General features: G+C 53.3%; 55 protein-coding genes and 1 tRNA gene (1 of these 56 only partly in view). 36 read left to right on the top strand and 20 right to left on the bottom strand.

What is annotated here, in order from left to right; all coding sequences use genetic code 11:
• Positions 1-299 precede the first annotated feature (299 nt).
• Entirely contained in the window at positions 300-1,124 is an 825-nt protein-coding gene (locus B2952_RS13330; RefSeq protein ID WP_290733597.1) for a hypothetical protein, read from the top strand.
• 2 nt (positions 1,125-1,126) lie between these two features.
• Here the strand turns inward: B2952_RS13330 and B2952_RS13325 are convergent, their stop codons facing one another.
• The 8 genes from B2952_RS13325 to B2952_RS13290 all read right to left on the bottom strand — a co-directional run bounded on the left by B2952_RS13325 (position 1,127) and on the right by B2952_RS13290 (position 7,869).
• Complete coding sequence (locus B2952_RS13325) at positions 1,127-2,383, bottom strand: tyrosine-protein phosphatase (protein ID WP_290733595.1); 1,257 nt, start codon at positions 2,381-2,383, stop codon at positions 1,127-1,129.
• A 62-nt stretch (positions 2,384-2,445) separates the two neighbouring features.
• A complete protein-coding gene (locus B2952_RS13320; RefSeq protein ID WP_290733593.1) occupies positions 2,446-3,126 on the bottom strand; it encodes an HAD family hydrolase in 681 nt (226 codons plus the stop codon).
• Positions 3,127-3,147: 21 nt separating this feature from the next.
• Positions 3,148-3,342 (bottom strand): hypothetical protein, encoded by a 195-nt coding sequence (locus B2952_RS13315; RefSeq protein ID WP_290733591.1) that lies wholly within the window; start codon positions 3,340-3,342, stop codon positions 3,148-3,150.
• A 7-nt stretch (positions 3,343-3,349) separates the two neighbouring features.
• The gene (locus B2952_RS13310; RefSeq protein ID WP_290733589.1) at positions 3,350-4,390 is read right to left on the bottom strand and encodes a hypothetical protein; all 1,041 of its coding nucleotides are present in this window, start codon (positions 4,388-4,390) and stop codon (positions 3,350-3,352) included.
• Positions 4,391-4,462: 72 nt separating this feature from the next.
• Complete coding sequence (locus B2952_RS13305; protein ID WP_290733587.1) at positions 4,463-6,151, bottom strand: hypothetical protein; 1,689 nt, start codon at positions 6,149-6,151, stop codon at positions 4,463-4,465.
• A 38-nt stretch (positions 6,152-6,189) separates the two neighbouring features.
• Positions 6,190-6,816 carry an AgmX/PglI C-terminal domain-containing protein gene (locus tag B2952_RS13300; RefSeq protein ID WP_290733585.1) on the bottom strand — a complete coding sequence of 209 codons (627 nt, stop codon included), beginning with the start codon at positions 6,814-6,816 and terminating at the stop codon, positions 6,190-6,192.
• Between the two features lie 68 nt (positions 6,817-6,884).
• Entirely contained in the window at positions 6,885-7,313 is a 429-nt protein-coding gene (locus B2952_RS13295) for a hypothetical protein (protein WP_290733583.1), read from the bottom strand.
• A gap of 1 nt (position 7,314) precedes the next feature.
• On the bottom strand, positions 7,315-7,869 hold the full coding sequence (locus tag B2952_RS13290; protein WP_290733581.1) for a hypothetical protein: 555 nt from the start codon (positions 7,867-7,869) through the stop codon (positions 7,315-7,317).
• Positions 7,870-8,127: 258 nt separating this feature from the next.
• Here B2952_RS13290 and B2952_RS13285 point away from each other — a divergent pair, with 258 nt between their 5' ends.
• Positions 8,128-8,445 (top strand): type II toxin-antitoxin system RelE/ParE family toxin, encoded by a 318-nt coding sequence (locus B2952_RS13285; RefSeq protein ID WP_290733579.1) that lies wholly within the window; start codon positions 8,128-8,130, stop codon positions 8,443-8,445.
• Positions 8,446-8,456: 11 nt separating this feature from the next.
• Positions 8,457-9,479, top strand: a complete 1,023-nt coding sequence (locus B2952_RS13280; RefSeq protein WP_290733577.1) for an ImmA/IrrE family metallo-endopeptidase — start codon at positions 8,457-8,459, stop codon at positions 9,477-9,479.
• 55 nt (positions 9,480-9,534) lie between these two features.
• Here B2952_RS13280 and B2952_RS13275 read toward each other — a convergent pair whose 3' ends face one another.
• Positions 9,535-9,837 carry a type II toxin-antitoxin system RelE/ParE family toxin gene (locus tag B2952_RS13275; protein WP_290733575.1) on the bottom strand — a complete coding sequence of 101 codons (303 nt, stop codon included), beginning with the start codon at positions 9,835-9,837 and terminating at the stop codon, positions 9,535-9,537.
• A complete protein-coding gene (locus B2952_RS13270; protein ID WP_290730779.1) occupies positions 9,834-10,136 on the bottom strand; it encodes a type II toxin-antitoxin system RelB/DinJ family antitoxin in 303 nt (100 codons plus the stop codon). Before B2952_RS13270 ends, B2952_RS13275 begins: the two co-directional genes overlap by 4 nt.
• Between B2952_RS13270 and B2952_RS13265 the strand changes: the two genes are divergently transcribed.
• The 12 genes from B2952_RS13265 (at position 10,135) to argS (ending at position 19,929) form a co-directional block, all read left to right on the top strand.
• Positions 10,135-10,419, top strand: coding sequence for a Txe/YoeB family addiction module toxin (locus tag B2952_RS13265; protein WP_290733937.1), 285 nt, complete (start codon positions 10,135-10,137; stop codon positions 10,417-10,419). The two genes, B2952_RS13270 and B2952_RS13265, sit on opposite strands and share 2 nt — an antisense overlap.
• Before the next feature lie 644 nt (positions 10,420-11,063).
• Complete coding sequence (locus B2952_RS13260; RefSeq protein WP_097035711.1) at positions 11,064-11,867, top strand: restriction endonuclease; 804 nt, start codon at positions 11,064-11,066, stop codon at positions 11,865-11,867.
• Complete coding sequence (locus B2952_RS13255; protein ID WP_290733573.1) at positions 11,864-12,892, top strand: site-specific DNA-methyltransferase; 1,029 nt, start codon at positions 11,864-11,866, stop codon at positions 12,890-12,892. Before B2952_RS13260 ends, B2952_RS13255 begins: the two co-directional genes overlap by 4 nt.
• Before the next feature lie 288 nt (positions 12,893-13,180).
• The gene (miaB, locus tag B2952_RS13250; RefSeq protein WP_290733571.1) at positions 13,181-14,512 is read left to right on the top strand and encodes a tRNA (N6-isopentenyl adenosine(37)-C2)-methylthiotransferase MiaB; all 1,332 of its coding nucleotides are present in this window, start codon (positions 13,181-13,183) and stop codon (positions 14,510-14,512) included.
• A 39-nt stretch (positions 14,513-14,551) separates the two neighbouring features.
• Positions 14,552-15,526, top strand: coding sequence for an SPOR domain-containing protein (locus tag B2952_RS13245; protein WP_290733569.1), 975 nt, complete (start codon positions 14,552-14,554; stop codon positions 15,524-15,526).
• A 104-nt stretch (positions 15,527-15,630) separates the two neighbouring features.
• Positions 15,631-15,714, top strand: a tRNA-Leu gene (locus tag B2952_RS13240).
• A gap of 53 nt (positions 15,715-15,767) precedes the next feature.
• Positions 15,768-16,463, top strand: a complete 696-nt coding sequence (locus B2952_RS13235; RefSeq protein ID WP_290733567.1) for a hypothetical protein — start codon at positions 15,768-15,770, stop codon at positions 16,461-16,463.
• Positions 16,464-16,470: 7 nt separating this feature from the next.
• The gene (gene panD / locus B2952_RS13230; RefSeq protein ID WP_173380904.1) at positions 16,471-16,824 is read left to right on the top strand and encodes an aspartate 1-decarboxylase; all 354 of its coding nucleotides are present in this window, start codon (positions 16,471-16,473) and stop codon (positions 16,822-16,824) included.
• Between the two features lie 38 nt (positions 16,825-16,862).
• Positions 16,863-17,405: a hypothetical protein gene (locus tag B2952_RS13225; RefSeq protein ID WP_290730799.1), complete on the top strand. Its 543-nt coding sequence runs from the start codon at positions 16,863-16,865 to the stop codon at positions 17,403-17,405.
• Positions 17,405-17,815 carry a LytR C-terminal domain-containing protein gene (locus B2952_RS13220; protein WP_290730802.1) on the top strand — a complete coding sequence of 137 codons (411 nt, stop codon included), beginning with the start codon at positions 17,405-17,407 and terminating at the stop codon, positions 17,813-17,815. The genes B2952_RS13225 and B2952_RS13220 overlap by 1 nt, the downstream gene beginning before the upstream one ends.
• The gene (gene rsfS / locus B2952_RS13215) at positions 17,802-18,215 is read left to right on the top strand and encodes a ribosome silencing factor (RefSeq protein ID WP_173380901.1); all 414 of its coding nucleotides are present in this window, start codon (positions 17,802-17,804) and stop codon (positions 18,213-18,215) included. Before B2952_RS13220 ends, rsfS begins: the two co-directional genes overlap by 14 nt.
• On the top strand, positions 18,202-19,929 hold the full coding sequence (argS, locus tag B2952_RS13210) for an arginine--tRNA ligase (protein ID WP_290724293.1): 1,728 nt from the start codon (positions 18,202-18,204) through the stop codon (positions 19,927-19,929). Before rsfS ends, argS begins: the two co-directional genes overlap by 14 nt.
• 94 nt (positions 19,930-20,023) lie before the next feature.
• Here argS and B2952_RS13205 read toward each other — a convergent pair whose 3' ends face one another.
• The gene (locus tag B2952_RS13205) at positions 20,024-21,142 is read right to left on the bottom strand and encodes a fibrobacter succinogenes major paralogous domain-containing protein (RefSeq protein ID WP_173380899.1); all 1,119 of its coding nucleotides are present in this window, start codon (positions 21,140-21,142) and stop codon (positions 20,024-20,026) included.
• 99 nt (positions 21,143-21,241) lie between these two features.
• Here B2952_RS13205 and purU point away from each other — a divergent pair, with 99 nt between their 5' ends.
• The 8 genes from purU to B2952_RS13165 all read left to right on the top strand — a co-directional run bounded on the left by purU (position 21,242) and on the right by B2952_RS13165 (position 27,938).
• Positions 21,242-22,087 (top strand): formyltetrahydrofolate deformylase, encoded by an 846-nt coding sequence (purU, locus tag B2952_RS13200; protein WP_173365942.1) that lies wholly within the window; start codon positions 21,242-21,244, stop codon positions 22,085-22,087.
• An 8-nt stretch (positions 22,088-22,095) separates the two neighbouring features.
• Entirely contained in the window at positions 22,096-22,620 is a 525-nt protein-coding gene (locus B2952_RS13195; RefSeq protein ID WP_173380898.1) for a hypothetical protein, read from the top strand.
• A 10-nt stretch (positions 22,621-22,630) separates the two neighbouring features.
• Positions 22,631-23,302 (top strand): orotate phosphoribosyltransferase, encoded by a 672-nt coding sequence (gene pyrE / locus B2952_RS13190; protein ID WP_290733565.1) that lies wholly within the window; start codon positions 22,631-22,633, stop codon positions 23,300-23,302.
• A 26-nt stretch (positions 23,303-23,328) separates the two neighbouring features.
• Positions 23,329-24,018: a hypothetical protein gene (locus B2952_RS13185; protein WP_290733563.1), complete on the top strand. Its 690-nt coding sequence runs from the start codon at positions 23,329-23,331 to the stop codon at positions 24,016-24,018.
• A complete protein-coding gene (locus B2952_RS13180) occupies positions 24,015-25,280 on the top strand; it encodes a hypothetical protein (RefSeq protein ID WP_290733561.1) in 1,266 nt (421 codons plus the stop codon). The genes B2952_RS13185 and B2952_RS13180 overlap by 4 nt, the downstream gene beginning before the upstream one ends.
• 94 nt (positions 25,281-25,374) lie before the next feature.
• Positions 25,375-26,766 carry a DEAD/DEAH box helicase gene (locus tag B2952_RS13175; RefSeq protein WP_290733559.1) on the top strand — a complete coding sequence of 464 codons (1,392 nt, stop codon included), beginning with the start codon at positions 25,375-25,377 and terminating at the stop codon, positions 26,764-26,766.
• Positions 26,767-26,791: 25 nt separating this feature from the next.
• The gene (gene map / locus B2952_RS13170) at positions 26,792-27,553 is read left to right on the top strand and encodes a type I methionyl aminopeptidase (RefSeq protein ID WP_173380893.1); all 762 of its coding nucleotides are present in this window, start codon (positions 26,792-26,794) and stop codon (positions 27,551-27,553) included.
• 25 nt (positions 27,554-27,578) lie between these two features.
• Complete coding sequence (locus B2952_RS13165) at positions 27,579-27,938, top strand: hypothetical protein (protein ID WP_290733557.1); 360 nt, start codon at positions 27,579-27,581, stop codon at positions 27,936-27,938.
• Here the strand turns inward: B2952_RS13165 and B2952_RS13160 are convergent.
• Positions 27,935-29,887, bottom strand: a complete 1,953-nt coding sequence (locus tag B2952_RS13160; protein WP_290733555.1) for a PEGA domain-containing protein — start codon at positions 29,885-29,887, stop codon at positions 27,935-27,937. The two genes, B2952_RS13165 and B2952_RS13160, sit on opposite strands and share 4 nt — an antisense overlap.
• A 141-nt stretch (positions 29,888-30,028) precedes the next feature.
• Between B2952_RS13160 and B2952_RS13155 the strand changes: the two genes are divergently transcribed.
• From B2952_RS13155 to B2952_RS13135, 5 genes are all read left to right on the top strand, one after another.
• On the top strand, positions 30,029-30,706 hold the full coding sequence (locus B2952_RS13155; protein WP_173380890.1) for an EcsC family protein: 678 nt from the start codon (positions 30,029-30,031) through the stop codon (positions 30,704-30,706).
• Complete coding sequence (locus tag B2952_RS13150) at positions 30,703-32,214, top strand: hypothetical protein (RefSeq protein ID WP_290733553.1); 1,512 nt, start codon at positions 30,703-30,705, stop codon at positions 32,212-32,214. The genes B2952_RS13155 and B2952_RS13150 overlap by 4 nt, the downstream gene beginning before the upstream one ends.
• A 75-nt stretch (positions 32,215-32,289) precedes the next feature.
• Positions 32,290-34,419, top strand: coding sequence for an elongation factor G (gene fusA / locus B2952_RS13145; RefSeq protein ID WP_290733551.1), 2,130 nt, complete (start codon positions 32,290-32,292; stop codon positions 34,417-34,419).
• A 354-nt stretch (positions 34,420-34,773) separates the two neighbouring features.
• Positions 34,774-35,466, top strand: coding sequence for a hypothetical protein (locus B2952_RS13140; protein ID WP_290733549.1), 693 nt, complete (start codon positions 34,774-34,776; stop codon positions 35,464-35,466).
• Entirely contained in the window at positions 35,459-36,037 is a 579-nt protein-coding gene (locus B2952_RS13135) for a hypothetical protein (RefSeq protein WP_290733548.1), read from the top strand. Before B2952_RS13140 ends, B2952_RS13135 begins: the two co-directional genes overlap by 8 nt.
• Here the strand turns inward: B2952_RS13135 and mazG are convergent.
• Positions 36,018-36,818, bottom strand: coding sequence for a nucleoside triphosphate pyrophosphohydrolase (mazG, locus tag B2952_RS13130; RefSeq protein WP_290733546.1), 801 nt, complete (start codon positions 36,816-36,818; stop codon positions 36,018-36,020). The two genes, B2952_RS13135 and mazG, sit on opposite strands and share 20 nt — an antisense overlap.
• Positions 36,819-36,924: 106 nt before the next feature.
• Here mazG and B2952_RS13125 point away from each other — a divergent pair, with 106 nt between their 5' ends.
• Both B2952_RS13125 and B2952_RS13120 read left to right on the top strand, forming a co-directional pair.
• Entirely contained in the window at positions 36,925-37,845 is a 921-nt protein-coding gene (locus B2952_RS13125; RefSeq protein WP_290733544.1) for a DNA-processing protein DprA, read from the top strand.
• Positions 37,845-38,126, top strand: coding sequence for an FtsB family cell division protein (locus B2952_RS13120; RefSeq protein ID WP_173365959.1), 282 nt, complete (start codon positions 37,845-37,847; stop codon positions 38,124-38,126). Before B2952_RS13125 ends, B2952_RS13120 begins: the two co-directional genes overlap by 1 nt.
• Here the strand turns inward: B2952_RS13120 and B2952_RS13115 are convergent, their stop codons facing one another.
• From B2952_RS13115 to B2952_RS13090, 6 genes are all read right to left on the bottom strand, one after another.
• Positions 38,127-39,353: a hypothetical protein gene (locus B2952_RS13115; protein ID WP_290733542.1), complete on the bottom strand. Its 1,227-nt coding sequence runs from the start codon at positions 39,351-39,353 to the stop codon at positions 38,127-38,129.
• A gap of 85 nt (positions 39,354-39,438) precedes the next feature.
• Entirely contained in the window at positions 39,439-40,914 is a 1,476-nt protein-coding gene (locus B2952_RS13110; RefSeq protein WP_290733540.1) for a glycosyl hydrolase family 8, read from the bottom strand.
• Between the two features lie 153 nt (positions 40,915-41,067).
• Entirely contained in the window at positions 41,068-43,800 is a 2,733-nt protein-coding gene (locus tag B2952_RS13105) for a TIGR02171 family lipoprotein (protein ID WP_290733538.1), read from the bottom strand.
• Between the two features lie 3 nt (positions 43,801-43,803).
• On the bottom strand, positions 43,804-46,533 hold the full coding sequence (locus B2952_RS13100; RefSeq protein WP_290733536.1) for a TIGR02171 family lipoprotein: 2,730 nt from the start codon (positions 46,531-46,533) through the stop codon (positions 43,804-43,806).
• A 40-nt stretch (positions 46,534-46,573) separates the two neighbouring features.
• The gene (locus B2952_RS13095; protein WP_290724335.1) at positions 46,574-47,341 is read right to left on the bottom strand and encodes a transglutaminase family protein; all 768 of its coding nucleotides are present in this window, start codon (positions 47,339-47,341) and stop codon (positions 46,574-46,576) included.
• A gap of 1 nt (position 47,342) precedes the next feature.
• On the bottom strand, positions 47,343-49,337 hold the full coding sequence (locus B2952_RS13090) for an alginate O-acetyltransferase AlgX-related protein (protein WP_290733534.1): 1,995 nt from the start codon (positions 49,335-49,337) through the stop codon (positions 47,343-47,345).
• 86 nt (positions 49,338-49,423) lie between these two features.
• Here B2952_RS13090 and rdgB point away from each other — a divergent pair, with 86 nt between their 5' ends.
• Genes rdgB through B2952_RS13070 form a run of 4 tightly spaced genes read left to right on the top strand, consistent with a single transcriptional unit; the run spans position 49,424 to position 52,816 of the window.
• Positions 49,424-50,050 (top strand): RdgB/HAM1 family non-canonical purine NTP pyrophosphatase, encoded by a 627-nt coding sequence (rdgB, locus tag B2952_RS13085; protein WP_290733532.1) that lies wholly within the window; start codon positions 49,424-49,426, stop codon positions 50,048-50,050.
• Between the two features lie 57 nt (positions 50,051-50,107).
• Positions 50,108-51,067 carry a tRNA-dihydrouridine synthase family protein gene (locus B2952_RS13080; RefSeq protein ID WP_290730855.1) on the top strand — a complete coding sequence of 320 codons (960 nt, stop codon included), beginning with the start codon at positions 50,108-50,110 and terminating at the stop codon, positions 51,065-51,067.
• Positions 51,060-51,992 (top strand): radical SAM/SPASM domain-containing protein, encoded by a 933-nt coding sequence (locus tag B2952_RS13075; protein WP_290730858.1) that lies wholly within the window; start codon positions 51,060-51,062, stop codon positions 51,990-51,992. Before B2952_RS13080 ends, B2952_RS13075 begins: the two co-directional genes overlap by 8 nt.
• A 53-nt stretch (positions 51,993-52,045) precedes the next feature.
• Positions 52,046-52,816: an FISUMP domain-containing protein gene (locus tag B2952_RS13070; RefSeq protein ID WP_290730864.1), complete on the top strand. Its 771-nt coding sequence runs from the start codon at positions 52,046-52,048 to the stop codon at positions 52,814-52,816.
• Positions 52,817-52,863: 47 nt separating this feature from the next.
• Here B2952_RS13070 and B2952_RS13065 read toward each other — a convergent pair whose 3' ends face one another.
• Entirely contained in the window at positions 52,864-54,015 is a 1,152-nt protein-coding gene (locus B2952_RS13065; protein ID WP_290724347.1) for a tetratricopeptide repeat protein, read from the bottom strand.
• 81 nt (positions 54,016-54,096) lie between these two features.
• Between B2952_RS13065 and B2952_RS13060 the strand changes: the two genes are divergently transcribed.
• Both B2952_RS13060 and B2952_RS13055 read left to right on the top strand, forming a co-directional pair.
• Positions 54,097-54,927 carry an arginase family protein gene (locus B2952_RS13060; protein WP_290730868.1) on the top strand — a complete coding sequence of 277 codons (831 nt, stop codon included), beginning with the start codon at positions 54,097-54,099 and terminating at the stop codon, positions 54,925-54,927.
• Positions 54,928-55,254: 327 nt separating this feature from the next.
• Positions 55,255-57,671 carry the 5' portion of a hypothetical protein gene (locus B2952_RS13055; protein ID WP_290733529.1) on the top strand. 316 nt of this gene lie beyond the right edge of the window, so 2,417 of the gene's 2,733 nt are visible here — the first part of the coding sequence; it begins with the start codon at positions 55,255-55,257; its stop codon lies off the right edge, out of view.

Genomic DNA, 57,671 nt, shown 5'->3' with positions numbered 1-57,671 from the left:
CCGTTTAGTCCTACCAACCTGCAACTTCAAAAAAATTTTCAACCTCTTTCAGCAAAAAATCAGAGGGTTGCGGGGATTCTGCATACGAAAATGGAGGGAGGAGCGCCCGAAAATAGGACTAAACGGCACATTTTCGCCCATTTAGTCCTATCGCCACTTTGACTGCGACTGCCTCGGTAGGACTAAACCACAATTTCACCCCCGTTTAGTCCTATTTTTTCAAATACCGGCCCAACCACTGGTCTGCGGGCTCCATATTTTATACATTACACCCAACACCATTAATCTGAGGGGAAAAAATGGACAATCATATACCCGAGCTGATTTCCAGGGAATCGCTTTCGTTCCAGGTGGCTGCGCGCCTGCAGGAGTTGCAAGCCCTCCGCAGCGAAAAACAAAAGGCCCTAAGAAATGCGCCCAAAGGACGGCTTAGAATTTCAACAAGCAAGAGCGGCTATCCGCATTTTTACCTTGTAAGCAACAGCAACCTCAACGGAGTTTACGTTCCCGAAAAAGAACTCCACAAGGTTCAGGCAGTCGCCCAAAGGGATTATAACAAAGCTCTTCTTTCGGCAGCAATACGTGAAATCGAATTGCTGGAAAAATTTGCCCAGAAATACAACGGCACCGAGATTGAGGACATCTACAACGCCCTAAATCCAGCCCGCAGGGGACTCGTCTCTCCGGCGATATTGCCCGATGCAAAATACGCCGAACTCTGGCGAAGCCTCCCGTACAAAGCAAAATCCTTCGCAGAAGACACTCCGGAAATTTATACCTCAAGAGGCGAGAGAGTCCGGTCGAAGTCCGAGGTCATCATCGCTGATTCTCTAGATAGTGAAGGAATTCCCTTCCGGTACGAATTCCCGCTTACAGTCAAAGGCATGGGCACACTGCATCCGGATTTCTATTGCTTGAACATTCACTCCCGCAAGGAACTTGTATGGGAACATTTCGGGCTGATGGACAATCCGGAATACGCATCCAACGCAGTCAAGAAAATCGAGCACTACGACAAATCCGGCTATACGCTCGGCGAGAAACTCATCGCAACATTCGAAACATCGACCACCCCGCTTAACGCGAGACACGTGAGGAACGTCATTCGAAAATTCCTGAAGTAGTTTCACTTCAGTCGCGCCCTGAGCGAATCAATTTCATGCTGTTCCAAGCCAAGCGAGAGCAGGTACTTCTCGGTGGCGGCCGCCAAATCAGCATTCTCGAAATCCGAGATGTCGACTCCCTCCACCTTGTATGCATTCCGCATGAGCCTCACGATTATCGCCTGAATGAGTTCCGCCTGCTTCGCGGTCAAGGCAACCTGCCAGCCGCCACTCACGCTATAGAAATTCCTGTGCGTTGCAACGTAATCTGCCTTGATTTCTTCGGCGGTCGCTCCCATCAGGGCCTCTAGCACGGCTATCGAGAACCCGGTGCGGTCCATGCCGTACGTGCAGTGCCACAGGTACGGGCTATCATGCTCTATCATGTAACGGAGCCCCTTCACGAAGCCCTCCTTGAACGGCGTGTTCGCAAAGCCCGGCAGCACATCAAGGTAAACAACGTTCCGCGTCGCATAATAGGACTGCGCAAAGCCGTTGTACGATTCCGCATATTCCTCGCTATTAGCAAGATTCACGAAGGTCTTGACTCCCGCGACCGCCGCAAGTGAATCCGCATACTTGTTGCGCCCAATCGAGGGGTCCACCGGGCTCGACGAGCGGTAAAGCCGACCCTCGCCCATTCCCGTCGTACGCACCATCCTGAAGTTCGCAAAGTCCGCGATGGAAAGTTCCGGATACGCCTCAATGGAATAGGAAATTGCAAGTGAGTTCAAGTTTCCCAGATGTTCCGCATATCCGCCCTTCTCCTTCATCCGGATGGCAACTTCTATCGGGAATTCTGCACCACGCCCGAGACCAATGACCTCCGCCATCTGTCCATAACGGGCTTCAAGCTTGAGATAATTCAGTCCCGAGGAAACATACAAAAAGAATTCGCCCGGAAACACATCGCCATAGCTCGCAACCACGGGAACGTCCAGCGTATCGTACCCTGGCACCATCACCGAAACAACGTCGCCGTAATCGAACTTGGTCAAGAACGAATCCGCGACAATATCGATATTCAACGACCCAAAGGCAAACACCTCGAAAGTATCCGTTACCAGAGCAACAACCGACACGGTTTCCGAGGCATCTGAAGAACTCGAGAATTTTATTGAAGAACTTGACGAAACTACAAACGATGAACTCGAAAAGGTTTCTGACGAAGAATTTTCTTCCGAAACATCGGCAAGGAAACTATAAGAATTACTGCAGGCGACAAGGCCGAGAGCCATCACCAATACGAATGTCACGAGGCGTAAAAACTTATAAAGCATACCAAGCACAACTATACAATTTTTTACAAGGCTGTGCGAAGGCGCGCCCCAAAACAAGAGCGTCAGCGCGTTAAAGAACAAAGTAATTCGCACATTTCGGCGTAGCTTTCGACCACATTCTCCGGGGCAAGCGGGAGCAAGTTCACCGGCTTTCCGAACCCGCAGAACAACGTAACGCAGTCAACGCCGGCATTGCGGGCGGCCAGAATGTCGGGCTGGTCATCACCCACCATTACGGTTTCGGCGGGAGCGACACCCGCGGATTCCATAATTTTCAGCAGGCCCGCGGGGCTAGGCTTGCGTTCGGGCGTGGTGTCGCCGCAGAGCACGAATTCAAAGCGGTCGCGAAGTCCAAAATGTTCCAGCAGCTTGAATGTCGGGCGCTCCGGCTTGTTGGTAAGCATGGCCACGCGGGCAGTCGTATTGCGCAGGAATTCGACAACGCCCGGATTCGGGAGCGTGCGTTCGGTGCAGTGTTCCCAGTAAAAATCCGAATAGACCTCGTGGACCATCTCAACAGTAACGCCCGTGCGGGCAATGATTTCCGGGAGGGCCGCCTCCCCCATACTCCGCTCGATCAGCTTCATGGAGCCGTTCCCGATAAAGGTCCGCACGCGCTGCTCGTCATGTTCCGGAAGCCCGAAATGGCGCAGCGCAAAGTTCACCGCCACGGCAAGGTCGCCGAGGGTATTGAACAGCGTGCCGTCCAGGTCAAAAACGATGAGGGATTTCTTTTGGAGCATAGCGCGCCCAAATGTAGAAATTTACCGCAAGAATTCCATTTCAACCAAGAAACGGTAAAAGCAAAGCGCCGACACGCCCAAGATGAACACCAGTACGATTACGAACTGCGCCGGATGCTCCCGGAAACTGTAATCCGCCTTGCCATAAGAGAACTGCCCGCGAACAATCGCACTCACGAATAGGGCTAGGAACAAAAGGGCAAGCAACAGGGACATCGCAGAATCACTCCACACCGTAATGCGTTTTCATCATTGCCGCTACTTCGGGAAAGACGCGTTCATCCACAACAAAAGACCCTCGGTCTTTCTTGAAAAAGAACATCAAAGCGCCCTTTTCATCGCGCTTGGTCTTTTGCAGTTCCGACTTGTCGAACGAGAACGCCTTTTCTCCGAAACGGGTGCAAAGCACAAACTTGTCCTTGTACCACCGGATTTCGAAAACATCACTCAAATGATAAAAAGCACAAATAAGGACGATAGCGGCAAATAAAAAAGCGAACGCAGCATAGCCCAAGTCCGAAACCGAAATATTACCAAGACCTAAAAATATATTGAAAAGAAAGGCTACGACATACCAGCCCATGGCGACGGGGCGCTTCAGCGGCTTGAATTCCGCATAAACCGAACCGTTTTCGCCCAGCACAAGGTCTTTCGGATTTAACTCGTCGTAAATTCTGCACAACATCTTTGTAACTTCTGGAAACGCCTTTTCACGAAGTACAAAACTCCATTTTCCCTTTTTCAGGCAAACGCTAAAGCCTTTGTCGTCTTCGTATCCAAACTCCACAAACACCGATTTATCAAACGAGAGTTCCGTTTCTCCATAGAGTGTCTTTAAAACGAATTTATCCTTATACCATTTTACGGCAAGAACCGTTCTTGACAAGACGAAAATACAAATAGCAAAACACACACTCACAAGCAGCCATAACGGCCACAAAGACTTCAGCTCTTCGACAAAGAACATCGCCGCAACAGAAAACAAAAATGGACCAAGACAGAAGAGCATTCCCACAACAGTTTTAACAAATTCAAACCTGGCAATTTTAAACACAACATAACCAGAGGTTCTTTGCGCAAAGTCCACCTCATCGGAATGCTCAAGATAATTAAAACCGTTTATTTCACCCTGATTCCGTTTCAGGACAGAACCTACTTTACATTCGGTTTCCTCGACGCGACCATAATTCGGATTCGGCGCATCGCACCACAAGCAACACTGCATGTCATCTTCGTATTCTTCACCGCATTTCGGACAAATCATGAAATTCTCCTACAACGAGAAATATAATTTTTTATCCAGGTTTCTCAAATCCGAACACCCCTCCATAAAAAATTATTTATGCAGTAGTAACTTGTTATTCCCTTGAAGGCCGTCGTTATCGAAGCGGACAGTTGGATTCTTGCCGCTCTTGTAGGCATCTTCGCTCTCGTAGAGGGAAAGGGCGATTGTGACGCCCAGCTGGGTTGCGAGATTTACCTCGCCTGCCGAAACCGCGCTCGGCATAACTTTATACGTAAAGAAGAAGTCCTGCGAAGCGCCGTCCTTGAACGTCGCCTTGGGAATGCGGACGGTCTCACCAATCTGCGCAAGAGACACTCCCATGCTATCGACGAATTCCGCCACTAGATACACATCGAAGAAACAGGGGGCAACGCCGGTGTTCTTGACGGTAATGTTCAATGTGTTCGTTACAACATTGCCTGCAGCAGAGTCGGTGGAGTTTTCCGCAGTGGGCGTCGCGACGGTCAAAAGTTCCGCCTGCGTCACGGTAAAGTTGTACCCGATGACCTTGCTCATGGAATCGGCCAGCGCCTTGTTGTCCTTGTAGAAATAGTAACCGCAGTCGTTGTCCTGGTCCAACACGTAGTAGGTCAGGTGCGCCGTGGTAATCGCATCCACCCAGCGTTTCGCAGTCCACTTCTGGGTGCCTCCGGGAATCAGGTCGTCGTAAGTCAGCATCGTCCTGTAACCGGCGATATTCTCGGCGATGGTCGGGAGGTTCGCATTGTACGCCCGCAGCAAGGTATCGGGCCTGCCGGGAATGCCGATGAACCCGTCGTCGCGCTTGGTAATGCCGAGGTCCAGCGCATGCGTATAGACATCGCCAAAACAGTTGGAAGGCAGCACCAGCTGGGTTTTCTTGAACACGGACGCATAGTAGTCCAGCATGTCGATCAACACCGAATCGGCTGGCATTTCGCTCCCCAATATGTGGGACGTGTGCCATTCGCCCCATTCGCCAAAAGTGCGGATGTCAATGTATTCTATGCGCGGATCGCCATCGTATTTTTCGGCCAGAGCCTTCGCGAACTCCTTCGCCGCCCAGATATAGATGGAATCGTCCCAAACGGGAGCGTACGCATGGAATTCCGTCCCGCGCAAGTCAATCTGGATTTTCTTCGCGCCCATCTCGTAGACAAAGGGCGGAGTCCAGTCGTAATCCTCTTGGGGCGGAAAGTCGCTCTTGATAAACGAAGGCGTGTACGGCAGCACGCGCAGGGCGTAAGTCATGTTGTGCTCGGCAAGTGCGTTCAGCAGTTTTTCCAGTTCCGTCCAGTCGTAAACGCCCTTTGCGGGGTTCAGCTTGTTCCATTGCTGGTAACCGGAACCGTACGAGACCAGGTCCCACGCCCGGTTGTTCAAGGAACCGTAAGGGCCGTATTCGAACTCCGGGACAAAAGTCCACGCGCCTCCGGTCGGTACCGTGAAGCCCTTGTGCGGGTTAGAAAGCGGCCCGTCAAAAGGCTTGAGCGCGTAGGTGATTTTGGTAGTGTCAGCAACATGAACCGAGGATGTGTCTTTCTCGTCATTGCGAGAACTCGAAGAGTTCGTGGCAATCCATGACGAACTACTTGAAAAAATGTCTGCCGACGAACTCGACTGCGTTACAGACGAGGACGGCACGGCATCCGAAGAACTCGATTCTTCAATTGCACTACTTTCAGTATTCTCTGGAGCAAAACTGCTCGCATCATCGCCACATGCAATAAGGCCTGCACATGCGAAGCAGGCTAATACCACTGAAAATTTTGAATCTTGACGTATAGTCCCTCTCCTCTTTACTTAAGTTGCGACGAGGAGGACATCTCCGCGTTCTCATAAAACTTGATTAAAAATACTGCAATGGCTTCACCAGATTCTACTTTCGGGAATATCCAACGACTGAGAAGCGTCTTGATTTCTTCGTCAAATTCCGTATAATCCGTTGTCGAAGATACAATCTGAATTTTTTTAACGGAGCCGACCTCATCGATTATCAATTTCAAAGTGATTTCACCTGCGAATGTATCAGCTTTCTTCTTGAGAAACTTATTGTATACATGCCTTAAACCACCAGTTCTTTGTCGAGCAACCTTTAAATACCTCTCTTGATCAAGAGCCTGTTTGTCCGCAGATTCAACATTTACAAAAGAAAATTTCGCATTTCCCCGAGACTTCGTTACTATTGTTACATCACGACCACATCCATAGAGACATCCCCAAAGGTCATCATTTATATTTCCAGGTACAATCTTTTCAGCGCGCTTTTGCTCCACGTGTTCCGAAAACTCCCAGGGATGAACCAATTTGGGATTACCCTGCTTGGCGGCACCATCGTTTTTTTCAGAATCGCTGCAACCCGCCCACAGCGCCGCTGCGGTCATCAGAACAATCTTCCCTAGACATTTGCCAAAAAGTTTAGCCATAATCGCTATAAGAACACCTATTAGAAAGGATCGTATCAATCTCTGCTACTTTCATTGCCCTTATCAAATCACGGACAACTAGGTTCAAAATAAAACACGCATGAATAAAGTCTTTTTGAATCCACCCTATAATGATCTGAGCCTCTTTCTGAAATAATGCTATAAGAAGAATCACATGGCGTTTCCACAGTATCAATAACAATATATGTATTGTTCAAATCCTTTCCACTTACAACATAATCTAAAGTATCGTCTAAGACAACCACACTCAAAGATATGGTGTCTTTATATCCATGTTGAAACGGAATTTCATAAGAAGAACATTTATCCGAACTACAATTGCTGTAAGAATGCCTATTAGAAAGAATCGTATCAATCACTGCGACTGATTTTATTTCTATGCGTTCCTCAAACCCACCGGAACAATTATCGCAAGCGGTATAGAACAGAGCAAGAATGAATACAAGAACAACAGGTAAAAGCTTTTTGACAATCATATTAATCCTTTTTAATATTCAGCCATTTTTTCCCACAATCATCAATTTTCATAAGCATATAATCATCACATCCAAAATCGCCACAAATAGAAGAAATCAAATAGCCTTCATCTTTTAGAGTAACACTAATCCCGTTAATAAAAACAGGAAGTTTATCCAGTTTACAATCTTCATTCGGTTTTTCACGAGTTGTTTGCACACACACCAATTCACCTGACTCGCATTTTTCATCTGCCAACGAAAATGAAAATTCATTTCCTTCTTCAGCACAAAAAACTTTTCCTCCGCTCATTTTAAGCGATTGCCCATAAACACAAAACAGCAAGGAATCTAGCTTTTCGCCAAGTCCCAGTTTATCCAAATGACATGAAATCAAATCCTCAGGCGTTAGAGAATTCAACCGAGCCTGGCACTTCGCCTTGCGTTCTTCTTCAGACACCGCTTTACGATCTTTCGAAACTTTTTCCGAAGAAGCACACGCAACAAGCAAGCCTACAAGCACCGCTGCGGTCATCAGGACAATCTTCCCAAGACATTTGCTGAAGAGTTTAGCCATATTTTAAGTATAGCAAAAATATTTTCGCGAACATCGGGGTTTTAGGGGCGGAGCCACTAGGCGTGGGGGTAGCGGAAGACACAGCTAGATGGCGGGGCGCAGCCCACCATGACGATGTGGCTGAAGCGAGGGGGACGCCTCCCCCTTTAGTTATCAACAAAATCGACCCTATTTTTGTAAAAACAAGACACCCCTTGCGTTTCTTAAAAATTTTTATTATATTAAAAAAAAAGATTTTTGATTAACGGTGGAGGTTTCTTGAAAGTTGAGTTTAGAGATAAGGATTTGGAACTTTGCGCAATGGATGAGGCTTATGCAATACGGCGAATGGGCAAAAAACGGGCAAAATGCTACAGAACGCGAATCAACGCCTTGGTCACAGTCGCAAATTTCGCCGATTTATCCAAGTATCCAGGTCATTTTCATGAATTGGTCGGAAACCGAAAAGGACAATGGGCATGCGACCTTGATCAACCATACCGATTGATTATTTGGGGCGCAGAACCGAACAAGGCTGTTATTTGGGCTGAAGTTACCGAAGCCAAAGTCATAGAAATTGTAGATTATCATAAATAGAGAGGAATAATATGGCAGAAGAAAAAGAACTCCTTTTGTGGGGGGCAACTTCCCCTGGAGAAATTCTTGAAGAAAAACTTCAAGAAATGAATGTGGATGTTAACGATTTCGCCGCCCGAATCGGCTACACCCCCAAGACGGTGAACGAATTGCTCAAAGCCAAGTGCAGGGTGACGGCAGAAATGGCCTACAGCCTTGAATTTGGGACAGGAATTCCTCAGTATTGTTGGCTAGAAGCACAAAAGCTGTACGAACGGGATCTCTGGCGTGAAAAGGTCAAGAAATCTCTCAAGAATCGGATTAACTGGCGCAAGTTCTTCCCTATCGGTGAACTCAATCCGCGCACATGGATCAAGGACTTCAACAACAAAGAAGACGGCGTATCGCCCATTCTCAGGTTCTTCGGGGTGGCAAGCCCCAAGGCGTGGGAAAATTACTATTACAAGAACCGCCTGAAGGTGGCCTTCCGCATTTCGCTAGCCGAAACCGAAGACCCGTACGCGGCCTCCGTGTGGATGCGCCGCGGCGAAATCCTCGCCGACGAAATCAAGATGGAAAAGCAGAACGACAAGAAGGTGCGTTCCGCCATCAAGAAGGCGATGCCGCAATTTGTGGAACTGGCCAAAAACGACGTTGCCGCGTGGGAAGATTTACGCCGCAAGAAGGCATTGCCCAAGCCGAAGGTGGGCGAAGATTTCATTGACGACGGCATGCACAAGTTGCAGGAACTGGGCGCAAAGCTCGGAATCAAGGTGCTCTACGCGCAGAACTTCAAGTCGGCGCCGATTCATGGCATGGCCCGCTGGTACAAGGACATCCCCGTCATCCAGCTGCATGACCGTTTCAAGGACCGCAATGCGTTCTGGTTCACGTTCTTCCATGAGCTCGGGCACATCGTGCTCCACGGCAAGAAGGACATCTTCATCAAGAACGTCTATTACGGCAACAAGAACCAGCAGAAGGACGACGAGGCAAACACATTCGCACAAAAATACATGACGCAGGCAGGGCTGGAAGATTCACGGATTCCTTAAAAACCCGCCTATTTTATTAGATGTGAGCAATCATATCTATTGGTAACGTTGAAGGCTATTTTGTTTCCTGTCTGCAATAAAAGACGCGCAATATAACGACGATTCGCTTGTTATGGTCGACATGGTAAAACAGTCGGTAATTGTCCACTGACATCGATCGAACTTCACGTAAAATCCAGGGTTCGTCTTGACATAAGGCGAAAGCTTCTGGAAAATCGGACAATGTATTCACCGATTCCTGAATTTTTCCCATGAGATTCTTTGCCGCGATAGGCGAACAAAGTGTTACGCTGATATAGTCAAAGATTTGTTCGATGTCGGCCTGTGCTGCGGAAGAAAAGTGGACTTCGAAATTCATACCTTGTACTTTTTCTTGACATCGGAAAGGACCATCGCGGCGGGGCGGGTGCGGCCTTTCAGCATGTCGTTGTAGCCCTTCTCGAGTTCCGCATCGAGGCGTTCTTTAGACCATTTGGCGGAGTTTTCTGGAGCCTTGGGCAACTTCACGTCGAAGGGAATTCCCTGTTGCAGAATAATCTGCTTGTAGAACATGTTGATGGCGCTGGAAACGGATATGCCGAGGGTTTCCAGGACGTTCTCGGCCTGTTCCTTAACATCGGGCTCTATACGAGCGTATAAATTTGCAGTCTTGTTCATGCCACTCAATATACATTTTTGTACGCACAAAAGCAATACATTTTTTTTGATAAAAATTGAAACTTGGCAACTTCAGGACAAAAAGACTCTAAAAAAAGTTAATCAACTATTAAAAAATATCGAGCGCAGCAATTTTGAAGGTCTTGGTAAACCCGAGGCGCTTAAAGGCAACTTGAGCGGATTCTGGAGCCGCAGAATCGACGACGCAAACCGTCTGATTTATCGAATCAACGACGAATTTATCGACATTCTCTCGTGCAAAGGCCATTACGAGAACGTCTGACTAGGAAGGACGGAGCCTTTAAGTCAGATTGTTGCTTTTTTGTCATGCCCGTGCAAGCGGGCTTTCTTTTCCCCAAAAAAATTATATATTTATTCTTGAAAATAGAGTTTTCTCTTATTCTCAGCTAGAAATCTCGACAGTTTCCAGATATAGAGGATAGGACGAACGCTCACGTCTGCGGCAATTCTGTTGCCGTATCGTTTTGCTATAGGCAAATTGTATTTGCCTTTTAGTTACGCGACCTTTATTGGGGCGTGAGTTGTTTGTGTTTATTTGTATCGGGCAGTCGAGAGCCTCTAGCTGGTAAATACATTCAACTCCACGCCTTTTTTATTCAAAAAAATTGGGTTGATTGCTGAATAAGGGTGAACTCGTACCGGAGTTTAACTCTTGTTCTTAGCTAGAAATCTCGACAATTTCTGATACAAAGAATAAGACTTATACTCGCCAACGCCTATGTAATACATGGGTGAAGTGTATCCTGAGTGAATAATATTCGCTCGGGTTATATTGGTCATACCGTTGCAAACCTGTAAAGGCGAAGCAATCTCTTGACTCATATTGCGAGTTTTGTTCTTTGAAATGTCGTGCGTTTTGGCACTTGCGAGAGTGACTCGTTCACTTTCAGTAAGGAGTCAAATAAAATGCCCGCCATTTTACGAGCAGCCAATCCATGGACACAAAAAAGCATCGACTACGCAGCAAACCGCCCCTATCTAGATGATTTGTACACAGTCTATCCTGTGGTACACGAAAATGTACGCAAAATAGATGAAAGAATCATGTATCGCGTTGAAATGTACTTTAACGAGAGAGATAATTTCAATCTAATAGCCTCTCTGTTGGATTTAGACCTGTTTCCTGTAAAAGACAGTTATATTCCCTTCTTACGAAAATCAAAAGACGCCATTAGAAGAAATCCGCAAATAATCAACCGCATCTGCGGGGATCTCTATGAAATGGGATTCAGGGAGCTCTATAAAAGATGCACCGAACCCAAAGAAGCCAATCGCCAAATGGGTCCCATGTTTCGCAATTGGCTTAATTCTGGGGCTTTAGGAATTAGACCTGTTCCTGAATCAGTTTTTGTTCGTAGTACAGGAAATGCAATTCTTGATGGATCCGACAGTTCAATGATGGATTTTGCTAGACGGAATTTCGGATACAACCGAGAAAAAGGGCTTGATTTCATAGCTCGATATAACGGCCGTTATGTTATTGGCGAAGCAAAATTCATTTCTGATTTTGGTGGTCATCAAAATGACCAGTTTGTGGATGCTATTGCGACAATTGAATCTCCCCTTAGAAATAACGATGTCGTAAAAATCGGCATAATTGATGGTGTTCCTTATATACGGAATAACGGGAAACTTTTCCTTAATTTGATCAGGACAGAATACAACATCATGTCGGCTCTTGTACTTCGTGATTTCCTGGAGTCGCTATGAAAAACACTCTCATAAAAGGCGACAACATAGATTCACTGGTGTATATCCGTGATAAGATGAAATTACGCGAATCTATTGATTTGGTCTATATTGATCCTCCTTTTGCAACGGGAGGTGAGTTTAAAACAGATTCTAATGGACGTGTAGCTACAATTAGTAGTTCGTCATCCGGCAAAATAGCGTATTCTGATAAATTAACTGGTTCGGCTTTTATTGAATTTTTGCGCGAGAGGGTTCAAATTATATACGATCTTCTTTCTTCGCAAGGTTCATTCTATTTACACATAGACTATAAAATTGGTCATTATGTAAAGTGCATGCTTGATGAAATTTTTGGAATTGAAAATTTCAGGAATGATATAACAAGAATAAAATGCAATCCGAAAAATTTTTCAAGAATTGGCTATGGCAACATAAAGGATATGATTCTATTCTACACAAAAGGAAAGAATCCTATCTGGCACGAGCCAAGAATTCCTATGTCAGAAGAGGAAATTGCAAAGTTGTATACAAAAGTTGACAAAAACGGAAGACGCTATACAACTGTTCCAATCCACGCTCCTGGCGAAACAAAAGATGGAAAATCTTCGCAAAAATTCAAAGGGATTTTACCCCCTCCAGGAAGGCATTGGAGATGTAGTGTGGAAGAACTAGAACAATTAGATAAAGATGGTTTAATTGAATGGTCTGCATCGGGAAATCCGCGTAAAATCAACTACGCCGATGAACATCTGACCAAGAAGTTGCAAGATATTTGGACTTTCAAGGATTCTCCTAATCCTATTTATCCGACAGAGAAAAATCACGAAATGTTGCAAACAATTATTAAGGCGTCCTCCAATGAGGATTCCATCGTGATGGATTGCTTTGCCGGCTCGGGAGGCACTTTGGTTGAAGCAAGCAGGTTGGGACGCAAATGGATTGGCGTCGATAAATCGGATATAGCAATTGAAACCATTAAAAAGAATCTTGAGAATAATGGTTTCTTTGCTAATGAATCAATGTATAAATACATCGAAATTTAGCTTGTAAGTTGTTAGATAATTCGTGGGCATTGCAAAAATCCCTGTGGCTCAGCCATGACAATTCGCGCAAGCACGATTGTCACGGCATTCGCCTTTGGGGGTGTTAGGGGGCGGAGCCTCCTAGGAGAGAGGGTAGCGGCCCTTCGACAGGCTCAGGGACCTTTGTCACTGGGACTAGCGATGGAAGCGAGGGGGAAGCCTCCCCCTTTCATAATAAAAAGATTCTATCGCTGCGCTCCAGAATGACTTTTCTAAGTTCTGCCAACTAAAAATGCTATCTTTACCCGCATGAAAAAATACCACTTGGCCACATACGGCTGCCAGATGAACGAGTACGACTCGGCGATGATTGCCCAGGAGCTCGACATGTGCGGTTGCGTCGAGACGAGCAACCAGGAAGATGCCGACTTTATCATCGTAAACACCTGCAGCGTACGCGAAAAGGCCGAGGAAACAGCCATCGCGAACATCAGCAAGCTCAAGTACCTGAAGAAGAAGAATCCCGACGTGAAGGTGGTCGTTTGCGGCTGCATGGCGAAGAATCGCGGGCCGGAACTTTTGAAGAGGCTCCCGAACGTGAGCTACATCGTGGGGCCGGACCAGTACAAGAAAATTCCGGAACTGCTGCTAGGCGATGCCAAAAGCCCCTTGCACCTGACGCACCACAAGATGTTCATCGACGAGGACCTGAGCGAGAACTACCTGGGTGAATACGCGAAACTCCAGAACGACTTCACCACCTTCGTCGCCATCCAGCGCGGTTGCAACAAGCGCTGCAGCTACTGTATTGTGCCGTACCTGCGCGGGCCGGAAAAATACCGCGACATGGAAGATGTTCTTGCCGAAGTGCGCAAGGCGGCCGACAAGGGCATTACCGAGGTGACGCTCCTTGGCCAGACGGTGAACGCCTACAAGACGGAAGGCGGCAATTTTGCCGACCTGCTCACGAAGGTTTCTGAAATCGGGGGCATCCGCCGCATCCGCTTTACGAGCCCGCACCCGAGGCATTACACGAACGAGCTCATCGACGTGCTGCTGAACAACCCGAAGGTCTGCCACTACGCGCACATCCCCATCCAGAGCGGCTCCGACGCCATGCTCAAGAAGATGCGCCGCCAGCACAACATGGAGCAGTACCTCTCGATTATCGAACAGCTGCGGAGCCACGACCCGTTCTACGGGATTTCGACGGACGTGATTTGCGGATTCGTGGGCGAAACGGAAGAGGACTTCGAGCAGACGCTCAAGGCATTTGAACAGTGCCAGTTCGACAGCGCCTTCATGTTCATCTACAGCCCGCGCAAGGGCACGGAATCGTACAAGGAAGCGGAGACGCTCACCGAGCAAGAAAAGCAGGAACGCCACACGCGCCTGGTAGAACTGCAGAACGCCATCACGCTCAAGAGGAACCAGATGATGCTCGGCCGCACCGAGGAACTCCTGGTGGAAAAGAACTCCGTGCGCGACGAGACGGAACTGCGTGGCCGCACCGACAACTTCAAGAAGGTGGTGTTCAAGCCAGAAGTTGGCCAAATCGTGAAGCCCGGCGACTACGTGAAGGTGAAGCTGGACGACATTCGCGGATGGACGATTCGAGGAAAATTGATGATTGATGATTGATGGTTGATTATTAATGATGGATAATTGTGGTGTGAGGTAATGAAGATGAAGTTTTGGAATGTTCGCGGAATTGCCGCTATTTTGTTCTTGATTTGCAGTACAAGTTCACTTGCGCAACCCGCAGCAAATGCCCCCGCAGATTCGCAGGCGACCGTTACGATTGCCGATGCGCAGAAGGCGTACGTGGCCGGCAAGTGGAAAGACGCCGCGACCGCCTACGAGGCTGCGTGCCCCAGGGAACCTGATTCGGTACGCGCCGAATGCTACCTGTGGAATGTCCTCGCCCTTTCGCAGACCGGAAACGCGAAAGACTTTTCCAAGGCGGGCAAGCGCCTCGACAGCCTCATCGGCAAGACAAACCCCCAGCACAAGGTATATGCCGACCTCATGATGACCAAGGCTCAGTTCCAGTTGTACATGGGCAGGCACGCCAAGGCTGCCGAAGCCTTGATCCACGCGATCGAGACGTCGCAACCGCACCAGGTCGTCGTCCTCAAAAAGATTTGTGCAGCCGTGCAGCCCAAGGTCAAGCAGCAGGCACTGAACGAAGCCTGCGCCCGACTCGACGAGCCGCAACCGGCCGCAACAGTCCCGAATACGGCCAAGCCCGTTCCGGCAGCAACGGACAGCGTCAAGGACTCGCTTCAAAGTCCAACGCAGCCTCCCGAACCGCCGAAACCCGTCGCAGCAGCAGATTCCGCTCCGGCACCGGAGGTCAAGCCTGCACCGGAGGTCCAACCCGAAACAAAAGTTCCCGATAAAGCCCCAAGCGCGGCAACCGAATCCTGGATTTTGCAGCTCGGTGCCTTCGGCGTGAAATCCAACGCGGATTTGCTGGTCAGCAACCTCAAAAAACGCGGCATCGCGGCCACTATCGAAGAACGCGCCGGAGAGACGAAAACGCTCTACCTCGTGCAGACGGGGCCCTTCGAAACCAAGGAAAAGGCTGTTGATTTCGGTGCAAAGAAACTCGCGCCGATCAACGTGGAATTCAGGGCAATTCTGAAAAAATAGGATCGGGCAGGCCCTTCGGACCCCTAAAATTTGTTCAAATTTCGTATTTTTGCGCATTTTCCCTACAAAAAAACATAAAATGTTCTATATTTAGGACACCCCAAGCCGGGGTGGTGAAATTGGTAGACGCGCCGGACTCAAAATCCGGTACTCGCGAGAGTGTGAGGGTTCGATTCCCTCCCCCGGCATATAGGATAGGAGTAAAAGCCTAATGTCTTTTTGGAGCAAGATTGGATTAATAATGTTCCTCGCATGCGCGATGTCCTTCGCGCAGTTTGACGACGAACCGTCTGGCGACGAGTCAACGGAACAGTCTTACTCTTACGGTGACGATAATTCATCCGATGATGGCGCATCGGTCGGCGAGGCAACCGCCTCCGGCGACCAGTGGGAAGGTTTCCGCTACGAAGACCTCGGGCTCACCCAGTGGGAATTCCAGCAGGCAAAAGAAGAAGGCATTTCGAGGGACAAGCTCACCAGGCTCGTGGAGCTTGGCGTCCGCATTTCCGAATACCTCCAGAAACCGTGGAACAAGCTCGGCGTTTCCGAAGAAGACTGGCTCGCCCAGCGTTCGCAGGGAATGGAAGATGCAGACATCGACCGTTCCTACAGGAACAAGTCTGGCAACCAGGGTGCCGCCTACCTCTCCCTACTCCTCCCCAGCTACTATCAGTGGAAGATGGACCAGTCCACAAAGGCTATCTGGATTGACGTGCTCTGGGTCGCAAGCGTGGGAGCAACGACTTACCTCGCCGTAAGCGGCAACAACGCATGGTGGTACGGCCTTATCGTCGTGGCCGGCGCCCACATCTGGTCGTTCGCCGACGCATTCTTCGGTACCCAGTGGGACAGCAACCCCGATGCAAACCGATTCAGCTACGGCGTTCTCCCGACCCCGGAAAAGGGTGTCCTGGGATTCTTCAATGTAAAGTTCTAAGCGCATCATGCAGCTGGAATTACTCAAAAGCAAAATTCACCGCGCTACCGTAACCGACGCAAACCTCAACTACGAGGGCTCGATTACGATTGCCCGCGATTTGATGGACGCCGCAAACATCCTCCCCTTCGAAAAGGTGGGCGTGCTCGACGTGAACAACGGCAGCCGCCTCGACACCTACGTCATCGAAGGCCCGGCCGGTTCCGGAGTCATCTGCCTGAACGGGGCTGCAGCCCGCCTCGTGCAACCCGGCGACCTCGTGATTATTGTCGCCTACGCGACCATGAGCGAAGAAGAGGCCAAGTCGTGGAAGCCGACCGTCATCCACGTGAACGCGAAGAACGAAATCACGAACAAGTAGCCCGGATCGACATCGTCCGAGATACTTATATTTCCAGCATGCGGTTTACCCTTCTGTCTGTAGCAATCCTTGCGGCCTTCGCGTTTTCTGCGGAGCCCGTCCCAAGCGATTCGCTCTCCGCAAGCGACTCCGCCGTTGTAACACCCGCATTCGACGGCATTCCCTGGAACCACTCGTCTTTTCCCCGTGAAAGGCTACTCCGCAGGACATCCATCGACCCGGCCCTGAGCGCCGCATTTTCGTACTCCGTGAGTTTCATGGGCGGTTCCTATGGCACGTTCGCGCAACAGAGCTATCTAGCGCACCTCGCATACGAATTCGACCCCAGCCTGCACCTCTACGCCGATTTCGGACTCTGGATGCCGCTCTATGCGAACTTCCGCGCAGGAGCACCCATACCCAAGGAAGACATCAAGCAGGGGAAAGTTGAATTCATCCTGCCCGCAATCGCCCTGGAATACAAACCGACAGACAATTCCTACATCAGGCTCATGTTCGTAAACGAGAACGACGCAATCAAGGCTTACGGACCGTTCCGTTATCCCTCGTGCTACTGGAGAAATTCTATTTTTTGCCGTTGATGAAGAACAGCGCCGTAGCCATAGCCCTCCTGCTTGCGACATTTTTTCTCTCCGCCTGTGAAGAAGAGAAGGTTGTCGTCAAGGAGAAGCGCACCTACAAGGGCGACATTGAGGTGTTGAACAGTTGCGGAGAACCAGGGGCTGCAGCCAAAATGCGAACTTTCTTACGCGAAAATGGATTCGACGTGGTGAGCTTCGGGAACGACATGTTGCAGAACTACGAGGAAACCATCCTTGTGCTCCGGAATCCGGAATGGGAAGGCGCAAAAGCTCTGGCCCAGACGCTCCAGACAAAAAACGTTCTTACCATCGTAAGCAAGCGTGCCTATGTCGACGCAGCCGTTTATATAGGAAAAGATTTTCATAAAATCATAGAACCCGAACAGGGAGAAACAGATGACAACGAATAAGCAAGAACTTCCAGAGTCCGTAAAAATCGGTGCCAGCATTTTATTTGAGCTGCGCGCCCAGAACGTGCAGCTGATTGACCTGCGCGGCATCAAGGATGTCACGGATTATTTCCTCGTGGCAACCTGCGAAAGCGAAGCCCAGATGCAAGCGATTCTGAACGAGCTCCGCAAGGAATTCAAGGCGAACAAGCTCCCGTCCGTGGGCGTGGAATACAAGGAAGGCGTGCGCTGGGCAGTGTTCGATGCGGGCCTCGACCTGATGGTCCACCTGTTCGAAGAAGAAAAGCGTAACGAGATTTCGCTAGACCGTCTCTATGCCGACGGCAAGATTGTGGAACTCGATGAAAATGACTTTGTAAAGACAACCGACAAGAAGGCCGACGACAATGAACTCGTTTGAGCAAGAAATCGCAGAAGCGCTCGCCGCCACCGGCTCCTTCGAGAAGGAAGCCGCACTCAAGCTTATCTCCGTGCCGCCTGACACCAGCCACGGAAACTTCACCATCCCCTGCTTTTCACTCGCGAAGGTGATGCGCAAGGCCCCGAAGATGATTGCGGAAGATTTGGCCGCACAGGTGAAACTCCCCGCAGGCCTTTCGAAGGTGGAAGCCGTGAACGGCTACCTGAACTTCTTCATCGACCGCGGATTCCTCGCGAAGTCGACTCTCGAAGAAATCGCCGCCAAGGGTTTGGAATACGGTCACGCCGCACCCAACGGGAAGGTCGTCTGCATCGACTTCAGCTCCCCGAACATCGGTAAGGAACTTGCCTTCCACCATCTGCGCTCCACGATGATTGGAAACTCGCTTTCCCGCATCTACAAGGCAGCCGGCTACAAGGTGGAACGCATCAACCACCTCGGTGACTGGGGAACCGCATTCGGCAAGCTTATCGTGATGTACCTGCGCGAAAACCGTCCCACCGACGACGCCACGCTCGATAGCCTCACCGTGAAGGAGCTCAACATCCTTTACGCCGCATTCTCCAAGGCATCTAAGGAAGAGCCGGGTCTCGAAGACGAAGCACGCGCCGCATTCACTAAGCTCGAACAGGGCGACGAATTCTACCGCAAGCTCTGGACAGCCTTCCGTGCAGCGACACTCAAGGAACTCATGCGCATCTACGACATGATGGGCGTGGGCTTTGACCACTACACTGGCGAATCCTTCTTCGAAGACAAGATTCCCGCCATTCTCGACGAACTCCGCGAAAAGAACCTGATGGTCAAGAGCCAGGATTTGGACGTGGTGATGCTCGACGAATTCGACCTGAACCCCTGCCTTATCCGCAAGAGCGACGGTTCTACCTTGTACGCAACCCGCGACCTCGCTGCCGCCTGCTACCGCAAGAAGGAATACAACTTCGACAAGTGCCTCTACGTGGTGGACCTCGGACAGGCGCTCCACTTCAAGCAGGTGTTCCATGTGCTTAAGAAGATGGGCCGTGAATGGTACAAGGACATGTACCACATTCCGTTCGGCGTGATTCTGCAGCTGGTGGACGGCAAGTGGGAAAAGGGCAAGACCCGCACGGGTACCGCAAGCCTGTTGCGCGACGTGATTGAAGCCGCCCAGAAGAAGATTCTCGAATTCATTGACGAGAAGAATCCGGGCCTCGAGAATAAGGAACTGATTGCCCGCCAGATCGGCATTAGCGCCCTTACCTTCAACGACCTCAAGAACAGCCGCCTGAAGGATGTGCGCTTTGACTGGGACGCCGTGATGAGCTTCGAAGGCGATACGGGTCCGTATGTGCAGAACGCCCACGTGCGCCTGTGCAGCATCATGCGCAAGGCCGGCATTGAACGCGCGGACCTCGCCGCCGCAATCAAGGACGTGAACTTCGCCGAACTCAGCGACGATGCGGCCTACAGCCTCATCAACATCCTGTCGAAGAAGGGCAAGAAGATTCTGGATGCTGTCGCCGGTGACGAACCGAGCGTGCTCGCCCAGTACGCCTTGGAAATCGCAGAAGCCGCCCACAAGTTCATCCACGAAGACCGCGTGCTTGGCTCCGCCGAAGAAAAGTCCCGCCTGTTCCTGGTTCAGGCAACACAGATTGTGCTCGAGAACGTGCTCGACCTGCTGGGACTCTTCCCGATCCGCCAGATGTAAAAAAAAACGCAAGCCCTTCGGGCTTGTGTTTTTTTCAATTGAGAATTGATGATTGAGAATTAATAATTATCAATTATACATTATCAATCATCAATCAATTTCCGTTGATGCAGCGAACGGAGTAGGCGTTGTTCTTTGCGTTGTTCGGCACGAGCTGTCGCACCATCTGATCGCTCATGCGGCCCATGGACCAGAGCCAGATGGTTTCGTTCCTGCCGTTTTGTGCGGACCAGAATCCGGCATACTCGCCCATTTCCTCGTAGCGGACCATGGTCTTGCCAAGCACCTTGCGGTAGCCCGAAGAATAGACGGAGAAGCCGTATTCGTCCGTGCCACCACCACCGTGCCAGCCAGTAGTAGCCTTCATCTTCTCGGCGAACTTGCCACATTTGTCTACACCTTCGTAGCACTTGGTAAGCCCAACGAGCATGTCCATCCATTCGCGGTCACGCGGCAAATGCCAGCCTTCAGGACAAGCCTTCCGGGCTCCTTCCAAATCGTAGAGACGACCGCTGCGCAAGCAATAGTTATCCTTGTCCTCGTAGCACCAGGAATGCCCTTCGACGTTGTAGTTCACGTTCTGGGCGAACCATTCACGGCCTTCCACCTTGATGGTGCGGTACACCTGGCCATCGCGCGGATCGGTAAAGGCGCTGGATACGCTGCGGATGTCGGCATGGTGCTGCTGTTCCGCCTTGCGGAATTCTGCAAGGCGTTCGCGCTTGTACTTTTCGCGGCCTTCAAGGTTTGCCGCCCAGTATTCCTGCGCCTTCGGGTTCGTGAACTTTATTCGCAAGTCCCCGACAGCGTAAGTGTCGTCGCCACAGGCGAGGTCCACGCCGGCGATATTCACAATCTGTTCTTCCTTGCCGAATGTCATGGGCTTGTTGAAGTACGAGATCCAAGCCTCTTTCGACATATTGCACTTGTTGTAGAAGTTTTCTTTCTCGATCTTTTCGGCCGGGACCGTCATGTTTCCCGAAACAGAAAAGGCGAATTTTCCGTCGTTTACCTTAAAGGATACCGGCTGGACTTCTTTATAGTGGGTGTACTTGCCCAGACGGATATTCCCTTCAATTTTTACCGAAGTGTAATCGCCTTCGCCCTCCGCATTGAAAATCGAATCCCACGTTTTCGGGGGAACAGCCTCGGAGAGAGTCCAGAGGCAAAGAGCGGATGCAATGATGACAAATCTCGATTTGGAACAGAACATTTCCTGCCTTCTTTGCTTATGTTGCACAACGTATTGAATGTTAGCTTTTTTTGCGGAATTCCTCAAGGCGCCCTTTTTACAATTAACTACATTTTACATATGGCTATGACCCGTTACATTTTGCAAATTCACTGCCCCGACCAAAAGGGGCTTATCGCCGGGACCACCCAGGTTCTCGCCAAAGCAGGCGCCAATATCATCGACCTGCAACAGCATACGGCGAAAGATATCGAGACCTTTTTCCTCCGAGCCGTTTTTGAACTGGAAGCTGGCGACATCAGCGAAGTCAACAAGCACCTCGAAACGCTCGCCCCGCACCTCCAGCTGAACTGGAAGCTGTTCGACACCTCCAAGACCGAACGCGTGGCCATTTTCGTCTCGAAGACGGACCACTGCCTCTACGACCTCTTGCTCAAGAGACGCGACGGAGACCTCCCCTGCGAATTCAGCTGCATCGTCGGGAACCACCCCGACTTAGGTCCCGTGGGCGGCACTTTCGGAGTCCCGTTCTACTACGTGCCGTCGAACCCGGACAAGAGCATTCCCGAGAACCGTTTCCGCGAAATCATCGAGGAGACGAAGACCGACACCATCGTGCTCGCCCGCTACATGCAGATTCTGAGCGAGGCTTTTACCGAGGAATTCAAGTACAGGATTATCAACATCCACCACGGGTTCCTCCCCGCATTCAAGGGGGCAAAGCCCTACCACCAGGCATGGCACAAGGGCGTGAAGATTATCGGCGCCACGGCGCATTTTGCCACCGAGGACTTGGACCAGGGGCCCATCATCTGCCAGGATATCCAGCGCGTGCCCGAAACGGCAAGCATCGACGAACTGGTGGAACTTGGAAAGGACATCGAGAAGCGGACGCTTTCTGCCGCCCTCAAACTCTGGCTTGAGCACCGCGTTTTCGTCTACGCCGGAAGAACCTTTATCCTGTAGGAGTTAACATGAACGAAGAAAACCTGAACGAGAACAAGGAAACCACCGAGGCTCCCGCAGTCGAAGCCGCCGAAGCCACGAACGCTGCCCCCGCAACAAACGATACGACAGCTGCCGAAGCAGCCCCGGAAGAAGCAGCCCAACAGGAAACCGTCGCCGAAGCCCCGAAGCCGGAAAGCGAGGAACCGCAGATTATCATCCAGAAGGAACGCGGGTTCGCGCACTACGTGGGATTCGCCCTCCTCTGCGTGCTGTGCATCGCCTTCTTCTTCATCCCGGGCATTGCCCTTACCTTCGGCGTGAGCAGGCTCGTCCCCCTGCCGGGAGCAGCAGCCTGGATATTCAGCGCCATCCTGAGCTTTGTCCTCTGGCTCATCTTCAAGCTCAAGATCAAGGGATTCAAGAAGTCTTTCTACTTCTATATCGGGCTCTGCGTGGTGGTGTTCGCCATCCTCATCGCCATCGAAGTCCTGACCGAGAAGGTCGCCGTATTCTCCAGCATTGCAGCCCTCCTCCTGGGCGGTGCCGCATAAGGATTTTCCTATGAACATCAAAGACCAGTTTGTCCATTTTCTCGTTGAAGCGGGCGCGCTCAAGTTCGGAACCTTCGTCACCAAGAGCGGCCGCGAAACCCCGTATTTCATCAACACCGGGGAGTTCCGCACCGGAGCTACACTTTCGAAGCTTGCCGAATACTACGCAAGCACCTACATGGTCCACTTCGACGGCAAGGCCCAGAACCTCTACGGCCCGGCCTACAAGGGAATTCCGCTCTGCGCCGCTACCGCGATGAAACTCAGCGACGTGTACGCCCAGAACCTCACCTTCACCTACAACCGCAAGGAGGCGAAGGACCACGGCGAAGGCGGCATGCTCGTCGGCTACAAGTACACCGAGAAGACGAACGTCGTGATTATCGAGGACGTGATTACCGCAGGCACCAGCGTGAACGAGACGATGCAGGCGCTCTCAAAAATCGAGAACGCGAATGTCATCGGGCTTCTCATTTCCGTCGACCGCAAGGAAAAGCTCGACAACGGCAAGTCCGCGCTCCAGACGGTGCAGGACGAATACGGAATCGAGGCCCACTCCATCGTGAACATCAACGATATCATCGCATTCCTCGAAAGCGAAGAGAACCGCAAGGCGATCAACGCCCCCGAAGGAATCCTCGAAAAGGTTTACGCCTACCGCGAAAAGTGGGGCGCCAACTAGGGCCAGCCTTCCATTGAGGGAGTGACGTGTTTAGGAAGCTTGCCACACTGTGCATCGCCGTGTGCGCCCTTGTCGGGTGCGGCCCGTCGTACCATTGGAGCAAGTCGCATCCGCTATACAAGCAGCCCCCCTACAGCGCGCTTTCCATCAGCGGCACGCAGAACGCATTCGTGCTGACGCGGTCCAAGTGGTTCGCCAAGAAACTGGAAATCGCTCCCGAGAGTGCGCAGGTGCAGGTGACATCGTTCTGCGAACGCGCCTTCCTCGATGAAATGCGCAGGGCATACCCGGCGCTCAAGGACGTTCCCGACGCGACCATAAACGCATACCCCGAAGAGAGCCAGAAGCTCGACGACCGAATCTTCATCAAGGGACACTTCCCGGAACAGGGCATCGCCGTCAAGAATGCCGACGGTTCGACCCCGGCCCTTGTACTCATCATCCACGAGTTCATCATCGGAACCGACCTGAAGCGCGAACTCTACTACGACTACGACCTCATCCACAAGGAAAACGAAGAGAAACCGACCTCCAAGAACCTGAGCGCCATATTCTCGTACACGCTCTGGGACAACGAAAGGCAGCGTCCGCTGTTTAGCGCCGTTGAAGAAATCCAGCAGCCCATCGTAAAGCTCTCGATGGACGACATGAAATCACTCATCGCCACCGCAGCACGCAAGATTCGCATAAGCCTCTACGAGGGGGTGCAGAAATGAAGCGGGCCATGGCATTCATCCTAGCACTCCTTGCCCTCGCCGCCACGAGCCTCGCGAAGGACGTGTACTTCAACAAGCACCCGGTGCTGTGGGAAAACGCGGACATCCTCATCTGGACTCCCGATGCGCAGAGCCCTGTCGACCCCCGTGAACTCTGCCTCTCGCTCAAGCGCAACAACTCCGGCGCAGGCGAACCCAAGTGCAGGCTTTTCGGGGAATGGGAACGAGACTCCGTCGCCATGCACTACGCTCGATGGTTGCAGAAGAACATGGATCCCGCCCTCGACGAGGAATACCTGCACATCCGCCACCCCGCCCTCATGGCCAAGGTGCAAAGTCTTGAAGACAATATCGTGCTCTACCTGGCCGAAAGCGGGGACAACATCAACGTCGCCATTTTCGACGAGACTTCGACAAACCCGAAAGTCGCGGGGTCGATTGCCAAGAATGCAGACAAGGTAGCACTCGCCGACAAAATCGCAAGCACATTCTTTTCGGGAAAGACCAAACGAAGGCTCTCGAAGGAAGAGCGCCAAAAATTGCAGGACGAGCCCGACGACCTTTACCAGGAAGTTCCCAAGTTCCGGGCCTGGGCCGGAGTAGCGTTCGGATATTCGCAGGCACATATTCCGCTTACGCCCTACACCTGGTACAAGAGCCACGTCGAAAGCGAAGTGCGCAACTACCGCATCACGAAGGATTCGGTAAGCCTCTGGAATTTTATCGATGATTCCGACCCGTTGCTCAACGCCTATCTCGGCGGCATCTGGTACGGGTTCATCGGCCTCGAACTCCAGTACCGTTTCGCAAAGCACAGGGTAAAGACCGATGACGACGACCCCGTCTACGACGAGCTCGACCACTGGGACTTTTACCAGCACGAAATCGGCCTCAACGCGCTGTTCTCTAGGACCTACAATATCAAGAGCTGGCTCGACATCAGCCTCCTCCTCATTCTCGGATTCCAGTACAGCTTCTTTGTCGAGGATATCGCGCTCAACGACGACGTGAAGGAACCCTCGCGCGCCTACAAGGTCCGTATCCGCTTCGAGGAAGCCTACAAGGGAGGCGTCATCGGCGGAGCAGCCCAGTTCGTTTTCAAGAAGCACTATGGCATAGGAATCCGCACCGGGATTTCGACACGCGGACGCGACATGTACGTGGATCCGACCCCCGAAGCGGCGGCGGCGCCCACAATTATCGGAGGCTCCACCATCGACTGGTTCGTCGGCCTCGGACTCGAATACCACTGGAGTCTGTAACGATACAAACTTCGGCGAACATAGTTCGCCTCGCGCTTACGCACGCGCAAGCGGTGAACGTCCCATGTAGATTTTTTCTATCTTTGTGCCCACTATGAGCGAAGAAATACAAGAAGAAAAGAAAGAAGAAGTAAATCCGTTCCTTACGCCGGTCAATATCATCGAGCCCAAGAACAAGCTCCCCGACTACACATTCGACATGCTTCCCGACGAACAGAAAAAAGTTCTGGCGAAGCACGGCTGGACGCAGCTCATGCCCGTCCAAAAGAAGACCATCCCCTACATGCTTGCCGCCCGCGACATGCTGGTGCAGTCCAAGACCGGTTCGGGCAAGACCGGCGCCTACGTGCTCCCGCTCCTGCAGGTCATCGTCCGCGACCACATCTACCCACAGGCGCTGATCCTCGTGCCCACCCGCGAACTCTGCATCCAGGTAGAAGACGAAATCGAAAAACTTGCCGAAGGCACGGGCATCCGCTCGGTCGCCATTTTCGGCGGTGTCAGCTACGAACCGCAACTGAAGGCTCTCAGGAACGGGGTCCACATCATCGTCGCGACTCCGGGACGCCTCATGGACCACGTGCAGCGCGGCAACGTCGATTTCCTCGACATCCGCGACCTGATTCTCGATGAAGCGGACGAAATGCTCTCGATGGGATTCTACCCCGACATGCAGAAGATTCGCCGCTACCTGCCCAAGGCAATCTCGTGCACGATGTTCAGTGCGACGATTCCGCAGACGGTGAAGAGCCTCGCCCGCGAATTCCAGCGTCCGAGTGCCGAATTTCTCTCGCTCAGCTACGACAAAGTCATCGCGAACAACCTCGAGCACTACTGGTACCCCTGCGACGTGATGGACAAGGATTCCATGACCATCAAGGTGCTCGAATACTACAATCCCGACAGTTGCATGATTTTCTGCAACAAGAAGAGCGACGTAAGCTACCTCGAACAGGTGCTTTCGGGCTATGGATTCAAGGTGGGGGCTCTCAGCGGCGACGTGGCACAGGCCATGCGCGAGAAGACGCTCAACGCTTTCCGCGAAAAGAAGCTCCGCATCCTCATCTGCACCGACGTTGCCGCCCGCGGCATCGACGTGGACCACGTGACCCACGTGATTGTCTACGACCACCCGGCCGACCACGAAGTGTACGTGCACCGTAGCGGGCGCACCGCCCGTGCGGGCAGGAGTGGCCTCTGCATCTCGCTCATCACGCCTGTCGAAGAAATCGAAATCCGGCAGACCGCGGCGGACTTCGGCATCAACTTCATCAAGAAAGAAATCCCGTCCAACGAAGACATTGCAAGGCGCGTCAGCGACCGCGCGCGCACCTCGCTGGAACAGGAACGCAGGCACTTCGGCGGCCAGAAGGCGACCGAACGCATCAGCCGCATGCTCCCGCTCGTGAAAGATTTGGCAAACGGCCCCGTCGAAGACCAGATGCTTCTAGCCTACCTCGTCGACCGCTACATTTGGAAAAATTAAGTTAGACTGGTTTTAGGTAAGCAAAATGGCAAAGATAAAGGTAAAATCCGCAAAGGAAATCGAACTCATCCGTGATGCCGGAGCGCTCGCCGCCGAGACGCTCATCCGCGCAGGCGAAATGTGCAAGCCGGGAGTCTCGACACTCGAAATTGACGAATTCATCGGCGACTACACGCGCGCCCACAAGGGAATCTCCGCCTGCATGGGCTACCACGGCTACCCGCGTTACGCCTGCATCAGCATCAACGAAGTCGTGTGCCACGGCATTCCACGTGCCGACACCATCCTCAAGGATGGCGACATCGTGAACATCGACATCACGACTATCCTTTCGGGCTACCACGGAGACACATCTGCCATGTTCTGCGTCGGCAAGGTTTCTAGCCTCGCGCAGGAACTGGTCGATACCGCGAAGTTCTGCATGGAAGAAGGCATCCGCGCCGCCGGAGAACCGTGCGCCCGCTTCTCGGATATCGGATGCGCCATCCAGGACATCGCCGACGAACACGGATTCAGCGTAGTGGAAGACTACTGCGGACACGGCATCGGCCGCGGATTCCACGAGGAACCGACCGTGCTCCATTTCCGCAATTCCGAACGCACGCCCTTCATTGAGGTCGGCAACGTGTTCACCGTGGAGCCGATGATCAACGTCGGACGCCCGGGCACCAAGACGCTCAGCGATGGATGGACGGCCGTGACCCGAGACGGAAGCCTCAGCGCCCAGTGGGAACACACCATCGTCAAGACGAAGAACGGAATCGAGATTCTCACTCTGCCCCGCTAAGGCAGGACTCCGGGAGTAAAGCACGATGTCGTTTCTAGGGAACCTCCGGGACAGGGCGGTCGAATCTATCATCCGCAAGAACGAGACCGTCCTCCGTTTTGGCGACATCGAGGAAATATCCATCGACTCCGAAGCGAGGATTGCCGAGGTCCGCATTATATTGCGTGGCGAAACCGAGCCCACGATGTTCCGCGGCTACTACGGCTTTGACGACGGCGACAAGGGCACCGAGCTCACCGTCGACAAGATCACCTGCGAAAGGACATGGATAAACGAAGCGCTCGCGATGGCGATGGAAGGCCGCACGCTGCGTTTCGCGATTGCAGACTACAGCGGTGACAAGCTCGCGGGTATCGCCGGCGGGATTGCGAAAATCCTGTTCTAGTTCTTTTTCTTTGTATCTTTAAGCAATTCAGTGAGGTTCCCGCGCGTAGGGGCCCTGAGATAAACTGAAAAGAAGAAATTCGTTCCCAGGCCTTCTGTATTCGTTCCACCCAATTCAATTCCGAACACATTCAGCCATTCAAAAAAGCCCGACATCCTAGTACTCGGCCAACGGGGTTCAAAGACGTACATGTAGCGGGCACCAAACGTATATTCCGTCCCCAAGGAGACCTCGAAGAATATGTTCGGAGCAAAATTCGCACCGGGGAGATCTTCATCAAGATTTTTGTCGTCCGTCGAGGACAACGTGTAGACTCCGATTCCTGCTCCCGCTCCAATTGTGAGGAAGCGGGCGAATTCCAGTCCAAGGAACAAATCAATATATCCATATAAGCCATCAATACTAGCTGTATCGGAATAGCCAGAGCATCGACCATAATAATCATCCCAGTAATCACAGCCGCCATTCATATTGTCATAGAACGTCAGAACTTCTTCATCTTCAACGCCATCCTCGCGAAGAGCTTCGAACCCAAATCCCATCAAGCCCTGAATAATGAATCTAACGGGTCCCTCGCTGTCCGAAGAAGAAACCACTTCATTGATGGAATAAGAACTTGAACTTTCGGAGCGCCTACGCGAGGAGCTGCTATAGAACCCGGACAGATTGAATGTATATTCGCTGGAACTGGAATATTCGTAACTGTCGTAAGATTCCTCTTCATTTTCTTCCTCTTCCTCGGGAATTTCGTAGACCCATTCCGTTTCCGCATGCGCCTGGATTGCATAGGGGAATCCCGCCTGTTCATCGCCCACCGTAACGGTAGCGCAGACAGAGACATCCTCGTCAAAGGGCGTCATCCCGGCCTTCTTGCCGTTGACATACACAGGCACCCTCTGGGGAGAGTCTCCCTGACGGGCGCGAATCGACACATGCCCATTCTTGGGAACAAGTTTCTTATCGAACCGGAATTCCTGACCTCGGGCTATATTTACATTAAAGAGCACATCCTCGTAGCACGCGTGTTTCAGTTCGACGCGATACCATCCCGGCGAAAGCGTATTTTCCAGACTTCCGTCTTCGTTATCAACTTGTACCGAGAGTCCATCCGCGCTCCCTAGACGATCGGGAAATTTCGGGTCAATGACAAGCGTTCCAAAATTCGGTTTCATCCGCACACCGAGACTAGTAGTATTGCCATTCACGTTCACGAGCGTATCAAGGTCGAAGTAACGGTCCAACACAAATGTAAACTTATGGTTTCCTTCAGTAAGTTCCACATTGCAGGGCGTACTCTGGCAGTTCGACTGCGGACGACCATCCACGCTTAGCAACGCACCCACAGGATTTGAGGAGACTTCTATCAGCCGTTTTTTTATTCTGGACGACGACCAGTGACTTCCCATCGACACGCTTGTGAATCCGCCATGACCACCGCCGTCTTTTTCCGCATTTACCGTAATGGCTCCCGGAATGGTCCCGAACAGCATCGCCGAGCGGCTCTCGATTTCGGAGAGGAGTTCATCCACGGAAGAATTCCGGCTCGTATAGCTGGAAAGCATCCTGCCGCTCGCCGTCTCGTAGAGTTCGACCGTGAGGGTCAAGTCCGAACCGAACTGCCCCACGCGGGCCTGCGCCACGTAGTCCGCCGCGATATTCTTGCCCGTCTGCACGAGACATCCGCCTTCGCATTCCTCCAGCGACTTGTCGGGCGGCAAAAATGCGAGGATGTTTTCACGCGTCATGACGACAAAGTCCTTATACGAGGGCAGGACTTCCACCGCCTGGGACCGGAGCTTGTCCGTCAGGAACACCTTCTCGGCCCTGGACACGGAACTTCCCATGGTAACCGTCTCGAGAACCGCCACGAATACGTTTTTCGCAAGAGACGGCACAGCGAGAACCGCGACCACGGAAACCATGAATATGCAAGAACGGAACAGTCTCATTTCACAACAAAAAATAAACATTTTTTTACCTAAATGCAATCTTCGGCAATACCGACACGCTGTCAAGGGACATTTACCAAACATCCCCTGCCACCCCCCGCAGGATTTATTAAAATAGTCTCATCATTACAGGAGTCCCGAATGACCGAAGAAACCGAGAATACCAAGAAAAAACTCAAGGAAAAGGCGACCAATATCCTTTTCGACCTCATCACGAATATTCCCGACTCCCTGTACGCCGAAAACCGGGAACCGGAAAAGAGGGCGAACCAGCTTATCCAGCAGGCGGCGTTCAAGGCGGCCACCATAAGCGCCACGCTCTCTATCCCTGCAGGAATCACGGGCATCCTCACCGCCATCCCGGACATCGCCGCCATCTGGCGCATCCAGGCGCAGCTCGTCGCCGACATCGCGGCAAGCTACGGCAAGCTCGCCCTACTAAGCCGCGAGGCCATGGTCTGGTGCCTGTTCCGCCATAGCGCGGCCCAGCTCATCCGTGACATCGCCGTGCGCACCGGCAGCCGCATCGTGGTACAGAAGCTCTCCACCACCGCGCTCAAGGCGCTCATCCAGAAAATCGGCATCAAGATTTCCTCGAAGTTCCTGAGCAAGTCGCTGCTCCGCGCCATTCCGGTCGTGGGGGCAGTGGGCAACGGAGCCTACACCTACTACGACACGTTCGAAGTCGGCAAGACGGCAACGGCCTACTTCAAGGCGCTCGCCGACCAGGACGGCAAGGCTGTGACCGACGCCGAGATCGTCGACGCGGAAGGCGCCGGACCTAGCAACAAAGAAGATTCCAGCTCCGAAGCGAAGTGAACGACTCCACGCATAAGCATTTGGCAGTCCGCACCGTCTACGGGCTCCTGTCAGCAATCCTCCTCGCCCTATTCGCCCTATCTGTCTGTGGCGAGACCATTCCCGTGAACGAAGGCGCGGGATTCGACGGGGAATTCTACCGCGAGGTCTTCCGCAACTTTTCCGCAGATTTCTTCGCCACCGGCTATGACAGCTTCCGCATCCAGCGCATCTTCCCGTTCTGCCTGATGAACGTTGTCTACAATCTGGCCGGCATTCCGCTCGACAATGCGCACATGATGGCCGGGATGTACGTGCTCCATTTTGTAAACCTCGCCCTCCAGCTCCTGCTGTTCTTCAAGCTGGCACGGTTGCAGGGATGGAAACCCGCCACAACGGTCGTCCTCTTTTCGCTATTCTTCTTCAATTACGCAACCCTGAAAAACTGCGGCTACGTTCCGTTCCAGACGGACGCCTTCGCCGTGACTGTCGCGCTCGCCTCCTACTACGCGATCCTCAAAGGCAGGGAGGCCTCGGGATTCGCGCTCTCGCTCCTCGGGCTTGTCACCTGGCCCTCCCTCACCTACGTGATGACGCTGCTTCTTTTGTTCCCGCTCCGACTGGGCGTGAGCAAGTCCGCAGGCGCGCTCCCGGAACTTTTCGAAAAACCGGTTCCCAAGTTTTTCCTGGTTCTCCCGTTTGTCTACGGGCTTGCCGCCGGGACTCTCGTCATCCTGTTCCATGTCATGCACAAGCAGGAAATCCTCGACAACCTCCTGATGGGAAACTTCGGCACCGGGCACATCATCTTCTGCCTTATTGCATTCTCGGGCTGCGCCTGGGTTATCGCCTTGCTCCGAAAAGTCCCCGGCATTCCCTATTCCGCAGTGGATTTCGCCCGGTCTTTCCGCCCCAGGGTCTTCATCGGCATCGTGCTCTGCATCGCAGCCGTATCCCTGCTCCTCCGCATGCACACGAACAACGACTACTTCTTCGACGGCAAGGTGTTCCTGCTCCAGGTCCTCATCCGTCCCTTAAAGTACCCCCTCGTCACCCTGGCGGGGCACGTCGTCTACTGGGGTGCCCTTCCCGCCTTCCTGGTCTTGTTCGCGAGGGATTTCGTAAAGGTTTCCACAGCAAGGTCGCCCGGGCATACGCTAGTGCTTCTCGTCTTCCTCTTTTTTGCCCTCGACAGCGAATCGAGGCACATCGCTCCGTTCCTGCCGCTCCTGCTGGTGCCGCTGGGCCATGCCCTCGACAAGGCGGACCCTGCACCCAAATTTGCCATTTTCACCGTTATTTTGCAGCTTGTGCTTTCGCATTTTTACATTCCCATCAACGTGGATGGTTTTTCCGAGAGCCTCGAGGCGGGCAAATTCCTCACCCCGGAAGCACAGCGCCATTTCATGAATTACGGCCCCTGGATGACCGGAAGCAGCTATCGGGACTGGATTGCGGTTGCCATAGCCGCCCTTATCGGCACAAACGAAGTTTTCAAGCGCTCCAAACGCCCCCAAAGCGGCAAATAGCCCTTGAATACCCCCCGAAATTTTCTATCTTTGGGCGCAAACTTCAAAACATCAACTCCATTTGTGGAATAAAAAATGAAAAACATCCAAAATCACAGAAACATCGGTATTTCTGCCCACATCGACTCGGGCAAGACTACCCTTACCGAACGCATCCTCTACTTCACAAAGCGTATCCACGCTATCCACGAAGTTCGTGGTAAAGACGGCGTCGGCGCCACGATGGACTCCATGGAACTTGAACGCGAACGCGGCATCACGATTCAGTCTGCCGCCACGTTTGCAAACTGGACCCACACCAAGAGCGGTGAACAGGACTCCATCAACATCATCGATACCCCGGGGCACGTGGACTTCACGATCGAAGTGGAACGTTCCCTCCGCGTGCTCGACGGTGCTATCCTCGTTCTGACCGGTGTGGAAGGCGTCCAGTCCCAGTCTATTACCGTTGACCGCCAGATGAAGCGCTACCATGTGCCGCGCGTCGTGTTCGTCAACAAGTGCGACCGCTCCGGTGCAAACCCGCTCCGCGTGGCCGTGATGCTCAAGGAAAAGCTCAACCACAAGCCCTGCGTGATGCAGATTCCTATCGGTCTCGAAGACCAACTGAAGGGCGTGGTCGACCTCGTCGAAATGAAGGCCTACTACTTCGAAGGCGCCAACGGCGACGACATGATCGAAAAGGAAATCCCGGCCGAACTCGTCGACCAGGCTAACGAATACCGCGAAAAGCTCATCGACTGCTGCGCTGACTACAGCGACGAAATCATGGAAAAGGCCATGGAAGGCCAGTACGGTGTGGACCAGATCGACAAGGCCCTCATCAAGAAGACCATCCGCGAAGCCACTATCCGCCTCGAAATCACCCCGGTGTTCATGGGTTCTGCCCACAAGAACATTGGCGTGCAGAAGCTCCTCGACGGTGTTATCGACTACCTCCCCTGCCCGACCGACGTTGAAAACAAGGCCCTCGACCTCGACAACAACGAAGCCGAAGTCGTGCTCAAGAGCGAAGACAACGCACCGCTCGTCTGCTACGCGTTCAAGCTCGTGAACGACCGCTACGGCCAGCTCACCTACGTCCGCGTGTACCAGGGTACCCTCAAGAAGGGCGACATGATCACCAACATGGCCACCGGCAAGAAGGTGTCCGTGGGCCGTCTCGTGCGTATGCACGCCGACGAAATGGTGGACATCACCGAAGCCGGCGCCGGCGACATCGTTGCACTGTTCGGTATCGACTGTGCTTCCGGTACGACCTTCACCGACGGCAAGAACCACTACAACATGACTTCCATGCACGTGCCGAACCCCGTGATCGAGCTCGTGATCGAAGCCAAGAACCGTGACGACCTGGACAACATGTCCAAGGCCCTCAACCGCTTCACGAAGGAAGACCCGACCTTCCAGGTCGAAGTCAACAAGGAATCCGGCGAAACCATCATCAAGGGCATGGGCGAACTTCACCTCGACGTGTACATCGAACGTATGCGCCGCGAATACAAGGTGGACGTGCAGACCGGTGCTCCGCAGGTGGCCTACCGCGAAACCATTACCCGCGAAGCCAAGTTCGAATACACCCACAAGAAGCAGACCGGTGGTTCGGGTCAGTTCGCTAAGATGTCCGGCGTGATGCGCCCGATGCCTGTCGAAGGCGACCAGGAAAAGGTCTACAACTTCGTGAACTCCGTCGTCGGCGGCCGTATTCCTAAGGAATACATCCCGTCTTGCGACAAGGGCTTCCAGAGCTGCATGCAGGCCGGTTCCCTCATCGGCTTCCCGGTCGTGGGTATCGAAATGGAAGTTCAGGATGGTGCGTTCCACCCGGTGGACTCCTCTGACATGGCGTTCCAGATTTGTGCCCGCATGGCCTTCCGCGAAGCTTTCGCCAAGGCTGGCCCCCAGATTCTTGAACCGATCATGAAGGTCGAAATCGCCACCCCGACCGAATTCCAGGGCAACGTTGTGGGTAACGTCTCCCAGCGTCGCGGTACCATCACCGGTACGAGCGAAGAACTCGGCACGACGACCATCACCGCCGAAGTTCCGCTTTCCGAAATGTTCGGTTACGCTACCGACCTTCGCTCCATGACTCAGGGCAAGGCCGAGTTCACCATGGAATTTGCAAAGTACGCTCCGGTGCCGCGCAACATCCAGGAAGAACTCATCAAGAAGTACGGCGACAAGGCCAAGGCTCGCGCCTAAGCCCAAGCGACTTCAAGCAAGATTCAAGGTCCGGTGGCACATGCCCCGGACCTTCTTGCATATTTGTATGCATCGGGAAGGAAAAAAATCACCCGGCCATGAAGGCCGAGTGACTTTGGAATAGAAAGTGTACACCCAATGAGTCCTACCCCGCGGTTCGATCCGGCATCCCTTCTCCAGAACCAGGACTGACTGGAAGTACACCCTCAATATACTTCGCATCCTCCGGACGTGAACAAAATTTTTCACAAAGCGCCATTCCCGTAAGGAACATTCCAATGTGGAATAGGGTTCCCGGCATGATTTCAGACAAAGTCTTTGCTATTTTATGCAAAAGGGAAAAAGGAGAAAATCATGCCAAAAAGAGCATTATCGGCCTTGACAATCGGGCTAACGATTGACATCTGCATCGTAGCCTTCACGGCCTGCGGCTGTACCGACACCTGCGACGGGGTCTACCATCCGATATACAAGCTTGCCGACTGCCAGAAATCCACCAATGTTTTCAAGAAGGGAAACACTGTTCATTACGAGCATTCCGAAGGGTTCGAATTCGACCTGACCGTGAGCCAGGATTCTACCTTCATGGAGGACTGGAGCGATTTCTGCGTGGTGGCAAAAGAAGAGGACCGCTCTGTACTCCTCACGTCCACCTACCCCATCATGAGCGTCGAAGTCAACTTCTATGGCGGCATTAACGTCAGCGAGGAAGAAAACAAGAATAATCTTGTCATAAGCCACAGCATGCCGATGCACATAAGCCACAAAAACACTGGTTTCTTTGTCGAACTTGATTCTGCCGGAAATCCGGAAGAAATGGGAATCGACGGGACGGTCAGATTGCTCGATACAATCACCTTCAACGGAGTCACTTACGACAGCGTTTTCGCCATCATGGACATGGCTCACTACGACGCTCTCAACTACCATAAACAAATCGAAAGCGACACCGCTTTTCTCTACTTTTCCAAGACTGCGGGAATCCTGAGGCTCGAAACCACCGACGGAGCTTCTTTCACCATCAAGGAAAGGGGCGACAATGAATAAGTTTTCGACAGCAACGACGCTAGTCGCACTCACCTTGACGCTCACTTCGTGCGGGATGTTCGACGTAGACGATCCGTATGTCGGCGGCGATTTCGCAAAACTGGTGCAGAAGGAACAGGAATGGGGCGATACAGTCAAGGTCATCGACAATTGGGGCATTGAGGATTCCTACAGAGAACGCATCTACAGCCACAAGCCCGAGTATTTTGAATTCGAGGCACATGGTTTCCTCAACGAAATTACCATCGGCGTGAGGGTTGAATGCGACGAAAACGGTGGCAAGATGACCGTTTCGTGTCTCAGGAATCTTCGCGACGTCAATTGGCCCTACGGCCCGGACATCGTATTCAAGGACCTCGACGGGAACAAGATGACAAACAACGACGGCTACACCGTGCGTATGCTGGATTCAATCGCCGTAGGCAAGAAGACGTACAAGGACGTTCTGGAATTCGACGCCACCGGCGCCGAAGAGAGCTCATGCAACTTCGACAAGTTCTATGTCGCCGCAAGCGACGGGCTTTTGCGCATAGACCTGCAGGATTCGATTACTATCGAGCGGAAACCTTAGCCTGCTTCCATAGCTGCTGCAGGCCTTCTAGTCCGAATTCGGAAACGGCCTTCCCCTGCTCGCGTGCAAGGCGTTCCACCTCGCGGAATCGCTTCTCGAACTTCGCGTTTGCGCGGCGGAGTGCCACGTCGGCATTGAACCCGCTATGGCGCGCCACGTTCACGAGGCAGAACATGATATCGCCGAACTCGTCTTCCAGGCGGTCGGTGTTCGCGTTCTCTGGCGTAACCTTCTCCATCTCGGCACGGAATTCCGCAAATTCTTCCTGAGCCTTGTCGAACACGGGTGCGGCCTCGCCCCAATCGAATCCGACTTTCGCCACCCGGCGGATAATATCCTGGCTGCGAGCCAAGGTCGGCATGCTACGGCTCACCTTGTCCATCACGGACTTGCCGGCATCCTTCTGGTGAAGCGCCTCCTGGGCCTTGATCTTTTCCCAGCGGCGGCTCACTTCGCCCGCGGTATCCACCTGCGCATCGCCAAAAACGTGCGGATGCCTGCGAATCATCTTCTCGCAAATTCCCTGCACCACGTCGTCGATATTGAAATCGCCACTTTCCTTGCAAACCTGCGCATGGAAAACCACCTGCAAAAGCACGTCGCCGAGTTCCTCGCACATGTGCGCCTTGTCGTCCTCGAGAGCGGCATCGATAAACTCGCTGCTTTCTTCTACCAGGTACGGCAAGAGCGTGTGCGTATCCTGAGCACGGTCCCACGGGCAACCATCTTCGGCACGGAGCTTCGACAGGATATCGACCAAATCTTCAAACTTGTACTTCATGGCCCAAAGATAGAAAGTCGCGCGCCCGCAGGTTCTCCCCCTTGTTTTTGACACTCGAATTCTGTATTTTTAGGCACGGGCAAACAACAACGCCCAAAGGGAAGCAATGAAAGACATCTACACCGTAAAGCCGGAAGAGTATCCGCTCTTGCTCGGGGAATCCATCTACAAGCCAAAACAGCTCTATGCCATGGGGACGCTCCCGCCACCGGTTCACGCCCTCGACAGCGCGAAAGCTCGCAACGCAAACCTCCCCGTGGGAATCGCGATGGTCGGCACGCGAAGGCCGAGAAACAGCGCCCAGGAACTCTGCCGGAGGCTCGTGGGCGCACTATGCGGGACACAAGCCATCGTCGTCTCGGGACTCGCGCAGGGAATCGACAGCCTGTGTCACGAAGCCGCGCTCGATGCGGGAATCCCGACAGTCGCCGTACTCGCGCAGGGGCTCGGCACCAAAATCGAAGGCAGCCGCGGAAACCTTGCAAGGCGCATCCTCGAACACGGCGGCGCCATCGTCTCGGAATTCGAACCCGACATGCCTGCCTACAAGGGGAATTTCCCGGCAAGGAACCGCATCATCAGCGGCATGTCGCGAGCGACTGTCATCGTGCAGAGCAAGGCGAAGGGCGGAGCGCTCATCACCGCCGAATTCACCCGCAAGGAGGGAAAGCCGCTCTACGCCATCCCCGGCGACTTCGACAGCGAAGTGGCCGGGGGCACGAACGACCTACTCGACCGGGAGCTTGCGAAACCAGTCTTTCGGCCCGAAAGTCTAGTTTCGGTTCTCGGACTCCCCCGGCGAGGAGGTCAGAGCATCACGGCCTTCGAAAGCGCGGGCTGCACGCTCGGAAAAAACGCGAAAGCACTTTTCGCAAAAGTCAACGGCTACCGCAAAACATTTCCCGAGCTCCAGGCAGAATCGGGCTTTAATATCGGCGAACTTTTAGCTATATTGACAGAGCTCGAAATTGCGGGTCTCGCCCACACCGAAGACAACTTCATGTTCCACTTCAACGGATCGGCATAATGCACAAGAAAATCTACATCGCCATTGTGGTCGTCATTTTCTTTATCGCTATCGTTGTATCCCAGCTCCTGTTCAGCAAGGGGAACATTTTCGAGCAGCAGATGCTGATTCAACAAATCGAATTAAAGCAAAAGCAAATCGATTCGCTCAACACCGTCATCGAAGAGCGCAAGCTCATCATCGAGAGACTCCAGAACGACTCCCTCTACAAAGAAGAAATCCTCCGCACCCGTTACGGCATGAGCCGCAAGGACGAGAAGGTTTTTCAGATGGTCAAATAGTTACTCTTTCTTTTCGGCAGAAAGAGCCTTCACCGCTTCGGTCAGGCGATCGATGGCCTGGATGAGTTCGTCCATCTTGGCATCGCTTACACCACCGGCAACGGCGGCACCGACCGCAGCCTGGGCCGCAGTCTCAACAGCCTTTGTCGCTCCGGTCGCTGAGCCTGCCGAAGCGTTCACCGGGACCTTGCCGAGCCAGATATCCGGCCAGCGGTCGTTGCCGCTGTGATAGGTAATGCGGGTCGCAGTTTCCACCGGTTCGCCAATCTTCCAGATGTAGAGCTCGTAGTCGAACAGGTCGTGGTCGTGGCCCTTGTCGGTCGCACCCCACACAAGCCACTTGCCATCGGGCGAGAGGCGTGGGAAGTATTCATGACTGCGACGGCCCGGCAGGTCCATCAGTTTCACGTTCTTCGGGATGCCGAAGAAGCCGACCTTCTCAATCTGCTTGCCGTCCTTGGCAGAAAACCACAGGATTTCGCTCGGGGCTGCAGTACCGCCATTACCCGTGGGATTCACTCGGTAGAGCTTGGAGCCGTCGAAGTTCCAGTCAATCTGGCAACCGTCGCCGGACTTGGTCCAGACATTCTTCGAGAGGTTCCACACGCCCGTCTCGCGCATGGAGCCGCGGAGCGTAATCGCCAAATGCTTCCCGTCGGGGCTCATGTTCGGTTCCTGCAGAATAACACCGGACTTGTTGAAGGCCTTTTCGCCATCGAGCACGAGCGTTTCGGCCTTGTTCGCGAGGTCCATCGTAAAGACCTTCCCTGCGCGACTGAACACGATGGACTTGCCGTCGGGTCTCCAGGTGCCCCATGTAGCGTTGTCCACCACCTTGCGCGCGTTCTCGCCCGAGATATCGACCATCCACAGGTCCCACTTTTCGGGATAGTTCGCGTCGTTTTCAGGCACCCAGCCGCCCTTGCTGCGATTAAAAAGCACCGTCGAACCATCCGGAGAGATTCGCGGGAACCAGTCCACGTTGTCGCCACTCGTAAGCGCACGGGCATTGCTGCCGTCGGCATTCATAATCCAGATATCATGATGCGAATTCGCGCGACTCGTCGCCCAGACAATGGCCCCTTCGAGCTTGCCCTTGAGGGCAGAAAGTGCCTTCTGCTCGTCGGCAGTCGGATCAACAGCGGCACCCGTCGGAGCTCCCTGCTGGGCAAAAACAGAAGTCACGGCAAATGCCGCACAAGTGCAAATCTTCACAAACTTTTTCATGCCCTAAAAATACGAAAAAAAAGCGCCCGCCTATCCGGCAAGCGCGTTTTTGTCTTTGGAATCGATAAAATTCCCAAGCTGGATTCTACTCCAGGCGGATTTTTTTCAACTGCGTGCCTCCCGCAGTCTGGACGCGGAGTACATAGACACCCACAGGAATCCCCTCGAGGCTCACCGCCATGCCGCCAGAAACATTCCCATTCCAGAGAGTCTTGACCGCGGTTCCCGTCACGCCGAACACGTCCATGCGCACGTGTCCCACTGCGTTCACATGCAGGGTGCGGCCCAGCTGGGAGATACCCACCGCGGCCGGCAAGCGAGCCGCTTGGATAGCGACACTTCCATCGGAACTGGAACTCAAATCCGGCACACTGCTGGAACTTCCGGGCACGACTGCGCTACTGGAACTCTGCGGCGGCGGATTCGAGCCCGCCGTCATGAGGTTCGGCATGTTGCCCGAAACCAAGAGCCCATTCAAGAGTTTTAGCGACTGGTTGAAGTAGTTCTCGTTACCGAGCGCCACAGCCTCTTTCCAGTACTCGTCGAGCTTAGACTGGTACTTGGCATCCGAGATGAGAGAGGTCATCAGGGAAGTCACGAACGTACTGTTGTGGTCGTTGCCGAGACTTCCCGAAGAGCGAACCACAGGCCCCTTCATGTTCGATGCGGAAATCGTCGACACGAACTCCGCCATCTTCTTGTCGATGGCGAGCGCACGCTGATCGCCATGCCAGCAAACGGCCTTAGCGTTACGCCACGGGGCGCGCGATGCATCGTAGCTGTAGTAGTCATCCTCGCTCTTGCCATTCTTGTCGGTCCAGTCATCCACCAGGCCCGTCTTGACTTCGTTAGAGCTTGACTCGTACAGTTTCATGTTCGCATCGTAGGCGGTCTTGCTCCAGAACTCGGAGTTTTCCGTATCGATGGCAGCAAAAAGCGGCATGTAGGCCGGATCGAAGTAACCCGGGTTCTTGCGGTTAAAACCGGCATCACCCCAGGAGTCTCCAGGCAGATGCAAGCCATTCGATTCGAACTCCGACTTTTTCATGGCCTGGATAAGCGTCTTCGCAGCGGTCAAATACTTTTCATCGCCAAACTGGTAGTAGGCCATCACGAGAGCAGCGGCGGCATCGATATCGCCATCGAGAGCAGCGCCCTTGTCCCAGACTTCGCTCAATTTGCCGATTTTCCAATGCATAAGACCATTGCCATCGTCAAATTTCTTATAGAAATTCCAAAGCTTGTCGAACTGGCTCTGGTAACTCGTGGTGTTGTCGCTGAAATAGACCATCAGGAGCATGCCGTAACCGACACCTTCCGAGAAATACTGATCAGAACCCGGATCGGAACGTACACCGGCAATATCGCCCTGTTCGTTGTACATATCCTTCATCCAAGCAGCGAACTGGCTTTTCAACTGTTCCGAGGCGGCAGCCTTGTCGCTCAGGAGAGTCGCGTTTCCACCGTAATCGGACATTTGCGGGAACGGGAAGTTTACCGCCGCCTGCGAAAGTCCAAAAGCCATAAGGCCCGCGAGGCCCATTTTTACCAAACAATTCATAAACACTCCTTGTGCCCACAGGGCATTAACTACTCTCTAAAAAATAACTTAATATCGACAAATCCAAAACTAATTAAAAGCTACGCGTGTGGACAAAGTGCGACCCGTCACGGAAAAAAGGATGACACGATACACTTTGTAGCGTTTTTCCGATTATTTGAGCGTTTCCAGTATGGAATCGAGACGGGCAGTCAGCTGCATCGCCCCCTCTGCGCTCAGGTGGTCCATGTTATAGGCCATATTTTCCGTATAGTCGTGGTCCCCCATTTTATTTTCGTCCATCCAAATGAGCCCCATCCCTTTTACACGGCTCAAAATGGAATCCGCGATGGAACGCTTGGGGCCATAGACACCATACGAGCCCGTTTCCCTATAGCCAGGATTTTGTGGCGCGATAAAGCATATAATGTTCAAATTTCTCTCCCGCGCCATCTTGATAATTTCTTCAAACAGCGAAAAATCGTATTTGTAGTTTTCATCCAAAGTCGAAAGGGCCGTCGTATCGCGGAATACGTCTATACCGTACCACCCCATGGTCGGCAACAAGAAGTCTTCCAAGTTGTAGGGATGCTGCAATACGGATTCTGGCTTGGGGCACTCCGAGACCAGGCTCAAGAACCCTTCCGGCACGCCGTCTTTCCAGAAAGAATGATCCTCGTCATACTTGAAACCCGGAACGCCGTCTATAATCGGGCCCCATGATGTCGACCGGTCGTACCACAACAGGTCCGGAGACATTTCAATCACCAGCGTCTTGAGGTTGGGAACGTGCTGCAATATGTAATTCTTGAAGAGGTAGTGCATGCCCCTCATGTCGCCTGCGGAATAGGCCATGTTCAAGAAGTTTTCCGATTTCACATTCTTCTCGTACATGCCGAACATCATCCTCGAACTTCCAAGGCCTACAACGGTCACCTCCTCGCGACGATACCAGAACCTCTCCATTTTCACGCGAAGTTCCAACGCATTGTACCACACGCCTTCATCGTAATACACTCCAGCGCTATCGGCATTCAGCGTCAGATTCGGCCGTGCAGAAGCCTTGGCGTCCACCCAAAAATTCGGATGCCAAAGTTCATCGCCTTCGGCGATTTCCACGACACTTTCGTCTTTCAGATACACAAGGGCAATCTTCGAATGGGCCCCCTCCAGATTGGAAAGAGTCACAACGGCGAAATTTCCCCCGCCCAAAGACCATTCGCTATGGTCGAACGAATAACCCGCAGGGGCTGCTACAGCCTGCAGCAGTTTGCCCGTGCTGTCGGAGACAAGCAGACGTTCGTGCGTCCCGTAGCTTTCACCGACAAAGTCAACTCCCGGTCCCTTTCCGAAATCAAGGAACAAAGTGCGCTTAGAACCATCCCTCGCAAGCGACGCGTTACACGCCTGCGCGCTATCGTACCAGACGGTATCGCGGGCATGCGCCATCAACGTCGAGCCGGAATCCGCCACATGGGCGCGCAAAAGCCTTGCACCCGAAACCGCAATAGAATTGTCTTCGCTGATGCCGCCGTGGTAGGCGCCATCGAACAGTTTCTCGGGCGTTCCGAACTTGCCGCCCGCAAATTTCACCTGCCAAGTCGAAGCCGCCTTGAATGCGGAGGCATCCTTGTTGTTGCCCGCGTCGGTCACGTAAACGATTACCGTATCGCCGTTTTCGAGCACGCGCCAGCGCGGAATGGCGGCAGATTCCACATTGAGTTTCACGAGATTCGAGCCATTCGCATTCAAGTCGCGCACATACAGGGACGACTTGCCCGCCACTCCCTCAAGGCCCGTGCAGAAAGCCACCCTTTTTCCGTCAGGCGAAATTTCGGGATGATACGCTTCTATCGTATCCGCAATCTCCACTACCGACAAACTGCCGCTGGCGTAATCGATAAAAGCAATGTTGCCCGAAACGTCGTTCCGGAAGGCGAGTTTCATCTTGCGGGTTCCCGTCCGCGACTGCAAAAACGAAGAACTTGCCATCGGGGCAATCCGACTCGAATTCGCCATTCCGTCTCCGCCCATCCACACAGGGTTGACAATGATGCCAAACGCCAGGCGGAACCCGACATATTCGGCACGGGTAGACGAGACGACCGTGTAGACATCTCCGCGGCCGTAAAGAGAAATGGAGGAAGCGTCGTTGCGGTAGCTTCCGCCTTTCAAGACGCGCTGTCCCAGGGCGCCCCCATCTGGAGCTCCGGCATAATTCAAAATAGTCGTATCGCGGAAGATTCCAAACCAGTCGTTCACCCATTCCATGGCGTTACCGAACATGTCGCAAAATTCATTCGCAGCGGCCTTTTCACAAACCGGATGCAGCTTGTAACCGGAATTACCTGCAGTCCACGCCTTTTCCACATTGCTGTTGCGGGACGCCACAAAGACCCATTCCGCCTCCGTAGGCAAACGGTAGCCCAAAATATCGGCATGATCCGAGAACCCTTCCATTTTCACGCAATGGCGCTGTTCGTCAAACGAGGCCATGCTATAGCTGTAAACCGTATCGAAACCTTCCGCCTTGCTGCGCTCATTGGCGAACAGGACGGCATCGTAATAGGAAACATTCGTTGCCGGGAGAGCGCCATCTTCGCAATCCAGCGAAAGGCCCGTCGCAGATTCCATCAGCCCGTTGAACTCTCCGCACGTCACTTCGCTCCGGGACATCGAGAAGTCATATTCGAACCCCACCATCATTTCCGGGCGTTCGTTGATATTTGCCGAAGTCTTGTTCGTCCCGAGAGCCACCAACGATTCGCCCGTATGGACACGGATCATGCCGGCAAGGGAATCCTTTTCGAACTCCTTCGTCGAAGGACGACCCGAATCCCCGCCAACGGAGTTGGAGCAGGAGAAAAAGAACAGGGAGAGCAGCAAAAGCAGCGCTTTATACAGCATCACTCACCTCAACGTCTTCAATAGGGAATCGAGTCGGGCTGTAAACTGGCGCGCCCCCAGATAGCTCAGGTGGTTGCTGTTGTAAGCCATTTCGGATGTGTAATCATGTTCTCCAAACTTGTTCTCGTCAAAAATATAGTAGCCCGATTTCTCGAGTGCACTGACAATCTTTTTCGCGACTTCCATTTTGGGGCCGAACGATCCGAAGGATTCCGTCTTTGCGAAATCCGGATTCTGGGGAGTGATGGCCAAAATCAGCTTGACGCCACGCCGTTCCGTCTCCGCCCGCAGGGAATCCAGCATTTCCCGGTTTCTTCTCAATTTTACACTGCTATACGGCATCTTGGAAACATCGGCGTCGACATAGGTATCGCCCCAAGAAACCGAAGGTAACAGGAAGGAATCATCCATGTAGTTCTGGGCGAAAAGGGATCTCGGGTAAGAATACTCCTGGCTCAGGGCGGCTACAACATCCTTGGTTTCATGGCTCAAATGATGCTCGTCGTAAATAAGTCCCGGCGAGAACAGGCGCACGTAGTAGAAATAGTCGTTTTCCTGCCGGAACAGGAACCCCGGGGAAAGTTCTACGACAAGGACCTTGATTTTTTCCGCATAGCGCAGAATGTATCTCGACGCAATATACTTGAACAGGAACAGATCGGCGAGCGTCACGCCCATATTCAATGTCTTAAAGGCGGTTATCGAAGTATCGATTACGGCGTCGAGCAACATGGAACTGCCCAGGGTAACGCACTCAATGTTCCGGTAGTTTTTCCAGAACATCTGCATCCTCATGGCCAATTCCACAGAAGAGCCCTGGAGCAGGTTGGCGGGATTGTAGTCGAAATACATGCCCGCGCTGTCCAAATCAAGCAGCACATCCCGATCAGCGTCCGATTTCCCTTTCACCCAGAAACTCGGATGCCACAGTTCATCCCCTTCGACAAGCTCGACTACGCTCGAATCGGACATATCGACAAGGACAATCTTCTTGTGCGCCCCATCCAGATTGGAAAGCGAAGCGACCACCAGATTTTCCCCTCCCTGCCCCCATTCGGTATGGTCGAAGGAATATCCCGCTGGCGCAGCGACTGACTGAATTAGCTTGCCGGTACTATCCGCCACAAACAGGCGTTCATGCATCCCGTAACTTTCACCGACAAATTTACGTCCCGGTCCCGCTCCAAAATCAAGGAACAGGGTCCGCTTGCTCCTGTCTTTAGAAAGAGAGACATTGCATGCCTGTGCGCTGTCGTACCAGACAAGGTCGCTTGCCTCCTTGAACACCGTCGAACCCGGTTTCGCGACGCGAGCCCTCAAGAGACGCGCTCCCGTTACAGCAAGCGACTTGTCTTCACTGATTCCGCCATGGTATGCACCATCCAAAATTTTGGTCGGCTTGCCGAACTTGCCGTTTGCAAACTTCACCTGCCAGGTAGAAGTCTCCTTGAAGCTTGTCTCGTCCTTATTGTTGCCCGCATCCGTCACGTAGATTATAATCGTGGTCCCGTTTTCAAGCACCTGCCAGCGCGGAATTACGGCCGATTCCACTTCGAGCTTTACAAGGTTGGTCCCCTCCGCGTTCAAATCGCGCACATAAAGGGCGGACTTTCCCGAGACACCTTCAATCCGGGAGCAGAAGGCCACGCGGTTTCCATCGGGGGAAATTTCCGGATGGTAGACATCCAGCGTATCCTCGATTTCTACCACGGACGGAACGCCGCTGGAATAATCGATATACGCCAAGTTGCCCGTGATATCGTTCCTGAACGCAAGTTTCATCTTGTGGGTTCCCGTCAAGGAATGCAGCGCACTGGAACTCGCCAAAGGAACAACACGGCTCGTAGCCGCCTTGCCATCGCCTCCCATCCAGGTCGGTTCGGGAATTGCCCCTTTTGCCAAACGGAATCCGACATATTCGGCACGGGTCGAAGAAACGACCGTATAGATGTCACCGCGATTATAGAGAGTAATGAAAGAATTTGCGTTACGGTAGCAGCCTCCTTTTATGACACGCTGGCCCAACGCGCCGCCGTCAGGAGCCCCGACATAGTTCAAAAGGGTCGTATCCTTCAAATTACCGAACCAGTCGTTCACCCATTCTATCACATTCCCGAGCAAATCGCAAAATTCATCCTTTTTAGCCTTGCCGCACACCGTCTGGATTTTAAGTTTCGAATTTTCTGCCGTCCATCCCTTGTCAAAAGACCAGTTGCGACCCGCCACAAGAAGCCATTCCGCTTCCGTCGGCAAACGATAGCCTTCGCTTTCGGTCGAGAAAAAGAATCCTTCCAGATTCGTGCAGTGATGATTCTTGTCGAACGTAGCCTTGCTATAGGAATAGGCGGTATCGCGCCCCTCCCTCTTGCTACGTTCATTGGCAAACAGGACTGCATCGTAATAGGTCACGTCTGTCGCCGGATAATAGCCGTGACAATTCAGAGACAAGCCAAAGGACTTTTTCATCAGACGGTTGAATTCGCCGCATGTCACTTCGCTGCGCGACATTGAAAAATCATAGCTGAACTTTACCTGCATCGCAGGGCGTTCGTTGGTGCGGGCGTTGTTGGAATTGGTACCCAAGGTAACCTCTTCTCCCGCCGCCGAAACCGAAATCATTTTTGAAAAAGCGACACTTTCATCATCTTCGGAAGTATATTCCGGCATTGCCATTTCTGAATTAGAGCAGGCGCAAAACAAAACCAGCATCGACAGGTAAAGGAACAATCGCATCGGCGGCAAAGATAGAAATTTTGCCTAGCTCATAAGGCTGCTATCGATCGGGCAGACGGCTTTTAGCAATTTCCCTGTTTGCATCGATGCCAGGATATTCGGGAAAAAGGTCGTCTGCAAGCCTGTACCAGCGAAGCGCGCGGGGAGGTTCCGTTTGCAGGTACAAATTGCCCAAGTCGAATGCGGCAAGGCCCGCAAACTGTGCCGGAGTAAGCGGTTTGAATTCCAGGCCGGTCCAGCGACCCGCCTTGTACTTTTCGCGATATTCCTCATTGGTGTAGGTATAGCCGAGACGGTTCGGTTCGAGGTTCACCGTCCTTGGCGCAAATCCCACCTGTGCGCGGCCGTCATCCTTGCCGTACCGCAAATACACATGCCCCGGCAAGAGAATAACATCAAGCGGAATTCCGCGGGCTTCGGCGACCATCATCGCAAGCCACGCAAGCCCCATGCAGCCCGATTTCCGGGTTTCAAGCACCCGCAGCGGTAGAATCGCATCGTGGGCTATGGACGCCTCGCCCTCCCCCGCAAATTCGATTTTCCAGAATTCCCACAGGAGCGATTTCAAAGAGGCGAGCGTATCGCGCGTTGCAGACAAACTACTATCGTAGAAGACAAGACCTTCGCGCCAGGCATCTACAGAATCTATGCAGGCGGGAGCGCGGTTCTCGAAGGTACAGGCCATTTCGGCGTACCGCACGTTTTCAGGACGCCCTGTCCACAGCACAAGCGTGAGCGAAACCGCCAGCAAAATCAGCAGCAGCGGCCAGAATACTCGCGAGAACATTGCGGAGAGGCGGGCAAGCATCTTATCTCAGGGCATCCCATTCCATCGGGGACTGCCAAAAATCGCGGGCCGTCATCATGTAAATCACGAGCCGCTTGCTCTGCATATCCTTCTTCATCTTCATCATGCGATGGTATATGCCCGGGCCGCCGCCCCAGCTGGTAAGCACCTGCACATCGAGGCCTGTCGCATAAGCAAGGAGCGATCCCGGGCCACCGCTCTTCTGGTCCACAGACTCGAAAACGCCCGTGAACGAATCGCCCATCAAGAGAATCGGCGCATTCTTGCCGCCCTTGTAAGGTTCTGTACCCTTGAAGATTTTCATCGCGGGCAACGTATCTGCAGTGTACTTCGCCTTCTCCGCATCGGGCAGGTGCGCCACCAGGTCGCCCTCGCGCATTGTTGTCGTCTCCTGCATGTTGAGCGAACCCGGCTTCGCTCCGGCATCGCCGTACCAGCTGTACTGCGTCACGCGGGCGGCAAGCTGTTCCATGGCGGCAAGCATGCCGGGGAGTGACCAGTGCGTATCGTAGCGCTGGTAGCTAAAGTGCGGGGGTTCGTCGCCCGCCTTGGCCGCCATGAGCGCCGGGTAGATATCGAGTACGTCAAGCCCGGCGGCAAGCATCTCGCGGGTAAATTCGCGGCCCGCGGGGTTCACGCAGAGATCGGCAGGCGTCCCTGCCACAAGGCGCTCGGCGTAAATTTCTTCCTTCACGGGAACGGGAACCACGAGCAGCTGCACCCCGATGGAATCCAGGTAGTGTTTAAGTTCCAGCAGGCGCGGGAGCGGGTTGTGCAGGCTATCCTGCCCGGTTATCTTGTCTGCAAGCAGGTAGTTTGCATTGCGGCGGAACCAGAGGAAGCTTTCCGCGGGTGTCGCTCCCGCTGTCGCCCAGGCGTTCTGCTCCTTCGGGAGTTTCGCAAGCGTATTCTCGAGCGTAGCGCGGAACTTCGCGGTTTCCGCATTCGCGGGGCAAGAGCCTTCCAGCGAGGCAAGCGTCTGCAGGCGCGCATCGGAGGTCGTGTCGAGTGCGCGGTTCACCGGCACCACCTCGCCCGCCGCAGCAAGCGAATCGGCAACAGCCTGTGCGCGAATCTGTTCTTCGGACAGGCGGAATGCAGGAACATCGAACGCGACCCACATGGGTTTCCCCATCGGGTTCCCGCGCATCACGGCAAAGGGCTGCGTCTTGGCGCCTTCGGGCCAGAAGCCTCCCGGCGTATGGGGTTCCAGGTCTGTATTGAGCGTCGGATACCAGTAAGAAGACAGCGTCCGAGCCCAGTTCATCGCATCTTCGAGCGTCAACTCTGCCGTAATGTAATGATTGAGCACCTCGGCAGTCTCACCGTGCGATGCGAACTTCAACTTCGCAAAAAACACGGTACGGCCCGTCCAGGTGGCCGGCAAAATTTCTGCCCACCACTCGACGGAACCGTCGCTCATCGGCACGCCCCAGAATCTGCCTACCGTCTGGAACGCCCTGAAGACATCGGGTTCGCTCCACTTGACGGCCTCCACGGCACTGAGCACCCGGGCAAGAGAATCATCGCCCGTCTGCGCATAGAGAATCTTGGAAAGCGGTTCCCACGCCAATGGTTGCCTGCCAGCCACAACGGAGGGCTCATATTCCGAAAGCGAATCGAGCATCGGGAACGGATATTCGGCAAGTTTCGCGCCTGCCATCCCCCCCTTGTAATTCTCCGGCTTTTCGTCCTTGCCTGCAAGGCGGATGGGATTGTCGTAATAGGCGGCAAAATCAAGCGCGGCGAGCGTCGGCTTGTCGATTACGCGCACCTGCTTGTCCCTGGATTCGACATGTAATTCGAACACCGTCACCGGAGTCGAAGGAGCGGGCGGAAGCGCCCTGGACGCAGAAAGTTGCTTTTCGGGAGACGCAGTCGAAACATCCGTGGCAGGATCCGGCGTCCCGGAAGCACAGGAGCAGAGGCCCAGCGAAACGCAAAGAGATGCGGCAGCAAGCCCCATGCGCCTGCAAGTAAACGGGATAATATTCATACGCTACCGAATATACAAAAAGCACATGTGGTCTAAAGCCCGCCGCACCGCATATTTTCTAGATTTGTTCCGCAAAAAAGGGCACCATGAAAAACCTATTTGTAATCGCAACCGCAAGCGCCGGGAAAATCCGGGATTTCGCGCACATTTTAGGCACCGACCACTACGAATTCAAGACGCTGAAAGACATCGGCTTCGACGAAGAAATTGTCGAGGACGGCAATTCATTCGCCGAAAACGCCATCATCAAGTCGAGCACTACGGCCCGCTGGCTTGCCAAACGCGGCATCGAGGCAACCGTCCTCGCCGATGACTCGGGACTCGAAGTCTTCTCGCTCGCTGGAGCCCCCGGAATCTACAGCGCACGCTACAGCGGCATCCACGGCGCAGACGAAAGCAACAACACGCTTCTCCTCAAGAACCTCGCGGGAATAACCGACCGCAAGGCGCGCTACTTCTGCGCACTCGCCTACCAGACAATCACGCGCAACGCCGACGGCGAATTCGTCGTGAGCGAACCGCAGATTTTTGAAGGCGAATGTCGCGGCAGCATCAACTACGCTCCCGTGGGCGACATGGGATTCGGCTACGACCCGTTATTCGTCCCCGACGGAGAAGCCCGCACCTTCGCGCAGATGGAGCTTGAAGAGAAGAAGGCCATCAGCCACCGCGGAAACGCCATCCGCGCCCTGAAAAAAGCACTCGGGAAATAAGGAAGCCGCCAGACGCCATGGCGCCACGCCCCGTCTAGATTCTGCAAGAGCAGCAACATGTTGAAGGTCCTATTCGCTCCGCTACAAGGTTACACGACGGGCATCTATCGGGCAGCCCATGCAAAAATCTTTGGCGGCATCGAAGCATATTACGCTCCATTCTTGCGGATTGAAAACGGGCACCCGCGCGAAAGGGACCTGCGCGACCTCGAAACCCCAGCAGGCGTGCCGGGTTCTCCACGGGTCATTCCGCAGGTCATCGCGAATAGCGTCGAAGAATTCAAGGTTCTCGCCGACGCCATCCTGCAAAAAGGCTTCACCGAAATCGACTTCAACATGGGATGTCCCTTCCCCATGCAAGTCAACCGTCACCGTGGCGCAGGCCTGCTGAACGACACCCGAACCGTCCAGGAAATCATGAACGAAATCGCGCGGCTATCCGCAGCGGGAACCGCAAAGTTTTCCGTCAAGATGCGGCTCGGACAGGAATCTCCCGATGAAGCGTTCGCACTCCTCCCGATTTTAAACGATACTCCGCTCACGCACATTACGCTCCACCCGCGCCTCGGCAAACAGCAATACAAGGGCGCAATTGATATCAAGTCATTTGAGAAATTTTACAGCGAATGCCGCCACCCGCTTGTATATAACGGGAACATCACAGACGTTTCGCAAATTCAAGAAATGGAACGCCGCTACCCGAATCTCGCCGGAGTGATGATCGGCCGCGGATTACTTGCGCAGCCAAGCCTCGCAGCGGAATACAAAGCAGGGAAAGCGAACATAACAGGAAAAGAATTTACAGACAAACTTCTCCAAATACACCAGATTATTTTCGAACACGCGCGGCAAACATTCCAGGGTGACAGCCAGATCCTTGCGCACGTGCAAAGTTTCTGGGATTATCTGGAGCCGAGCATTCCCAAAAAGACGTTCAAGAGAATCAAGAAAGCAGGCAAGCTCAGCGTATACGCCGATGCAGTTTCTACATTGCTCCCCGAGAACCAGCATGAATAGCGTTTATATCGAAATCACGAACGCCTGCAACTTGCATTGCAGCTTTTGCCCCAGCAGTGATTGCGGGCACGAGGCCGGTTCGGGAGCATCGCGCTCGTTCATGCCGAGCGCACTTTTCGAGAAGTGTATCGCGGGAACGGTAGAAGCAGGCATCGAGAACGTATATCTGCACGTCCTGGGCGAACCGACGCTGCACCCGGGATTTGCACTCTTTCTCAAGGATATAAAGGCCGCGGGCCTCACCGCGACGCTCACCACGAACGGCACGACCATCAGGCGAGTCGCCCACCACATATTGAACTGCCCCGCCGTGCGCCAGGTAAACTTTTCGACGCACGCATATGCGGAACTCCCGCCCGACGATGCGCACGGGTATCTACAGGACGTCCTCGACTTCTGCAAAATGGCCTTGGCCGCAAGGCCCGACATGTACATCAATCTGCGGCTCTGGAACATCGGTGTAACAACCGCCGGAGACTGGAACGAGTTTGCGATTTCTCGCATAAACGAGACGTTCAACACGCAGGTCGCTCCGGGAAATTTCTGCAGCAGGCACAAGAGTTTCCCTATCGCGGGGAGGCTCTACCTGCACGAAGACTCACGATTCGAATGGCCGGGAACGAGCAAGGTCACTGCTAGTGCTGAGCATGGTCAAAGTGAGCCCGCCGAAGTGACCGCCAGCAAATACCCCGCAGGCACGTGCCATGCCCTCGACACGCATGCCGCCATCCTGCACGACGGCCGGGTAGTCGCCTGCTGTCTCGACTACAGCGGGCAAATCACCCTCGGGAACATCGCCAACCAGGGCCTGCCCGAAATTCTCGGCTCGCCTGCCGCCCGCAATTTACGCGAAGGCTTCGAAAAGCACGAACTGCGCCACCCGTTCTGCCAAAATTGTTCCTTCTGCAAGCGGTTCAGGCAGTAATATTCAAACAAATTGCTATAATGTCCTACTAGAAATAGAAAGGAGATTGAACCGTGAAAAAGTTGTTCTTTGCATTGACAGCATGCACCGTTCTTTTTGTTGCATGCGACGACAGTTCAAGTTCCCCGAGTTCAGAAAACAATTCAAGCGTAAAATCCAATAGCTGTTCCAACGCCGACGAACCGCTTACCGACCCCCGCGACGGCAAGGTTTATAAGACCGTCAAGATCGGCAACCAAGTCTGGATGGCCGAGAACCTGAACTATGACGTAGAAGGCAGCTGGACAAACGACAGCCTCGACAAGGATGGTTCCATTTACGGGCGTTTTTACACCTTTGGGAGAGCAAAAAAAGCTTGTCCAGATGGATGGCATCTGCCCACCTTTGACGAAATTGACGAACTTCGCGAAAACACGGGCGGAGTCGGCTTGGCCGGAAAGAATTTAAAAGCGACCTCCGGCTGGGATAAAGATGAAGAAGGCAAAGACGGAAACGGCACCGACAAGTACTGTTTCGGCATCAAGGCTAGCGGAAAATCGCAGAACAAGGAAGACGGCGTCTACGGCGTCGGCAAATACGCCCAATTGTGGACTTCGACCACCTTCATCCGTCCAGAATACGACAGTTACGGGAACCGCATCGACAGAGGAAGCAAAGTTTATTATTTCTCCTTCACGAGCAGCGACTCCGTCTATATTGAGTCTTACGATACAACTCCTGCTTGGAACATCCGCTGCCTGAAGGGTGATTCCGAGCCCGAACCGATTGCTCCAGAAAATTCGTCGGGATACGATGACGGCGCTTTTACGTCCAAATCGGATTAGAACTACGTGAAAACTGCACCAAAGAAGGGCTGTAGGAATAATTTCACCTAGTTCGGACGATCGATAAGCACCGGAGCCTTCAGGCTAGCTTCGCCTTCCCAGAAAGGATACACAACCTTTTCGTAGAACTGTTCGAAGCGTTTCCTGTTCATCATCTTCCAGCTTTCAAATGCAATATCGTTCACACCCCTGAAAACAACCCGCATAAAAACATCCTCGAAGCCACCATCCACAATCTGTCTATAGAACGGTTTCAAGTCAAATTCGTAAGGCAGCATCACGGACTCACGCATCGCGAATGTTCCCAGCGCTACCAGAGTTTCAAAGTCATTTTCGCTGCCATCCAGTGAATCCAGGCGGTCAAAGTTCAACTTTTCGAATTTCGATTCGCTCTCGGCAAAACGATACACCGTAGACCTGGCCCATTCCCTGTGGATATCGAGCAGCGGGTGGTCCTCGAAACGTTCCAGCACTTCCTTAAAGATAAGCATCAACTTTGCAAAATACTTTCTCACATAAGCAGCACGATCCCTTGTATCCCCTACAAAATTCGCATAAACACCATTCACAAAGAAATCAATCCACATCCTCCTATTCGCCGAAATCTGCGCGAGCAGGAAATAGGAACCTTCGTGCTGGCGTGTCGACTTTACGGCAAGTTTCGCCACCTCGTAGGCCTCATCCTCGCGCTTATGGAAAAAGAGCGCAACTCCCTTGTTGTACAGAAGGTGGTAGGATTTCGGATAAAATGACAGGCCGAGATCATAATACTTCAATGCAGAATCGATTTTTTCCTCAAAATCGTAGATGTCGCCAACAAGCGAAAACGCCAGCTCGGCCGGTTCTATCTCAATGGAGCGTTTTGCATACAAGGCGGCACTGTCAAGCTGTCTAAGCATCATGTAAGAATAGCCCAGTTCGTAGTTGACCGTCGCATTTTTCGGGGAGAGCGAATCGGCCTGCTTGTAGCACTTGATAGCCTCACGGAACATCCTATTGTCGTGGTAAGCGTTTCCCTTGGCAATCAGCTGCACAGCTTCGCGTTCATTGGCCGAAAGGGTATCATTCCCCATCGCCTTGGGTGCGCTGGCCACATTCGTATAGCGGATTGTCGAAGATTGCGCAAAAGACTGCTGCAAGCCCAGGAAAACAAATCCAAGACCAAGAATCAGCGACAAAGGAAGGCTTTTGACTTTCATGATTCCAATATATATTTTTATTTTTCCTATGTGCAAACGACAATTCTCGATTTCACGGGTGTTTACAGTTTTCAGCCCTTTATGCAAGGTCTGAAAGGAAATTCGCGTCTAGTTTCCGCAACTTCGAACGCAGAAATCCTCTACATAGACTGCGCCGACATTTCGGGTACGGACTGCTACTGCGATGACGAAGCTGTCGAGACCCTCCGCAGGCGCATTGCCGATGCGGGCATCACGAATGCGCACGGCATCCACTTCTTCGACAACGGCAATTACCACTACATGAGCAAAATCTGGACCGACATGGTCCAGGAACCGTTTTCGCTTGTTGTTTTTGACCACCATCCCGACATGCAAGCCCCGCGATTCGGGAACATTCTCAGTTGCGGCGGCTGGGTCAAGAAGGTTTTGGAAGAAAACAAGTTCATAGGCAACGTTGTCATTATCGGGGTCGCTGACCACCTCGTGGAAGAAATCCGCGAAGAACTTTCGCAGGCGGGCGATACCAGTACTTTAGACAAAGTAACTTTCATCAAAGAAAGCGAAATACGCGAAACCGGTTCACCCACGTCATTCTCGCGCACACCCTCGTCATTCTCGCGAATGCGAGAATCTTTAAGATCCCCGACCGAGTCGGGGATGACAGAAGGCCGAATCTACATCTCCATCGACAAGGACGCCCTCTCCCCCGCCTACGCGGCCACCAACTGGGATCAGGGTTCGCTGGACGTAGCAGCACTCAAAGAAATCATCGCCGGTCTCGCCACAAGCCACAAAATCATCGGCGTAGACATCTGCGGGGAACGCGCCCGCGACTTTGCAGGCGACGAGCACCACACCGTGCAAGAAGCGGATGCGCTCAATAGCGGACTCAATCGGGAACTGGCGGAGTTCCTGGCACCGTTCCTCTAAAAACAGCGGATTTTCAATCCTCAATCCCCAATTTTTGAATATCCGGCCCCTTTCACAAAAATAAAACTTGCTTTTCTCCAGAAAAAAAGGTATTTTAAAAAAAATTTAAAACAGGAAGCCACTATGGGAAAACTCATCAAGATTGTCGTATTTGTCGCCGTATGCGTGATTTCTGCGTTCGGCATCTACAGCCTCATCAAGTACAACAAGGTCGACGAAAACACCGCCGACTAGCCAAAACGCGCACAACGCTGTCGGACCGCGGGTTCGACGTTTTTCGCCATACCGCAAGGCATACTCGCCCGCGGTATTTTTATATTTCCCAGCATGAATCTTTTGAACAAAAAGCCCATTTTCTTTGCGACAGCAGCCGCGCTCTTCATAGCCATTCTCTTTATCGTTTTCCGCGGATTCGTCTTTGACGACTCGCAGCTGATGCTCAACAGCGACCAGCTGAATGGCATCGGCAGCCGCATATTGCGTGCCGAAAACCCAATCGTCACCGAATGGGACGACAGCCGCCTGGGAGGGGTTCCCACCATCGATGCGCTGTTCGCCGACGCCTACCACCCGCTCGTATGGACGCAGTTCCTGATGGACCCGGCACGCGCCGTGGGCTTCAAGTTCATCCTCACCGTGTGGGTCGCCTTCATGAGCGCCATGCTTTTGGCCTGGAACCTCACGGGCAACCGCTGGTGGGCCGCCCTCCTCGGGTTCCTCTACGCCTTCTCGCCGGAATACTTCACCTACATCTACGGCGGCCACGACGGAAAGATGATGGTTTTCGCCATCGCCCCGCTCGCGCTCCTCGCCATCCGGAAGGTTGTCCGCAACGGAAGCCTCCCCTACCTTATCGTGCTTGCGCTTGCCATCGCGTGGATGATTCTCGGAAGCCACCTGCAGCTCACCTACCTCTTCCTGTGGGGAGCCGGGTTCTACACGCTTTATGAGGCCGCCTTCCACTGCAACACGTTCAAGACGCGCGGCAAGCGCATCGGGCTTGCCGCCGCAGGCCTTGCTTTCGGGCTTGCGCTCGCCTGCTTCCAGCTGGTGCCGCCCTACCTGTACACCACCACGCAATCCGTGCGCGGCGAAGGCGACCATACCAACATGGGCCACGCCGTCAGCTGGAGCCTGCACCAGGAAGAACTCGCGCAGATGATTCTCCCCGGGTTCATCGGCGTGGACGTGTACGAACAGGATCCCAAGTCTGGCGATATCGTCGGCAGCTCTTTCATCTCGTATTCGAGGGGCGAACTGCAGAAGATGCCCGGAGGCTCCCCGTTCTACTGGGGCCACAACAGCTTCAAGCTCGACCACAACAGCGCGGGCACTCTCCTCACCTTCCTCGGATTCCTCTGCCTCTTCTTGCCCGGCAAGCGCCGCTGGGCAACATTCTGGGCCATGGGCATGGTCGTCGCCCTCAGCTACGGCATGGGAGCGCACTCCCCGCTGTTCAAGCTCTGGTACGCCATCCTCCCCGGCGTCAAGAACTTCCGCGCGCCCGGCATGGCACTGTTCTGGCTTCCGCTGCTGCTCGTGATGATGGCAGGGCCCGTGCTCCGCGCCATCAGCGACAAGGGAGAAGATGCGGCAAGGAACCTCCGCGCGCTCAAGCACGGCGCCGCCATGTTCGTCGTCCTGCTTTTGCTCACCGTCATCGCACGCTACAACTGGACGCTCTTCATCGGACCGTTCGGGCTTGTCGCCTGCATCGCCTATGCGCTTGTCTGCATCGGAATCATGAAGGTAGACGACCAGGGCAAGGCGCTCAGCTTCGAAAGTTTCATCGACGCCTACAAGACTGCCTTCAAGGACAAGGGTAGCATCACAAGCCGCGTGGCACAGGCTTGTTTCGTCCTCGGGTTCACCGCCATCGGTGCATTCCTCATGAGCGGACAGGACCTGCTCGCAGACCCGATCACGGCGCCCTACTTCAAGCCGCTGAACGAAATTATCATGCAAGCGACCGCCGCGAAGATCATCCCGAGCTTCGTGCTCGCGTTTGCGACCATCGTCGTTGCACTCTTCCTCTTCTTCTGGAAGGGATCCACCGTCGCGAAGGCGTGCATCTTCGCCATCGTCGCCGCCATCGAGCTGTTCTTCATCAACGGAGCCTTCATCCAGAACGTTCCCGCGGCCCAGTACCTCCAGCCGAACAACGCCGTGGTCGCCGCCATCAAGGCTCCCTACAAGGCCGATTCGCTCAACACGCCGCGCGTGCTTTCGCTATCGCGCCAGCCGTCGCTCGGTGCAAACGCATTCCCGCAATACCACCTGCGTAACGCCGACGGCTTCCACGACAACGAGCTTGCCTCCTACCGCGAATTCCGCGGCGGCCAACAGAACGCCAACTACCTCCAGAACATTAACGACCCCGATGCGGCACACCCGTTCCTCGACCTCATGAACGTGGGAGCAATCGTCTTCGACACGCGCCAGGGCACCACCTACATGCCGATTTCCACGGCCATGGGCGAAGCCTACATCTATGGCCAGTCCGTGACGATGGACGATGCAAGCGCCATCAAGACCTTGCGCGAAAAAGCAGCCATCCGTAAGCCCAAGGCCGAAGAGAGCGCCCCTGCCGAAGCAACAGACTCGACAGCCACAGTCGATTCCACGACAGCAGAAGCTGCCGCGGAGGTCTCTCCAGCCGCAGAACCCGAAGATGACAGCTTCTACTACCGCGAAACGGTCATCCTCTCCGAAAAGCCCGAACACGAAGGCGAAGGCGGAGTCGC

The organism is Fibrobacter sp. UBA7003 (genome assembly GCA_002449765.1).
Lineage (GTDB): Bacteria > Fibrobacterota > Fibrobacteria > Fibrobacterales > Fibrobacteraceae > Fibrobacter.
Note: the sequence above shows the minus strand (reverse complement) of the source record. Positions and strands in the feature narration are given on the sequence as shown.

Excerpts from the sequence above, each read along its gene's own strand:
- B2952_RS13330 (WP_290733597.1), top strand. The coding sequence starts at position 300 with ATGGACAATCATATACCCGAGCTGATTTCCAGGGAATCGCTTTCGTTC.
- B2952_RS13325 (WP_290733595.1), bottom strand. The coding sequence starts at position 2,383 with ATGCTTTATAAGTTTTTACGCCTCGTGACATTCGTATTGGTGATGGCT.
- B2952_RS13320 (WP_290733593.1), bottom strand. The coding sequence starts at position 3,126 with ATGCTCCAAAAGAAATCCCTCATCGTTTTTGACCTGGACGGCACGCTG.
- B2952_RS13315 (WP_290733591.1), bottom strand. The coding sequence starts at position 3,342 with ATGTCCCTGTTGCTTGCCCTTTTGTTCCTAGCCCTATTCGTGAGTGCG.
- B2952_RS13310 (WP_290733589.1), bottom strand. The coding sequence starts at position 4,390 with ATGATTTGTCCGAAATGCGGTGAAGAATACGAAGATGACATGCAGTGT.
- B2952_RS13300 (WP_290733585.1), bottom strand. The coding sequence starts at position 6,816 with ATGGCTAAACTTTTTGGCAAATGTCTAGGGAAGATTGTTCTGATGACC.
- B2952_RS13295 (WP_290733583.1), bottom strand. The coding sequence starts at position 7,313 with ATGATTGTCAAAAAGCTTTTACCTGTTGTTCTTGTATTCATTCTTGCT.
- B2952_RS13290 (WP_290733581.1), bottom strand. The coding sequence starts at position 7,869 with ATGGCTAAACTCTTCAGCAAATGTCTTGGGAAGATTGTCCTGATGACC.
- B2952_RS13280 (WP_290733577.1), top strand. The coding sequence starts at position 8,457 with ATGGCAGAAGAAAAAGAACTCCTTTTGTGGGGGGCAACTTCCCCTGGA.
- B2952_RS13275 (WP_290733575.1), bottom strand. The coding sequence starts at position 9,837 with ATGAATTTCGAAGTCCACTTTTCTTCCGCAGCACAGGCCGACATCGAA.
- B2952_RS13265 (WP_290733937.1), top strand. The coding sequence starts at position 10,135 with ATGCCACTCAATATACATTTTTGTACGCACAAAAGCAATACATTTTTT.
- B2952_RS13270 (WP_290730779.1), bottom strand. The coding sequence starts at position 10,136 with ATGAACAAGACTGCAAATTTATACGCTCGTATAGAGCCCGATGTTAAG.
- B2952_RS13260 (WP_097035711.1), top strand. The coding sequence starts at position 11,064 with ATGCCCGCCATTTTACGAGCAGCCAATCCATGGACACAAAAAAGCATC.
- B2952_RS13255 (WP_290733573.1), top strand. The coding sequence starts at position 11,864 with ATGAAAAACACTCTCATAAAAGGCGACAACATAGATTCACTGGTGTAT.
- miaB (WP_290733571.1), top strand. The coding sequence starts at position 13,181 with ATGAAAAAATACCACTTGGCCACATACGGCTGCCAGATGAACGAGTAC.
- B2952_RS13245 (WP_290733569.1), top strand. The coding sequence starts at position 14,552 with ATGAAGATGAAGTTTTGGAATGTTCGCGGAATTGCCGCTATTTTGTTC.
- B2952_RS13235 (WP_290733567.1), top strand. The coding sequence starts at position 15,768 with ATGTTCCTCGCATGCGCGATGTCCTTCGCGCAGTTTGACGACGAACCG.
- panD (WP_173380904.1), top strand. The coding sequence starts at position 16,471 with ATGCAGCTGGAATTACTCAAAAGCAAAATTCACCGCGCTACCGTAACC.
- B2952_RS13225 (WP_290730799.1), top strand. The coding sequence starts at position 16,863 with ATGCGGTTTACCCTTCTGTCTGTAGCAATCCTTGCGGCCTTCGCGTTT.
- B2952_RS13220 (WP_290730802.1), top strand. The coding sequence starts at position 17,405 with ATGAAGAACAGCGCCGTAGCCATAGCCCTCCTGCTTGCGACATTTTTT.
- rsfS (WP_173380901.1), top strand. The coding sequence starts at position 17,802 with ATGACAACGAATAAGCAAGAACTTCCAGAGTCCGTAAAAATCGGTGCC.
- argS (WP_290724293.1), top strand. The coding sequence starts at position 18,202 with ATGAACTCGTTTGAGCAAGAAATCGCAGAAGCGCTCGCCGCCACCGGC.
- B2952_RS13205 (WP_173380899.1), bottom strand. The coding sequence starts at position 21,142 with ATGTTCTGTTCCAAATCGAGATTTGTCATCATTGCATCCGCTCTTTGC.
- purU (WP_173365942.1), top strand. The coding sequence starts at position 21,242 with ATGGCTATGACCCGTTACATTTTGCAAATTCACTGCCCCGACCAAAAG.
- B2952_RS13195 (WP_173380898.1), top strand. The coding sequence starts at position 22,096 with ATGAACGAAGAAAACCTGAACGAGAACAAGGAAACCACCGAGGCTCCC.
- pyrE (WP_290733565.1), top strand. The coding sequence starts at position 22,631 with ATGAACATCAAAGACCAGTTTGTCCATTTTCTCGTTGAAGCGGGCGCG.
- B2952_RS13180 (WP_290733561.1), top strand. The coding sequence starts at position 24,015 with ATGAAGCGGGCCATGGCATTCATCCTAGCACTCCTTGCCCTCGCCGCC.
- B2952_RS13175 (WP_290733559.1), top strand. The coding sequence starts at position 25,375 with ATGAGCGAAGAAATACAAGAAGAAAAGAAAGAAGAAGTAAATCCGTTC.
- map (WP_173380893.1), top strand. The coding sequence starts at position 26,792 with ATGGCAAAGATAAAGGTAAAATCCGCAAAGGAAATCGAACTCATCCGT.
- B2952_RS13165 (WP_290733557.1), top strand. The coding sequence starts at position 27,579 with ATGTCGTTTCTAGGGAACCTCCGGGACAGGGCGGTCGAATCTATCATC.
- B2952_RS13160 (WP_290733555.1), bottom strand. The coding sequence starts at position 29,887 with ATGAGACTGTTCCGTTCTTGCATATTCATGGTTTCCGTGGTCGCGGTT.
- B2952_RS13155 (WP_173380890.1), top strand. The coding sequence starts at position 30,029 with ATGACCGAAGAAACCGAGAATACCAAGAAAAAACTCAAGGAAAAGGCG.
- fusA (WP_290733551.1), top strand. The coding sequence starts at position 32,290 with ATGAAAAACATCCAAAATCACAGAAACATCGGTATTTCTGCCCACATC.
- B2952_RS13140 (WP_290733549.1), top strand. The coding sequence starts at position 34,774 with ATGCCAAAAAGAGCATTATCGGCCTTGACAATCGGGCTAACGATTGAC.
- B2952_RS13135 (WP_290733548.1), top strand. The coding sequence starts at position 35,459 with ATGAATAAGTTTTCGACAGCAACGACGCTAGTCGCACTCACCTTGACG.
- mazG (WP_290733546.1), bottom strand. The coding sequence starts at position 36,818 with ATGAAGTACAAGTTTGAAGATTTGGTCGATATCCTGTCGAAGCTCCGT.
- B2952_RS13125 (WP_290733544.1), top strand. The coding sequence starts at position 36,925 with ATGAAAGACATCTACACCGTAAAGCCGGAAGAGTATCCGCTCTTGCTC.
- B2952_RS13120 (WP_173365959.1), top strand. The coding sequence starts at position 37,845 with ATGCACAAGAAAATCTACATCGCCATTGTGGTCGTCATTTTCTTTATC.
- B2952_RS13115 (WP_290733542.1), bottom strand. The coding sequence starts at position 39,353 with ATGAAAAAGTTTGTGAAGATTTGCACTTGTGCGGCATTTGCCGTGACT.
- B2952_RS13110 (WP_290733540.1), bottom strand. The coding sequence starts at position 40,914 with ATGAATTGTTTGGTAAAAATGGGCCTCGCGGGCCTTATGGCTTTTGGA.
- B2952_RS13105 (WP_290733538.1), bottom strand. The coding sequence starts at position 43,800 with ATGCTGTATAAAGCGCTGCTTTTGCTGCTCTCCCTGTTCTTTTTCTCC.
- B2952_RS13100 (WP_290733536.1), bottom strand. The coding sequence starts at position 46,533 with ATGCGATTGTTCCTTTACCTGTCGATGCTGGTTTTGTTTTGCGCCTGC.
- B2952_RS13095 (WP_290724335.1), bottom strand. The coding sequence starts at position 47,341 with ATGCTTGCCCGCCTCTCCGCAATGTTCTCGCGAGTATTCTGGCCGCTG.
- B2952_RS13090 (WP_290733534.1), bottom strand. The coding sequence starts at position 49,337 with ATGAATATTATCCCGTTTACTTGCAGGCGCATGGGGCTTGCTGCCGCA.
- rdgB (WP_290733532.1), top strand. The coding sequence starts at position 49,424 with ATGAAAAACCTATTTGTAATCGCAACCGCAAGCGCCGGGAAAATCCGG.
- B2952_RS13080 (WP_290730855.1), top strand. The coding sequence starts at position 50,108 with ATGTTGAAGGTCCTATTCGCTCCGCTACAAGGTTACACGACGGGCATC.
- B2952_RS13075 (WP_290730858.1), top strand. The coding sequence starts at position 51,060 with ATGAATAGCGTTTATATCGAAATCACGAACGCCTGCAACTTGCATTGC.
- B2952_RS13065 (WP_290724347.1), bottom strand. The coding sequence starts at position 54,015 with ATGAAAGTCAAAAGCCTTCCTTTGTCGCTGATTCTTGGTCTTGGATTT.
- B2952_RS13060 (WP_290730868.1), top strand. The coding sequence starts at position 54,097 with ATGCAAGGTCTGAAAGGAAATTCGCGTCTAGTTTCCGCAACTTCGAAC.